We start from the raw sequence: 55,420 nt of genomic DNA on the forward strand, positions 1-55,420 counted from the left end.
ATATGTGTCGCGATGTGTACCGCCTCGGCGCCATCGCTGAGTAGTTGGTTTCCGTATAACTCAAATGCATCGGCTCCTTGCTCGATCCGTATCAAATCATTTGGGCCCTCGATTCCGACCGTTCGATCGGTTGAATACACGCCTTGCAGGCTCTGTTGGGCGAGAACAATGACCGGTTCGATTGATGCTTGAATCGCAGGGCGTAACACATCGAGCCAAAGCTGGGTAGGTTCGCCCGTCGCAACATCGATCCAATTGGCAAGTGGATTTCCCGGTTGAATTGCCTTGACGACTGTAACGACTCGATCCGCAGGATCAGCGATGCCGTAGAGGTCGTCAATCTTTTCCTGCAATAAAATTGGCCAGAGAACGGATGTGGAGTAACCATTGACGACCAGTGTCTTTGCCTGATCGTCGAAGATCGTGGATGCCTGCAACCGTGCAGACGTCAGATAGCTCGAGGCCACTAGGAAACAATAGAGTGTCAAAACATTTTTCATTGGGGCGTTCCAATAAGAGACGGGGAAAGTAATACGTGTACGTACGATTTGTGCGAGCTGCTTAGTTTGCTTCCCTGGATTTCTGGACATGATGTAAAAACGGTTACTGCGGTGTTCTGGATTTTTTCGCGCTAAGCTCTAATTGATGCTGAAGTAATACTTCAAACCATTGCTGGGCCATGAGCTCCGCTCCAAATTGGTTGGGATGAACGCCGTCTCGGGCAAACGCACGTGGATAATTCTGCTTCGTGGGTTTCCAGAGGTCGGGCCCGCGATGAATGCCAAGTGGTTTTTGCTGCATCAAGGCATCCAGTGCCAGGGATTCATTTCCTATTTCAGGTTCCATGGGATGCTTGTAGATGTGGGTGGATATCAATACCTCGTCTGCTCCATCCTCTTGAAGTGCGTTGGCATATAGCTGCAGAGCCTCCGCGCCGAAATCGATGCCTCGGTAATCGTTGGCCCCTCGAATACCAATAGATCTTCGCCCAAAAGCTCCTTGCAGTGACTGCTGAGCGAGCACAATGACAGGACGATTCCCTTTGTCATTGCGAAGCTTAGGCTTGAGGATTTGAGTCCATGGCTTACGCCGTTGACCGGTTTCTAAATCTATCCAGCCGGAAATTGGCGTACCTCCCTTGAGTGCCGATCGGACTTCGACAACGTTAGGTCCCAGCAGACGGTTGATCTTCTGTTGCAATATTCCCGGCCACCGAAACGAGGTCGAATAACCGTTGACGACGAGCACCGTTGGCTCTCCGTTCAAAAGTCCGCGAACCGTCCTTTCGCTGCTGAACGGTTCCAGTTGTTGAGGCGATTGCGCCAAGAGGCTGGATGACAGTAGGCACGATGCGAGCATCATGACCCAAGAAGCTCGTTCAATTCGCATCATTTCCTCTCATTAGTGTTCAACATGTCGCCTATTGGTCAACGCTCGACTTCAGTTGTAAGTTCGCGAGAGTCGATTCAATCTGCCACAAGCTCGCAAACAATGCCTGTCGATCGGCCCCTACGGCCCGTTCCATCTCAGCGTGAATTGGCTCGACACTCCGAATGAGCTTTTCATGCAGCCGATGTCCTAGTGCCGTCAGGCAGACGAGTTTTGCTCGGCCGTCGCTCTTATCACGCTTCCTGCGCAAGAGTTTCTTTTCCTCGAGCAGCGACAACATTGCAGCAATGGTGTTGGGATCGGAATAGGCTCGTGCGGCAAGATCCTGTTGGCGAATCTCATCCTGCTCCGCGAGTAGAGAGAGCAAAACGTATTGATCAGCTGTGACACCAAAGGACGCAAAGTGTTGCTGTGCATAGCGATGCATAGTCATGTAGGCACGACGTAGCCGCATCGCCATGGTTTCGCTGACAGGCATTGAGAACCTCCATTTGCATTTCGCAACTAATACGTAGACGTACTAATGTTAGAACCCCGTACTTCGTTCGAGGTTTCGAGAGAAGCACCTACCAATTCTTGGAATTGCGGAAAATTTTTTAACAATCCACTTCCTCGACAAACCAAGACACGAAGCAAAACTCGATATGCTTAAAGGAGTTAGAGAAAAGTAAGTGCCATTCGCGTTTCACTCCTGTGCAGGTTATGCGGCACCGACAGTGGCTGGACGTGTCAGCCGTGAAGCTAGGTGGCTGAAACGATGAGATAACTGACGTAGGCCACGTATAACCCCAGGAGCAACGCTCCTTCCCAACGGTCGATAGAATGCCTGGTAAAGAAGACCGGTAAACAAGCAACTGAGGCTAATACCATGACAGGAAAATCGAATCGAAGCAGTTTGGGCGATACATGTATCCCTGTCGGTGAAACGATGCCCGCTATGCTGAGAACGCACAGGAGGTTGAAGATATTGCTCCCAACGACATTTCCAACCGCAATGTCGCGTTCACCGCGAAGGCTCGCTACGAGCGAAGTAACCACTTCGGGCAGCGAAGTACCGGCGGCGACAATGGTGAGGCCGACCACGATTTCACTGACACCTGCCGCTTTGGCGAATACAACCGCCGCATCGACAAGTAGTCGTGACCCCAGGACCAAGAGTGCAAGTCCAACGAGTGCCGTCAATATCGCTCCTGACATCGACCCGATTGGAATGTCAGGCTTCACCTCTGTGGTTTGCGATCCTGCTGTGCCAGGTCTGTTGGCGGCAAGTAGTAGAAATGCTGTGTAGCCGAGGAAAACGAGTGAAAGCATCGAGCCATCAAGCCGACTGACCACACCATCGTACGCGAGTAGCCACGCGAGTACTGAGACTCCGACCATTACAGGAACATCCAGACGCACAAGTTGCGAACTAACGGCCAGCGGTGTGATTAAAGCAGACAGGCCAAGAATAGCGAGTACATTGAAAATGTTGCTGCCAACTACGTTGCCTAGTGCAACGTCAGCTTGCCCAAATAGCGACGCTTTAACGCTAACCGCCAGCTCGGGTGCACTCGTACCAAAAGCGACGACTGTCAAACCGACTACCAGCGGCGACAGCCCCGCCGCTGTAGCTAATCGGCTGGCTCCTCGCACCAATGCTTCCGCTCCAAGAACGAGCAAAACGAGACCACCGATGAATCCGAGAATTGCCATACCACAAGATAGCAGATAGAGCAGACGGAACGAAGATGCACAAACTCCCCTCGGCTTGATCGACCGACGCACTTTAGCGGCAGTCCGTTGGACGCGTCGGCGTGGACGTCCGAGGCGAGTTCGGCAGATCCCAAAATGCCTTCGGCTTCATCTTCCTGTGCGTCGAAACTGGCTGCGGTTTGGTCAGATTTAGTCCCGGCGGTGTCGATGACCTCTGTCTCGAACAGCAGTCCCAAAATCGGTCAAATTCATCGTTTGAGGACAAAATCTGGCCACTTGCTAACTAACACATGAGGCATCGTCCTGAGTGACATGTTGCCCCAGCAACGGGCTCAACAAAATGCGGCGCACGCCAGTTCCAACAACTCGGCCCTACAGCACAGACTAGCGCATACAAAAGGCCGGGGTGCTTAAGCACCCCGGCCCGAGGGACTCTCTTTTGAGCATGCAGACTTAGTGCCCCGGCACTAACGCCTAGCTACACACAGCGATTCGGCCTCATTTGGATTCGGTGAAGATATTCTCGCGATGGTATTCTAAATAGCCTGCAGCTTCATCGGAAGGTGTACGAAGCATCTTCTGGTTGGTAACGTGGAGAGTTTGTCGTTCAGCATCATCAAGCGCATCTGATATGAGAACCGTTCCGTTCTTATCGAACGAAATCAGACCCGCATCAAATAGTGCGTCGAGTGTCGCAGTCAAAGGTATGCCATTGTGATAGTCGAGTCGCTCAGCGTCGGTTGAGTCGCGCCAAGGCTTGATATGCGAAGCGCGAATAGCGTCTAGCGTTGTCGAACCGGTGACAGCGCACTTGCCGTTCCAGTGCGCAAGAACCTCAGACCGAAATATGCCTTGGCCAACACGTGCGTTCGCTAGAGTCTCCTTGGTTGTCACCGTAGGTTTCTTCGATGCGATAGACTGCAGGTCAGGTACAAGTGTGCTATAACCAGTTTGACGGTCGCGAAGTTGTGCAACCGGAATTCGACCAATGATTGCGGCATAGAGACGTGTACCGTCTTTGATCAACTTGCCGAGTTTAAGCAGCGTTGCCTCGTCGAACTTAGCAATTGTTCGATTCCCATTGGGGTCAGCATCAACAGCGGTACATACGACACCATATCCCTCAGTCCCGTTGCCCAAGAGTTCGACATGGCGCTTACGCTCGGGGAACCCCGCAGATTTGCTCTTCCATTCATCCCAATAGACTGGGACACGTTCGATTCCACCAACGGTTTCGATTCCATCATCCCAGACACGCAGGAACAGGCGGTTCGAATTGGGCTGATACGCGCCCCATGACCATCGCGAATTGCTAAGGTTTGCGCCGAGTGTCTGTCGGAAAAACGTGCTGATCTTCATATAGCGTTGGACACAGATATTTACAACAGAACAAGATATGAGTGATGTTCACCACCGCATAGCACAATCATACTGGAATCTTCTATTCGTCGCAAAATCCTTAACGGCAGGAAACTGGGTGGCACGACTGAGAGGCCATGCACGGAGCATAGACTACGCCGAGACAAGACGCAAACCTCGCACGTGAACTCACTGCAGCGCATAGAAATGGCCGGGGTGCTGAAGCACCCCGGCCGGACTGAATCGTGTTTGGTAACTGGAGCTTAGGTTGTCTTGTCGACTTCCTCTTCGCCGGCGGGGCCCGGTCTCTCGCCGCCTGGTCCACGACGGCGCGGGCCGCGCTGGCCGGCACGTGGTGGACCACCTTCTCCGGGTGGTGGGCCGCGGAGTTCGCCCCGCTGGCCACCCTGTTGCATTCGCTCACGCATGCGATTTGCAAGCTTACCAAACTCTTCGCGGCTGAGTTGGTCGTCGCCATCTTCGTCGAAGTGATCAAAAACTTTCATCGGATCGATTTGGGCGCCTGGTCCGCCACGCTGTCCGCCGCGAGCGCGACCCTGTGGAGGACCTTGACGGTCGCGTTCGCCACGAGGTCCGGGACGATCTTGCCCCGGACGTTCTCGCCCAAGTCGTTCGCCACGCTCTGCACGCTCTCCACCTTCGGGCCTTCTGGGGCGATTCGCTGCGCCGCGCTGGCCGGGTTGGCCCGGTTGGCGATCAGCACGTCGTGCTGGCGTGGCTTCGCGATCAGCGCCGCGTCTGCCTTCCTGTGCACGTCCGCGTGGCCCTCCACGCAGTTCGCTGCGCTCGCCACCCTCTTGTAGGCGATCTCGCCGCTGTTTCATCTGCTCAGTGAGCTTGCCAAATTCCTCACGGCTGAGCTTGCCATCGCCATCTGCGTCGAAGCGATCGAACAACTGCATCGGATCGGGTTGGCCGCCGGGTCCGCCACGTGGTGGACCTTGCGGAGGACCTTGACGATCGCGTTCGCCACGCGGGCCGGGACGATCTTGCCCAGGGCGCGCACGCCGCTCAGGTCGATCTCCACGCTCAGGACGATCACCTTGCTCGGGTCGGGGACCACCTTCGGGACCGCCACGACGACGAGCACCAAATCGTTCTCGCATAGACTCTCGGGCGGCACCACGCTCTTCCTCATTGAGCTCGCCATCGCCATCGGCATCAAACTCTTTTAACATGCGCTCTCGCATGGCGGCACGGTCGGGGCGACTTTCGCCTGCATTACTCCTATCAGCTGCGGCGGCATTGACTCGCGCACGGGTCCGCCTTTGCGCTCGCTTTTCTTCGTCGGCGTCTGCTGCTTCGGTGGAATCGTCGGTTGAGTCTTCCTGGGCGGCAGGGGCATCGACTGCCTCGTCTTCGGCAAAGGCCGAGGGAACGCAAAGGCCCAAGACGAGCAACCACGCCATGGTGGATGCTGCGAGGTAGCTCAGGGAACGACAACTAATGAAACAAGATGGTTTGGTCGGGTTGATAGGTTTGTGGCTCATTTGTTTCTGTCTCGCTGGGTGTTGGATTTGGTTTGCCTATTCTCTACGTATGAAACGCCGAGTTGGCGGTGAGGTTTCGCGAGAATTGTCACATTTCAGCTAATTCGCCGGGATGGCAACCCAACTAGCTTGCCCTATCGGCTACCTTGCCGGTGGGTCTGGAGTGCTAGACAGTCCGGTCGCCGTGACCCGGGCCCAGCAAAATCGCCAACGGTTGTTTGGGCTGTGGGTTGATGTGCTTACCGGCTGGTTCGCTGGGGAGGATCGACCGTTAGTCTCGCGTTTCGAGTGCCGCTTCCATACGCTCCAGACGCTCGGTGATACTGATCAAGTGGTCGAGAATCATCGCATGCACATACGCTGCGTCCATCCCAACAGGGCTGTCGGCCGAGGAGATTTGATCGATGATCGACTGAAGTTCTGCTTTCGTTTTCATTGAGTATCCTATGGATTGGTTATCCTACGGTCCGAAGGGCGTGCTGGTGCCTTTTCTGCACCGATCGTTCTTGCTTGTAGCTTCGGTCGGTCGATGTGCCCGACAGTACGAAACGTGGAATTCTTTGCTGAGCATCGAGCCCGATGTCATTCTCACGCATGGCAGTTAGCTGAGAATTTATTGAGCGCTGATCTGCGTCGATGTTTCGCGCCGCCGTCTTTTCATTCGGTGCGATTTTGGTAGGCACCTTGCGAGTAGGTAAGCTCGTAGCTGTGAGAATAGATTTCGATCAAGTTTCCAAAAGGATCTTCGCAGTAAACCATCCGGTAAGGCTTTTCGCCGGGGTAATACTCACGGACAGGCATTCTTTGCTTGCCGCCGTTCTCAACGATTCGCTTCGCCAGTCCTTCCAAATCGGGGTCTTGGACGCAGAAGTGAAAAACCCCGGTCTTCCAATACTCAAAATTGTTCACCGGTTTCTGGGCATTTTCAAACTCAAATAGCTCAACGCCAACTCGATCGCCGGTGGCCAAATGCGCAATGCGAAATCGACCCCAACCTTCTCCAAAGACATCGTTGCACATCACACCGATGGCGGAATCATCCGACACGACTTCGGTTGCGGGCATGATGACGTACCAACCCAATGTCGTGGTATAAAAGTCTACCGCTTCATCCAAGTCTGGCACGGAGATACCGATGTGAGAAAATGTTCTCGGAAACGTCATCTGAGGTTTTCCAATCGATGAGAGGATCGTGATGTCACACTGGCGCATTGTCGCCTGAGCGAATTGTACTTCCTATGGCAAAAGAACGGCAGTTCCTAGACAGCGTCGGCTGCCTCGTTTGGCTCAGTTAGGCAATTCCCCAACTGCGTGAGATGTCTATGACCAAAGGGCCTAAGCAAGATGCCGTTCGAGCGTGCGATATTTTTAACCTGCAGCACGAAATCGCGAATGTGTGTTTGGTCGCGAATCTGCGTCTCTGACATTTGATTTCCCTGAGAACCTTAGCAATCGACCTAAATGGCTATTGATTAACTGCTTAGATAAAAGTGATCCGAGCTGACTCTCTAGGAAGCAGTAGCAATCACGAATGATTTTCTGCATCACGCCCTCCGATGGGATAGCATGCTCAATAAACAATTCTAACTAGAGGCGGATGGCAATGATTGACGGTCAACGCTTACGTTGGTTCGCAGCAAGTCAGCATCGCCAGAAGACGGCTCGTTCGCATTCTTTCACCACTTCGTCCTACGCTCGGCGACTGCGTATCGAAGAACTTGAATCCCGCCAAATGCTGACCGCGGATTTTGGGGTGAATGTGGTTCAGAATCCAGGGGCGGAACAAGGAATCGACCATTGGAACATGGGGTACCACAGCGACGACCTAGAAGTTCGCAGCTATGGAGGCGATAGCGTACCAGCGGTGGCCGACCGCCCAGCGGAACTCGAGAACAAGCTATGGTACGGAAGTGGAGCGGGAGATCAGGACGACCGGAGGCTCGCGCAGCAAATAGCGTTCGACTTTCCAATAGCGCTAGTCGATAGCGGAAGTCTGTACGTCGATTTCTCCGCTTACCTGGGGGGCTGGCAACATCAAGACGAAACAGACAATGCCCGTTTGTGGTTTCGTGGCGAGAACTTTGTCGATGTAATTCAAATTTATGAATTAATCGGTCCTAGCTCGACAGAGCGCAACGACCAAACGACTCTTATCAAGCGAGAACTCCCAAACGTTCCCGTGCCAGTTGGCACCAGAAGCGCGAATGGACCTTGTCGCCTGATTCCACTGAACGAGCGGCATTCCGAGTTGTGTGAATCGGTTGAGGATTTGGCAGCGTAGCCTTGCTTCGATTTGCTGATGGCACAACTTGCGACTGGTGAGCTTACCGCCGAAGATCGCTTTCAAGCGATACATGGTCGTCTCGACCAAGCTCCGCGTGTGTTAACCGGCCTGCACCTTCCAAGACCGGCGACTCGTCCGCTTGATCTCCCGAGTCGCTTCATCACGTGCAAACGAGGCTCCGAAGAATTTCCGTGCTGTTTAATCACGGCATTCTTCTGCGGAGGAATTACCGGCTCGATCGCTTCGCATTCAAAGCTCTCGTAAATCTTCCACTGATCGTAGGCCCCATCGCCGTAGAACTTAATGATTGGCTCTTCCACTTGAGCAAGCAAGTCGTCGACTTGGTCGCCATCGTGCTGGTCGTTCTCGGTGAGAAGTTCCGCAAGGATCTCTCCCGTCTCAGGATCGATTCCCACGTGCAGCTTACGCCACGTGCGACGCTTGCTCACGCCATGCTTGCGTGCTTTCCACTCGCCCTCTCCGTAGACTTTCAGACCTGTGCTATCGACCACGATGTCCCGTAGACCTTTCGTAGGCTTCACCGACAGAGAAATCTCCATCTTGGCGGCCCGTTTTTGCAGGCTCGTGTAGTCTGGGATCTTTACCTGAGCGTCCATCAACTTCACCAGCGAACGACCGAAGCCTTCGGTCTGACGGTAGGTCAGCCCAAAGACTTCTCGCAGCGAGAGTAGGCAGCGAATTGCTGTGTCGCTGTAGGTGTAGGGTTGGCCGACCTTGGTTTCGAGATTCTCGTGTTCCCAGCCGATGAGCACATCTTCTTCCAGCCAGAGCGTCACATCGCCTCGCCTGACGAGCGCTTCGTTATACTGTTTCCAGTTCTTGACTTCGTAAGCATTGCCTTCGGTCCTGGTTTTCGCACGTTTGGCCATCGATCGCTCCGCGATTGAGAGAAGAAAGTCCGTTCAACACACTTCTACGCTGCGAAGGGAAGAATCGTTCGACAAGGCCCTTGACATCACCAGAGCCATGTCATGTGAGGCACTTTTTCATTGGAATAGGTCGCCCTCATGTTACAATGCTAGTATCCTGCAGCTCCTGCGGTCGACATGTCCAGGCGTCTACCACGGTTGCTCTTCCCGCCACCAATCCCACCGAAATCAGTTCATGTCTTCGATGCCTTACGCAAGTTGGGTTTGCTGTTTTGGTGCGCTCTTCGGCATCGGCGCAATCGGATGTTCTCGGCCTACTCCTCCCACCGACTTCGAGAATAGCCCAGTTGCTGTTCACGAGGTCGATGTCGATCGTATTCAGTTGCAATCATGGCCGCGAACGGTGCGAGTTCAGGGGAGCATGCTCGCCTATGAGGATGCCGTAATCGGTTCCAAACTTCCTGGCCGAGTAGCCGCCGTAAATGTTGATCTTGGCAGCATCGTGCGGCAGGGCGATGTCATGGTGGAACTCGTACGACACGAACTCGAACTGAGAGTCGGTCTAGCGGAAGCTCAACTACGGCAAGCATGTGCCGTCATAGGGATCAAGCCTGAGGAAGACGAAACACTTTTCAACGCGTCGCAGGCTCCTGGGGTGACCTTGGAACAAGCGCTTGTAGCAGAAGCACAGAGCATTGTGAATCGTGCCGAACAACTGTTGAGCTCTCGCGCAGTTTCTAAACAAGAGTTCGACACCATGGTCGCGCAGTTAAAGGCCGCCCAAGCACGCTACAGTTCGGCATTAAATCTGGTCAACGAACAAATCTCGATGATTGGCGTGCGGCGCAAAGAGTTAGCTCTCGCAAAACAATTGGTTGTTGACTCACAGATTACCGCTCCCTTCGATGGCGTCGTGGGTGAGCGACACATCTCGCCGGGCGAATTCGTAAGTGTTGGCCAGACATTGGTCTCGCTGGTTCGTGCAGATCTTCTCCGATTTACGGCGGGTGTCCCAGAGAGTCACGCCGCTAAGATCAAGGAAGGGCAAACCGTAAACATTGTTGATGGTCTAAACATTACTTCTCCTATCTCAACGAAGATCACACGCATCAGTCCCACCGTAATGCAAGCGAGCAGGTCGGTCCTAATCGAGGCAGACGTCCCTAATCCGCTGTTGGATCTCCAAGCAGGAATTTTTGCAGAAGCAGAGGTTGTTATCGATGCTCACAATGAATCGCTTGTGCTGCCGCTCTCGGCCGTAAGCCGCTTCGCAGGCGTTCAAAAGGTATGGGTTGTCAGTGACGGTATCGCCGAGCAAAAGACGATTCGAACCGGTCGCGAGGATGGTCACCGGATTGAAATCCTGCAGGGCATTGATCGAGATGATTTGATAATCGTCGACGAGAAGCAAGGTCATGGTGGGCCAGTCGTGGCACGTGAAAGGGCGGCAGAATCTCAACCCCAAGCCAATGTTCCCTCGACTAGTTCAGTTGCGAATTGCGACTCTCTCAATAATACGAACTAGAGTTTCCGGAGTTCTCGCGTGCAGTGGCTAGCTAAGGTTTGTGTTGAACGTCCCATCTTCGCCTTGATGCTTATCTTGGCCATTGTCGTGGCAGGGGTAACGTCGTACGACAACTTGGGAATCGACCGATTTCCAAACATCGATCTTCCCACCATTCGCGTGCAGACTATCTACCCTGGCGCCGCATCGGTTGAAGTGGAGTCTGAAGTTTCACAGCCGCTCGAAGATGCTGTTGCCACGGTAGCAGGACTTGATGAGCTTCGCTCGATATCAAGTGATGGGGTCTCCATGCTTCTGCTCACTTTTCGGCTGGATCAAAACATCAATGTTGCCGCACAAGATGTTCGCGATGCGATCGCCGCGATCATGAATCGACTTCCACCTGATATCGATCCTCCGGTCGTCCAGAAACAAGACCTCGACGCATCGCCTATTTTGTCTATCGCGGTGTCCGGTCCGCGCGATACACGCGAGCTCTATTTCATGGCCGATCGGTATGTTAAGGGCAGCATTGAATCAGCACGCGGCGTCGGACAGGTCCTCATCGAAGGTGCCGTCGAACGGGCAATTCAGATCAATATCCAAGCCGACAAGCTCGCAGCGTACCGACTTTCCATCATGCAGGTGCATGACGCTATCGTCGCTCAGAATGCCGAAGTTCCGGGAGGCCGAGTTGATGCAGGTTATCGCGAGTTGAGTCTCCGCACTCTAGGTCGGATGCCTGAATCTCGCAACTTTAACGATCTCGTGGTCTCCACAGTCGATAATGTACCCGTGAGAATTCGCGATTTGGGCGAATCGGTCGATTTGACAAAAGAACGACGCACTTTGGCGCGGTTCAATGGCGACCCGGCAGTCGTCCTCTTGGTTCAACGCCAGTCAGGCATGAACACCGTGGAAGTCATCGACGCAGTCAAGGAACGCCTCGCGACCGCCCGTGGACTATTGCCCTCGGATGTCAAAGCTGAAATCCTTCAAGATCAATCACGATATATTCGGGCTGCGCTCCATGAGATTCAGAATCATCTTGTCTCTGGTAGCTTGATGGCGAGCGTCATCGTGCTCTTGTTTATGCGGTCTTGGAGATCGACGGTCATCGCCGCCATAGCAATTCCCACTTCGATAATCGGCGCATTTGCGGTCATGAAAGTCATGGGCTTTACCATGAACAATGTCACTATGCTGGCCCTCGTCCTGATGGTGGGAGTTGTGATCGACGATGCAATTATTGTGCTGGAAAATGTGTTCCGCGCCATCGAAGAAAAAGGGCTCCTACCCAAAGATGCGGCCATCCAAGGGACGCGCGAGATCGGCAGCGCCGTGTTGGCCACGACTCTTTCGCTCGTCATCGTCTTCTTGCCCGTCTCCTTTCTCTCGAGTGTCACGGGACGGCTGCTCTATGAATTCGGGATAACGGCTAGCGTAGCAGTCTTGATTTCCATGATTGTGAGTTTCTCGCTCACACCGATGATGTGCAGTCGTATGCTCGGCAAAAACAAGGTCGAGCAATCAGCCACAACCACTAGGCCCGCCTCACGGGGGGGATTCTACCGTGTGATCGAAAGCACCTATATGTTCCTTCTGCGTCACTCGCTACGACTCCGCTGGCTCGTCATCCTGCTCGTCGTCTTGACGATTGCGGCTAACGTGCCTCTCTATCATATGGTGAAACAAGACTACATTCCTACGGACGTTGACGAAGCGGAATTTGAAGCACGTATCTACGCCCCCGAAGGTGTGAGTGTCACTTCCATGGAAGACATCATTCATCGCGTCGAACCGAAAGTATTGGATATCGTGGGCGTTACCAATGTTATGACCACCGTAGGAGGGGGCAGTGGCATTCGAGGCCCCAGTTCTGCCAGTATGTATGTGCGCCTCGAAGACATCGAAACACGATCCTTTTCTTGGAATCGACTAGCAAATGCCATCCTCGCTGGAGATCCAGCACAAGCTTGGCAAGGCAATTTCAGTCAACGAGAAAAGATGCGAGAGATCCGCCAAATCATTGCCCAATATCCTGAGCTTCGCGCTTCAGTGCGAAACCTTACCTCCTTCCGACAAGGAGCACCGGTCGACATCGATTTCGTCGTGACCGGACCAAGCCTGCAATTCCTTGCTGACTTCAGTGCACGACTGGCGAAAGAAATTGCTGATATTCCAGGCATAGTCGATATCGACACGACGTTACGAATGGACAAACCGAATTTGCTGGCACATATCGATCGCGAACGGGCTGCAGTCCTTGGAATCGATGTGCAAGAAGTAGCGGACACGCTCCGGGTCGCTGTCGGCGGGGATGACACCGTTTCCAGATTCTATGACAGTCAGGATGATGATGCCTACGACGTCGAACTCCGGCTTGTCGGAGTGGATCGTGGTGATATCCAAGACATTTCTCAGCTGTATTTACGCGCAATGTCTCCAGCGTCGTCAAGCCTGCCCCCCATGAGTCTGGCAGCCCAACCGTTGATCTCGGGCATCGGGTACGACAACCGTTCCAATCCCCTCACGCGGATCGACAACGTTGTTACTTTTGAAGAAACCCATAGCCCCGCGCGGATCGATCGCCTCGATCGTCAACGCATGGCGGCAATTCGGGCTAATCTCGGTTCCGGATATGCCCTCGCCGATCGAGTCGCCCTCGTGCAGGATGCCGCCGAGAAGCTCGGCTTGCCCCCCGGTTATTCCACTCGCGTAATGGGGAGAGCACGCGAACTGGAGAAAACGCTTCAAGAATTCCTGTGGACGTGCGCCTTGTCGTTCGTCTGCATGTATATCGTACTCGCTGCACAGTACGAACATCTTTTTCATCCGATTACCATTTTGTTGTCGCTTCCTATCGCCGTCCCTTTCGGACTGTTGAGCCTGTGGATGGGTGGAGAAACACTCAATCTCTACTCTGCTCTAGGTATTCTTGTGCTGTTCGGCATGGTGAAAAAGGCGTCCATTCTGCAAGTCGATCATATTAATCAACTACGTGCCGGCGGCATGGAACGCGAACAAGCAATTCTCGTTGGTAACCGCGACCGCCTAAGACCAATTCTGATGACCGTAATTTCTTTCATTGCGGGCATGATCCCCCTGCTGATCGCCACAGGCCCAGGTGCAGAGGAACGCCGCTCGATTGCCGTGCTCGTCGTAGGCGGCATGTCTTTCTCTCTCTTATTGACTCTGCTCGCGGTGCCGGTGATTTACTCTGTCCTCGATGATATTTCAGCAGCGATACGCAAGCGAGTCGCTGCTTCTTAGGATTTTTAGCTTGCTTGTTAAACCGATACATATCCTCTGCGGTGATCGCCTCCTGGCGATCTGCCGGCAGGTGCCGCCAAAGCTGGTCCAGTCGGACCGGCCAGAATGTCAGTTGAGCTGGTTGCGTTACAAGTGGAGGGAGCTTGCTCGCCTCGCATAATTCACCTCCATGCAGTAACTGCTGGCGTTGCTGGCGCCACAGCGCCAACTCCAACAACGCCAAGACACTCACTCTAACCGGGGGTGAATCGTCGACCAACACCGACTTGTGATCAACGCAATGGGGTGTAGTATGCCTGGGGTTCGGGCCGAATCGTGGGCGAATTACGCAAATTACGAATTCGCTGCTGTGGTCGCACGACTGTGCGCACGATCCTCAAAGAAGAAGGCCTCCATCCAGGCCCCAAACGTGGGCCAGGTACTTGGGATGAGTTCCTGAAGATCCATGCTGACACCCTCTGGCAGTGTGACTTCTTCTCCAAGATGGCAATGACCAGTAGCGGGCTTCGGCAGGCCTATGTCCTGGCCTTCTTGCACGTCAAATCACGACGAGTTATCTGCTCACCGGCGACGATCAAGCCTGATGATAAGTGGGTAGCAGCTCAAGCCGAATCGATGCTCGAACAGACCCGAGGTATGGACTTGCCGGTTCGCTATTTAGTGCGGGACCTCGACTTCAAATACTCCAATCGATTCGATCGAGTCTTCACGGACAACGGTGTCTCTATTGAGCCGACGGCTCTAGGGCACCCAATCAAAATGCGTTCGTCGAACGCTGGATTGGTTCTATCCGGCTTGAGTGCCTCAACCGATTCATTGTGCTTGGCTTGGGCCACTTCGACTGCATCGTCTCATGTTATCTGGATTATTATCATCAGGCACGCCCGCATCAGCGGAAGGAAAACAAGCCTTTACTCGGTGTCTGGCCGGAGGTCGATGATCCGCCGGTTAAAGACGACGAGATCGTCTGTCGAGAGTGGCTGGGCGGCGTATCGAAGCACTACGAACGCAAAGCTGCCTGAGAAGGGAGAGAGACAACTGCGATCGAGTCGTTTTGTGCCTGCACGCTTCTCAGCCATGCGCCGTTGGTAAGCCGCGTGCGATTCGTGACAATCGGTTCCCTTCCACTACAGCTTCAGCAGCGATATCGACCGACGTTCACCGATCGATATCGTGTGACAACCTTGTTGAACAGGACGTGGGATGCTGTCGAGGTCGTTGAGTTCACCTGCAAGCACACCGCCAAAGTAGGCGACGGCCTCACGGAGATCCGTCGGCTCATCGAGCGACTCGTTGCCAAACGTGACGAACGCCGCGATGGCTTCGTTCGTGTTGTGTCTAACGCAATGCGGCAGCAACTCAGATCCGAGGCTGACGAGGTCGTTAAGAACCTCACCCGCGAAGGGATTCCGCGTGGTCTGGCAGCGAAGGCGACACAGTTCGCACGCGAAAGCGGTCGATTCTCGATCTTCTCGTTGGTCGATGCCCTCACGCGTCTTGCCCAAGAAGTTCGCTACGCTGGTGACCGTGTCGAGATCGATGCTAAGGCAGCCTCGCTCTTAGCGCTTGCTGTATAGATTCGTGGTTGATTGCTTGTGAGTTCTCGGTGCTGCCCGTTGCAGCACCGCTCTGTTTCTTGTTTTTTAACAAGGAGAAGTATTGTTGTGGCTACGACCACGAAGAGGACGCGTCCGGTTTACGAAGTGCGTATCGGACGCATCCGCGCAGCGATCTGGGAAAACGAAACCCAGAATGGAATCCGGCACAACGTCACCATCAGCCGGCTTTACAAAGCCGATGAACAATGGAAGGACTCGCCCAGCTTCGGCCGCGACGACCTGCCATTGGTAGCGAAAGTGGCCGACTTGGCCCATAGCTGGATCTTGGGCGTAACGCCGGAGCAAACACCAGCGGCGACCGAGTTCTGATCCGGTGCAAATATTCGCTCGCTGAGCGGAGGAGAGGTTTGGCGAAGGTTTTGCCTACATTCGCCGTCGCAGGCCTCTCTTTTGCCAAGAAGGCATGCCCACGTCAGAAAGATGCGCCCGCAAATAGCGCCTCGCAAAGTCTCGAATTCGGCTCGGCAGGATGGCAAAAATAGCCTTTTTATATCGCCCATCCGTGCCATCGGAACAGACGATGACTATGGCGTGCGATTTACATTTTCGAAATAGCCAATAATTTCAACACTCTAGGAATGTGTAGCAGTGGAGTCGCGGGTTGGGCTCTGATCTTTGCGGCACAAGAAATCAGGGCAGTACCGCCGCTGCTAGGAAACGTGAAGGATGAACTTGAGGCGAGAGAATTAGGGTTATGCCCTTTGGTTTTCTTTAGCCTCTTCTTGTTCAACATTTCGATTTCTATCTGGAACATGTTGTTCCGGAACTCATTCTTACGGAGAAGCAAGGATAGACTCATGAGAAGTATTGTTAGTTTCCTTGGCGCGTTTTGTTTGTTGTTGAGTGCGAGTTCGTCGGCGAATGCCTCGATTGTGCACGAGATGTCGACTACACCTGAATCTGCGTATTTTGAATATGCGGATACGTTTCCTTCGGTCGGTTGGTTGTTTGTTCAGCAAGATGGTGTTGATGTTACGTTTGGCTCGGGTGTGCTGATCGGCCAGAATTGGGTCCTTACCTCTGCTCACGGCGTACTCGAAAACGATTACGACATCAACAGCGTTTACAACGGCTTCGAATTTGGCCTTGGCAACAATGTCATTACAGATCCGGGTGAGAGCCTGTTTGCTAGCGAAGTCTTTGTAAATCCTGGTTACGGCGGATTTGAAAGCGGTCCCGATTTGGCGTTGCTCTACTTTGAGGATGCATTTGAGACCGCGACTGCCGCCGAACTCTACCTGGGAGATGTCGCAGACCTCACGGGAACTGACACAGGTATTGCCGGGTACGGCGTTGGCGGAACCCCAAGTACGGGTTATGTTGGGGCTGCTGGTCAAAAACGCGCTGGAATTGTTCCAATTGACTCAGTAGCTTCACCGAATAGTACCTTTATGGAGACATTTTTTCGCCAACCCGGTCATCCCGACTTCAACGATCTTGGGCTTTTGGGTAGTCCTGGAGATTCGGGTGGAGGATGGTTTACCGAGATCGATGATGAGTTTTTCCTTACAGGGATAACTTCGTTTGCGACTCTGAATCCTCGTTATGGTAGCAGTACCTACGCCACGATTCTTGGTCTCGATGAACGAGTTTGGATTGGCGAAACGATCGCCAGTAGGGCAGTACCGGAACCTTCTAGCGTCGTGTTATTGGGAGCTGCAAGTTTGGTGGGACTAGGGCGTAGACGACGGCGGGGTTAGCGTACGCCATCAACGAGCATCTTGCGTGTCGGTCATCATGCCACTGCGACGCCACAAGCGGACATAGACGAACACGGTGGCATGTCGGTGAGCAAAAAAACCCACCAAGTCCGGTTTCCAGCCACCCCATTTTGACGGACGATATCGGTCACCAGATTGGGCGTATCTGTTGAGCACGTGGTCGCAACCATCGACATGCCGAGCAACCACCAGGGCATCGAATGACTCGAGTGGAAGTACTTTTCCGTGTTCTTCCCTGAGCGCCGTGATACGGCCAAGCCAATTCCCAATGTCAGCAGTAAGAATCCGGTGACGATCACCCAATCGAGAGTGGTCAACGTTGTGTCACGTGCTCAGATTGGTTGGTGCCAACAAAGAAATAGTCCTGAGCGCCTACTGGATTCACAACTCCATTTGAATCGCGTTGAGAATCAATGGACGCTGCCCCCAGGTCCATGAATTCTCACCCGCGATTCGTCTAAAGCGATGGTAAATTATTGTGAAAACTATTGCGAGTCAGAATCGATATGCTCTTGCCGGCGGCGGGAGAAAAGCAAAGCGATCCCTCCCAGCGTACCGATCACAAGTGAAGTCGGTTCAGGGACAGTAACAGCAGTCGAGTCGCTATTCAATGCACTCAGAGATCCGGGGCTCGCAACATACTGCTGCCAGAGTAGGAAGTCATGTCCGTCGGTATCCCCGTCGCCATCGGCATCGCCGCCGGAATTGATTCCGTAAGAGCTTTGGAAGAGCAGCAGATCATCCTCGGTTACCGAATAATCTAAGTTGAAGTCTCCAGGCACCAAGGCGCGCTGGCCGTAGGTGGGAAGTTCTTGCCCCGCCTCGTAGGCTCCCTGATCAGGCCCCGATCCGAGGAAATCGTCGTTGATGCCTGGGATCAACAAAGCTTGCCCCTCAACGGCTGCTCCGGCTGCCAGTCGCAAGTCGAGTGGCTCGTGTTCAGTCAACACCGCTGCTTTGGACGTCGGAACGGTGACTCCCGGAACAAAAAGTGAAGTGAGATTCGTGGGATTGAGTCCGGAAAGTATCATCCCATTGGGTTCTGCCGTGAGGAAGTCGGTGGATCCTGGGTTATAGATTCGCGCACCGTTGGGACTGCCGGCCGTTTGGCCCACGGCATCGTAGTCGAAGCTACAAGAGCCATCGCACTTGTCCACGTCTGCGGGACGACTATTGCCGTTGTTGTAGCCATTGATCTGACCTACATCGGCTCCGCCAATGGCCAGATTGTTGCGGAACAGGGCATTGGAAAAAGGGTCGCCTGTCGACGTATACAGACCCGAGCCCGACTTCACGACGGTGTTATGCATAATCACGTCGCCATCGCTTTGACGGTTCGGCTTGAAGGGAACATGAATCACGTTGTAGATCGAATTACGCAGGATGTAAGTCGGACCACCCAAAGTAGGCTGAGTGCTGATCCCGATAAACGCATCGGTGATGCGATTATCGATCACGCGTACATTCCCCTGGGCGAAGTCGGCTTCGATCGCGTCGTCGAGGCTCTGCGTGATTTCGTTGTTGTGAATATCGATGCTCCGCTGATCATTGTTGCTCTGGTTCCCTTCGAATTCCAACAACGAGATGTTATCGCGAAAACTACTCACGGTGTTATAGGCGATCACATTTCCGGGACCACTGACTTCAATTCCTTCACCAATATTGTTGCCGCTAGCACCCACAGAGGATTCCTGCCAAGTGGATACCCCATTGATGACATTATCAACCACGTACCCGTTCGTAGCCCCACTGAGCATGCGGATCCCGTGCCTAGCATGGATGGTATTGCGGGCGATCACGAAGTCACTTGCCCCATTGGCTTTGATTCCGTGTGAGTCGAGGTTCTGAATATCAAATCCAATGATTTGAACGTCGTGTTTGCCCTCAAGATTGATCTGTGTGAAAATTGCAGGGTCATCAAACGACTTACTCCGGTAAATGTTGGGATTCCCGGGCGTGCCACTTTCCACCATCAGCTCGCCTTGAAAGCCGGGATCAAACTCGATGATGTTGCCTTGCATCATCTTAGGCAGCTCGCGAGTGCTGACGTTCAGCGTTTGCTGCGACGATCCGCCGTTGGGATCGTTCATGTCAAGTTGAACCTCGTAATTGGTGCCAGGATTCAGTTTGAACAGACTGCCCGAGTACTTAGTGGTCCAATGCGCTCCCCCCGAGATGGTCGCATTTGAGCCAGCGTCGACGCGCCGCAAGGGCATGCCCTGAACCCAGTTCGTCTCTCCGACAGGCCGATATTGGATGCCGACAGACGCATTGCTGTTGTCGTCGCCGCTGAACGCCCACTCGAAGGAGAGGTACTCGTACGTGGGAAACGGCGAGGTCAGAGAACCGGCGGTGATGGAGTTGGCCGCCCGCGCATGATGTAACGAACCTGTCGTTGCGAGAACGAGAGCAATCAAGCCCGATAGACAAGTTTTTGGCAGCCAAGGCTTGCTTCGCGAGGCGACAGAGCTCGATGATTCTCGTACGGTGATATTCGCTAACATGAGATTCGAGTTTTCTCTATCAAATTTGTTTGGAATAGACGAAGCATGGGGAAGTCAGCAAGACGCTGTGTTGCCGAGATGCCCCGCGCAGGGCCCTCCGTCAGCGCCCTCGCATCGGCCGTTTTTTAGGCTGATGCGAGGACTGAGACGCGAGGGTATACTCTTCTGTGCAAACTGATTGCAGAGGGTTTCAAAAACACAGGGATACTAAATCGACTCTCAACGAAGGTCGGGAGCAATTAGCTTTTCTTGCTGCTGCGATTTCCAACGAACATCATTCCAATCACCAGCAACAAGGCAGACGTCGGTTCAGGAACGGATGTGGCAACTGCGGTGGACGCGGTTGTACCGTAGTTGTCTTGGAACAGCTGCAAATCGCCAGGTGTAGCTCCATTGGTCGACTCGCCTCGCTGCCAAGTCAGGAAATCGGCTCCATCGACATCACCTTCGCCAGTGAAGTCGCCTGGGATACCCGCCGTGGCGGCGATGACATCCAGTCGGTAGTCAGGTGCCACAAAGTTTGTGAAATCCCAAGCAAAGCCAGGAGGTGGCGCTATGTTGTCCGTCGACACAGTCGGCTCTATGAGGCCCGAGGCTCGAATAAGTGTAAACTTCTGGCCAATCGCAAGAGGTGGAGCGTTGGTGAAATCTAGTTCGACCGTCCCGCCTGACAGGTCGAGATCGGCATTGTTTTTCACGTCGAAATAGGCTGCTTCACCGTTAGGAAAGACCGGGAAAACAACTTTGCCGCTGTCGGATAAAGTAAATTCGGTATGCAGGCCCGGAGGAGCCACCCAGGGACTGACATTCAGTATCGTGCGGTCGAAGTCAGGCCCGCCCCCGCCAGGAGTTTGCAGGCCATCGCCCACAATGAAACTGCCGCCGGTGACATTGACTATCGGGCCCCGAAGATCGTCGATGCCGGTCATCGAACCGCCAGAGACGTTGATCGTAGCACGCCGATCGCCAGCGCCGACGTAAGATCTGTCATCAATCCGTAACCCATCACTGACCGACCCATTCCCGATGAACTTGCCCCCAGTGACGTCGATCGTACTCCCCTCAAACATTGCGATGTCAACGAAGGCTCCCTTGCCGACCGTGAGTTCGCCTCCAGAGACCTTCAACTTGTTGAGGCCGGTGGCAGAAGTACCCACGTTACTAATGTTGCCGCTGATTTTTGTTCGATTGATTCTGGACGTGCCGCCAGAAATTTCGAACAAACCATTATCAGCGTTGATTTGAGTCAGACCACCACCCGCAGCGAAGTCGGTGTCTCCACCAGTCTGATTGTACGTTGCTACGCCAAAGTTATCTCGGCCCACTTCAAGATTTCCGTGTACCTGGAAAGTAGAGGACCCAGTGCCAAGGACATTGAACGTGGTCGAGTTGGTCTGGACCGCGATGCCAGCATATCTGGCAATCTGCAAATAATTAATCTGGTTCTTTGTTCCGAGGCCCAAGCCAGCCTCTCCATCGAGATTGATCACCACGTCATCCGAGGGATCGATCACGCTACCGGAAAATGATCCACCGAGTATCACCGCATGGTCAGATGACGAGGTGCCAGGAGGATTAAAATAAAATTCGCCACTAGCGCCGCGCCATTCGGCCGAGTTCCAGTCGACGGGGGAGTCGTTGTTCGGTATGTATTTGTTCTGACCCAACGCCTGGGAACTGCAAAGCACAGCCAGGCACGCGATAGACAATAACCCTAAGACAGTTTTTTTCATCCCTCTACTCCTCCGATGGTTTACTTTAAGCTGTTGAATGGCGATCTCGAATGCCACGAAGATAAGCGTCTAATAGGCAATTAACCGGCAGACTGGCTTGAATGTAGCCTCTCCGATGAGATAGTTAACCTTCCTAATAATGTCTATCTTCTTCTGACATGCACTTCTTGTCAAGCGATTTATCATAGGATTCCTACTTTCTTCACTTTTGCACCCAGACCGCAATCCCCTGCCTTTGTAAGTTGCGATCCAGAATCTTCAGGTGATTAAGAGAGCTGCATGCACGTAGTCTCGGATTCCGTGAATGGTATCCGGAGGAGGGGGAAGTGGTTTACTGAGGTCGATGATGAGTTTTTACTCACTGGAATCAGCTCATTTGCTACTCTGAATCTTCGTTATGGAAGTAGTACGTACGCGACTATCGTCGGCCCCGAACTACGAAACGATCGCCAGTAAGGCAGTGCCGGAACCTTCTAGCGTCGTGTTATTGGGAGCTGCAAGTTTGGTGGGACTAGGGCGTAGACGACGGCGGGGATAGCGTACGCCATCAACGAGCATCTTGCGTGGTTGCCTCTCGGTACATCAATTCTTTCAGTGCATTGAGCATGTCGTATTGAAAGCTGTCGTAGTTGGCGAGCACCACAAGTAGCGCATCGTCGTTAGGGAACCACCAGAGTTTTGAGGTGTAGCCTCGCACAGTGCCGCCATGCCCAATGCAGCGGCAACCTTCTGAAAAAGAAAAGACCTCCCAACCGCAGCCGCAGGACTCCTGATTAGGTTTGAAGAGTTTTTTCCGTGTGTCCGAAGAGAGAACGTCGTCGGTTTGCAAAGCGTCGATCCACTTGGACAGCTCGACGTCGTTGGTAACAACCCCCCATGCCTTTGTACTCGTACCCAAAACTCTTGGACGGCGGGTAAGGATCGACGAGTGGCGTGCGACCAGCAGTCTCATTTCGCCTATAGCCCAACGCGATTCGGCGACCGAGACGTTCGAGGTTCGGGTCATGATTCGCCTGTTGGATGTCGCCTATGCGGGCAGCGAAGCGACACTCACCTTCACTGATCCGATCGACCCGGCGAGTGTGACTCACGACTCGATTCGCGTGATGGGCAGCCAGTCGGGACTACTCAACGACGACACGGCCAATTCTGTAGTGAATGGACCAACTTGTTACTGTCCCGCTGCGTTCGCGCGGCTTCGCCGGGGAAAAGCTAACGCTGATTCTCAAGGCAGACCGCGAAGAAATGACTCGATCAGGGGTTTGGAGTCAACGTTCCAATCCGATCTACGAGCCCGAGATTGAAACACATGTCGTGCCGGTGACCGGCGGCACAGGCAATTGGATTCGGACAGACCAAACGTATCTGACTGCACTCCGCACAGTCGGTGTTATCGACCGCAACGGAGCCCTGGACCTGATCGGCAATCGCGATTACCGAACACTGCGTTAGCCCACGACTTACGGACAGTGGCGGGCCAGATCTTCTACTACGCCGCTGATGCCGGGGCGTCTTCGGCAAGACTAAACGTCAGAAGGGCAACCCGTCGTAGCTCCAACCCGTAAGATTCTTGGGTGGCAATACAATCACTCTTCATCACAACGTTTTGAGCTCGCTAGAAAGACAGTTTTCACAACGCGGATTTGCAATAGGGGACATCCGCAGCAGCGTCGGCCTCAACGTATCAGCCGACGACTGGTTTGTCGGCACCTGCTTTTCGATTCGCTTCCATTAGTTTCGTCGAAGGCAGCCAGCTTGCTAAAGCGTGCTGCGGGGTAGAGATCGCTTGTGGCGAGATACACCTTTTCGAGTTGGAATCTTTCCTGCTTCGAGCTCTTGGCCGATGTGTCTGCAGGCGATTGGCAACGTGCGGTTGCGGCATCACCACCGCCGCCATCCCGGAACTGCGCACGGCTTGTTCCGGCCTAAGTGGCGCATAAAAAACAACCAGCCGGATGAGCGGCTGGTTGTTTTTAATGTTTATCGCGAGCCAGGAACTCAGGCCTTGGCTTGCTTGTTCTTGCGGTAATAGTTCGCACCCAAGACGCTGCAGACCAACCCGCCGAACAGGAAGGCCGAAGGCTCAGGAACTGCGGTGATTGTTAGATTATCCCAATGGATGTCGTAATCAACACCGTCGGTCGTATTGTGACCTTGCAAAATGACGTTATCGATTTCAACCGACCCAAGCGAAGGAACAGAGCCTGTGATGTCGCCCACTGAATAATTGATAGTCGACCCCGCTAGGCTTGCATCCAAGGTGTACCAAGCGTCGTACACGAAGCCACTAGGAAGCCCAATTTCGGACCATCCTGATCCACTATCCCACACCTGAAACCTAGGGCCCGAACCATCGCTTGCGAACTCGATGATCGGATAGTCGGCGATGGTATTGGAACCATCCACGCCAGTTCCCCAGAGTCCAGCCATGCGGCGGCCGGTAGTCGCCCAGTCGGACGGGATGTACAAGTCGATGCTCAGGCCACCGGTGCCCGCGGGCAAATCGTACTTGCGGCCTTGGGTGTTGTAGAATGCGCTTGAAAAACTGGCTGGCCTATTGTCAACACCGTCTGCAGCAGAAATCGAATGAAGTAAGCGATTGTCACCATCGAAGGAAACGGGAGAGGTAAATGCGGCAGGAGCATATCGATCGGTATACCAAACGTCAGGGGCTTGAGTAGAGCCGGTAGTAACTGCCGAGTCAAAAGTCTCGGGCACACCGAAGGTCAACACAGCGTGGGATTGTGATGGACACAGTACTAACGCCAAGCAACAAATAAGTAGTTTTTTCATCAGATACCCACCAATTAGAAATGGAAACGTTCTGCAGATAGCCGCAAGTCTATACGCTTTTCACCAAAGGTCAACCTTTTCCAGACGGGATTGTCAGGATAATTGGAAAGGATGGGGAGTATAAAGAGTTCGGGCTGGGTCAGGTCTCGAACCGGGTAGGTGGGGGGTTTGCCGCAAGATCTGAATTGGCAAGGATTTACGGCTACGTCAGGTGTCGCTGCTGGCCCCCATCGAGCTTTGCGACAATTAGTCAATTCACCGAAGCCGCTACCAAGCTATATTGCTCTTCGCTAAAGCGTTTGCAGAGTTGGTGTGACGAGGAAGATTGACCACATCGCGGTGCAAGCACTGCGGCTAAATGTGAGACGTTTGTGCATCACCAACCTCTGAGAACGCTTAGCAATACCATTTTAGCTCGGCTGAGGTGTACCTTCCGATTTTGAATCTACCCATTCCCTTGATTTGCAGCCTCCGCTGATGCTTAACTCCTTGTCGATTCTGCCGCTCCCGATGTTAGCGCTTGAACTCACCCCTGCCGTGGAGCTCGCTAGCGTCTTGGCCCTGGGGATTGCCGCCCAGTGGGTTGCCTGGAAACTTCGCCTGCCGGCGATTGTGCTGCTGCTGGTGTTTGGCGTGGCGCTCGGGCGGTTCTTGCCGGCTGAGGAACTGGGGGCCAGTCAAGATTTGTTCTTTGCGATGGTGTCGCTCGCGGTGGGTGTGATTCTATTTGAGGGCGGTCTGAGTCTCGACTTTCGGGAAATCCACGGTACCAAAGGTGTGGTCGCGCGGCTGGTTTCCATTGGGCTGGTGATCACGTGGCTCTCAACGGCGGCGGCGGCTTACTACTTGGGTATTTTTTCCTTGCCGATGTCCGTGCTCCTAGGGGCGCTGCTCACGGTAAGCGGGCCGACAGTGGTGCTTCCGCTACTGAGACATGTGCAACCGGTGCGGCGGATTGGTTCGCTCGCCAAGTGGGAAGGCATAGTGAACGACCCCATCGGCGCTGTGCTGGCAGCGCTGGTGTTTGAAGTGGTTCTGCATCAAGCAGAACAGGGTGACCTTGCCACGGGCGAAGTGCTCACAAACTTGGGGCTCACGATTCTGTGTGGCGTAGCGTTGGCAGGCCTAGGGGCGTGGTTCTTGTGGGAAATCCTACGGCGCTATCTCGTGCCCGACTACTTACAGAACCCGTTCATCCTGGCGTTCGTGATGCTGTTGTTCGCTGTGTCGAACCAACTCATGCACGAGTCGGGCTTGGTAACGGTGACGCTCATGGGCGTGATCCTCGCTAACCAGCGCAAGGTAGAACTACGGCACGTGGTGGAGTTCAAAGAAAACCTGCGAGTGTTACTGATCAGCATGCTGTTCATCGTGCTGGCCTCGCGACTGGAAGTGAACATGGCCACGCTGGAGAAGCTCGGTTGGGGAAGCATCGGCCTGGTACTGGTGATCATTATGGTGATCCGCCCGGTGGCGGTGTTCTTCTCCACACTGGGGAGTAGTTTGAGCTGGAACGAGCGAGCGTTTCTCGCCTGGATTCATCCGCGGGGAATTGTGGCTGCGGCGGTGAGTTCGCTGCTAGCACTGCAAATTAAGCTGAGCCTGGAAGAGCATCACCCGGAGTCCACACTCTTGGCCGAAGCGGAAAAGTTCGAGCTGGTGACATTTCTAGTGATCATGGCATCGGTCACGATCTACGGGCTGACGCTCGCGCCACTGGCGCGCTGGTTGGGCTTGTCGGGGCAGAACCCGCAGGGCGTGTTGTTTGCCGGGGCGTCGCGACCGGCGCGGGAAATCGCGATTGCGATTCAGCAAGAAGGTTTCCCCGTGCTGCTGGTTGATACGAATCCCAAAAACAATTCATCCGCCCGCATGAAGGGCCTACCGGTGACACACGCGAGCATTGGCAGCGAGTTTGTGCAGGAAGAGATCGACCTAGGCGGCATCGGCCGACTACTGGCGATGACCCCGAACGACGAGGTGAACACACTGGCGGTGCAAGGTTTTACCGAGCGATTTGGACGCGCGGAAGTGTACCAACTGGCTTCGCCAGAGGCACGCAGCGAAAAGACGGAAACCGTCACGGCGTATCGGCGTGGGCGCACGCTGTTTGATATTCCAACCACACTTGCGGAGTTGGAAGCACGCTTCGAAGCCGGCGCAAAGATCAAGAAGACCATGCTCAGCGAGGACTTCGACTACGACGACTTCTTAGCAGAGCATGGCAACTCTGCATTAGTGCTGTTCCGCGTGGAAGATGGCAAACGGTTAATCGTGGCGACCGACGAACAGGAGGCGGTGCCGAAGGCGGGGCAGAAGATTATCGCGTTGATCGATGAAGACAAGTCGGTCATTTCTCGCGAAGCATCGACGACAACGATCAGCGACAAGAGTGGGGACTCAAGTATTTCCGCGGGGCTTTAGCTCGAGTCGCTTGCGGCTTAGCAGCGCCCGGAAGAAATGCCTGAGAGACAATGTGAGGGAAAAGCAGTCACTGGCCCGGGGTGCTTAAGCACCCCAGCCACTCCCCACGTAAGGCGTGGCTCGCGGGCTACTTGCTTATTCGCCAAGCAATCGAGTACGGCTCACTAGCCTCAAACAATTCCTCACTCGTTGCGTAATTTGCAACGGGCACGGTGATCGCTTTGGTTGTGAGCTCAATTTCTGGCGATTCAAAGTTCCAGGGCTTGGCGGTGAAATGCGAGTCGGTCACTCTAGTGAACTTCGTTTCCTCTGCATGTTCGGGGAGCAGCGCAAATTGCTGCTCCTCGGCCAAGATCGCTTTGCACATCCACAGGCTTAAGGCGTCGAAGGCGGGAAGCCAAGCTTCTAGCTCTGCGAGTGATGACTTCCTAACATTCGTCGTGGCAAGAATCTGCACTTCCGAGATTTCCTCCAGCCAGTCCCGGGTTACGTCATCTGGTGGTGAGTCTTCAGAATGGGCAAGCAACTGCTTGAAATGCTCCGCCACTAGGTAGGCAGCAACGAAAGAAGAGTCGTGAGCAAGCATGCGCTGCACAGATCGCTCCCAGATGATGAGCGACTGCTTGTTTTCTAACTCTAAGAACGAGAGCGGCCGGCCCTGCGAATCAAGCTCGGGCGATGCGTCCCACTCGCGCCAGCCATCGTCGTGGTGGTGGATCGCCTTGAGCAGAGAATTTCGGTAGGACTCACCGGGCGGCGAGGCCGCAAGTGGTTGATATGCTTCAGCCAATTCGCCACTCAGTCGGGCGTGCTCCGTCTGGGGGATGAGCAACCAGTGGGGTGAACCATCAGGGGCGGTGATTTCGCGGCGGAGCATGTTTCTATCATTTCTTTCGAGTTGGCTACAAGTACTAACCACAACGACTGATCTGCGCAGTAAAAAACCGGCGAGGGGAGCTCGCCGGTTCTTCGATAGTAGGTACAAGGCTGCAGCTGCTAAGCCGCAAGCGGCTACACAGCAGCGTAAAAGCTGCTGAACTTGTCGATCGACACGGGCTTGATCTTGCCTGCGTTGCCGGCCTGGCCGAAGGCGGTCATGCGGGCGACGCAAACTTCCTTCATTGCAGCACGGGCCGGTTTCAGGTAATCGCGCGGATCGAACTTCGAGGGGTCCGTAGCCAACACTTTGCGAATGGCACCGGTAATTGCTAGGCGGTTGTCGGTATCGACGTTCACTTTGCGAACGCCACTCTTGATGCCGCGCTGGATCTCTTCGACTGGCACGCCCCAGGTTTGCTTCAACTCACCACCAAACTCGTTGATGATGTCCTGCAGTTCTTGCGGCACGCTACTGCTGCCATGCATGACAAGGTGACAGTTAGGCAGACGCTTGTGAATCTCTTCGATACGTTTCATATCGAGCACATCGCCGTCCGGCTTGCGAGTGAACTTGTACGCACCGTGGCTGGTGCCGATGGCGACGGCTAAAGCATCGACGTCTGTTTCAGCCACAAAGCGTTCGGCTTCATCGGGATCGGTCAGTAGCTGATCGTGTGATAGCTTGCCGACAGCACCGTGTCCATCTTCGGCTTCGCCTTCGCCGCTTTCGAGCGAGCCCAAGCAACCGAGTTCGCCTTCGACCGATACGCCTTGCGAGTGGGCGCTCTCGACGACCTCTTTGGTGACTTTCACGTTGTACTCGAAGTCGGCGGGCGTTTTGCCATCTTCCTGGAGCGAGCCGTCCATCATGACACTGGTAAAGCCGTTGTCGATCGCACTTTGGCAAGTCGCTGGGCTGTTGCCGTGGTCTTGGTGCATGACGATGGGGATGTTCGGGTAGAGTTCCGAAGCGGCCAGCATCAAGTGACGCAGGTAGTTATCTTGCGAGTAGGAGCGGGCACCGCGCGACGCCTGAATGATCACAGGGGAGTCAGTCTCTTCGGCAGCTTCCATGATCGACTGGATCTGCTCCATGTTGTTCACATTGAATGCGGCCAAGCCGTAATCGTTCTCAGCGGCGTGATCCAGCAACAATCTCATCGGGACTAAAGGCATCGTGGGATTTCCTTCTTGGGGGGCTATTGGCTGTTGACTATTTGTTTTTATGTGAGGAACTAGTTTACCAAAAAGACGGGCCGGCGCTGAGGGGGCGAAAACCGGGGAGAATGGGCGATTTACTCTACCCACCGGGCAAAGTATGCGGCAGCTCGGCCATCCTCGGCTGTGCTCTTGTAGGGTATTGTCGAGTGGAGCGAGGCGTACCGAACCCTTGTTCATGGTACGCCTCGCTCCACTCGACGGTACCCCACGACCGATTTTTTCGAGGCACCGATCTACTTGTCTGCAAGACTATTTCTCTGCAAGGATTTCGCTTGGCGGGACTTGGAGCAGACGCACCAGGATGAGCTTGCTTTGCGGGGTGCCGGAGGTTTCCGCTACGTGGAAGGCGTGGCCGAGGCTGCTGCCGGCGTCGGGGAGGCAGCCGAGGACAAGGATTTCGCCGGGTGTGAGTTCGGCGGCGATGCGGAGGTCGGCGAAGGACTCACGCTCGCGCGAGGCGGTCATCAGGAAGATGCCTTTGTCCGAACCGATGCGCCGCTGGCGCAGCTCGCCGTGATGCAACTCGGGAGTGACGCTAAGACTTACACGCTGGTGCGGTTGTGCTCTCGCTTTGAGCGAGTAGACGGCTTCGACTTCGCGGAACTCGTTGCCGTTGAGTCCATCGTCGTCGCTCACCAGAATATGCAGGGAGTTGCGCACTTCCGACGCGGTGATCGGCATTTGCTCGTGCTTGCTGAGGCGTTCGATCCGACGAGTGACGCGCGGCTGAGCCGTCAGACTGGTGATGACTTTCTCGCCGGCAAGGTCGGTGGAAGCGCTTGCCTGCTGGTCGGCGGGTTGGCCGACCAATTCCAGCAGATCGGTGAGTTCACCAGGCAATGGCGCGCCGACCGTGCCAACGCGCAAACCATTGGCGGTGAGGCGGCGGCGTGTGGCGGCATCGACTTGCTGTTCGTCAACGCGCGACCACAGTTGTTGCACGTCGTCTTCAAGTTCCACAGGTATACGTACGTGGAACACTTCCAGCGTGACGCTTTCCGGCGTGGACTTGATCGGCTGGAGGAGCGTTTCCAGTGCTTCGTCTGGAGGGGCGAGAAACGTCTGGCAGCCAGCGAGGGTGATGCAAAGCACGACGAGAACCCAGTAGCGGACATTCAGCAGCATCGGGAATTGTCGGGGCATGAAGGAGCTACTGGGTGGATTGCCATTTCTCGTGGTATCGTTACGCCGACCTTGTTCGGCGCGAAGCTCGCGGATCGTAGGTTTTTGGCGAATCGCGAGCAATGGCAGCGGAGCGGTGCTAGCAATCGTTCTTGAAGGCGCAATTACCCGACTGCTTACGCATGTCGGCTCGGGAGAAAGGTAGTAATCCCATCCCGTAGCCCACGCCTTTGGCATGGGATGCGTCCTCGGTTTGGTGCCACCTATCAAATACACCTATCACGTACCAACCCATCCCACGGCAGAGCCATGGGCTACGTGGGGTGACTAAGCGGGAATCAGCTTCGGTGCGGGCCAGTGGCGGCCGTGGATGCGACCGAATTCGGCGGCTAGCTCGGTGAATTCGCGTTCGAGGAATTCGTAAAGCGTGTGCGGTGGATCGGCAGCGAGCCACTGCTGGGCGAAGCGATCCATGAGGGCATCGTACTCGCGTTGCGAGTTGCCGTGCGCGTAGTTGCGACCTGGGTGGCGGCGGAGGTCGCCGTCGAAAGCGGGGCCGATGTGCCAGAGTTCATGTAATAACGTCGAGAGCTTTTCTTCGAGCGAGGTATTCAAGAACCGGGGCAAGTAGATGCTGAGGATGTACAGGTACTCTTCGCCCTGTGAATCGCAAACGGTCTGCACGAGGTAGCGCCGCCCGCGGGTGCGTTTCTCGCGACTGCCCCCCTCAAAGCGCAACGGTGTGAGCGAAGCATAGATGCCGTGCGACACATTGCGGCGTGCCTGCACAATACTGATGGCAACGCGATCGAAGTCGATGTGCGAGAACTCTGGCAGCCTGGCGATCATGTCGCGGCAGACGCTTTCGATGGCGGCTGAGAAGTCGAAGCCGGGGAGATCGGCTCCTGGTGCTCGGCTTATCTTAGTATTCGCGCTCTTGGTATTCGTGCGATTAGTGCGGCGATTTTTAGTTGGCAAGCGTGTCCCCTCCTTGGAGCAACCTTAGGCTGAGTACTACAACAAGGTCGCATTGTAGCTTGAAAGCGCCGAGCATTGGTACAGCGATGCGACCACTACTCCGACTCGGCTTGCCTAGGCGGTCTGATGCCTGGCGGTTTACCGAACGCTGGCACATCTGGCGACCCGGTGAGCCTGGCAGAAATGGTGCAACGCTGAGCACCCATAGAAAAGGCGAGCCAGGAATTGCTTCCGGGCTCGCCTTTGAATGTTCTTGCGTTGACGTAGTCGGCTCTACTTTGACTCTTCCTCAGCGGCAGCTTCTTCGCTGGCAACCTCTTCCGTGGGGGCTTCGTCTTCAGCGGGTGCTTCCGATGTGGCTTCTTCCTCAGCGGGTGCCGCTTCTTCGGCCGGTGCTTCGTCGTCGAAGGCTGGCTTTTCGCTCTTCTGGACTACGCGGTCGCGTACGCCAACGAACTCAAGGATGGCACGCGTGGCATTGTCGCCGAGGCGGGGGGTCGCCAGGCGAACGATGCGGGTGTAACCGCCGGGACGGTCCATGAAACGGCCGGCAACTTCTTCAAACAGCACGGTGACGGCGTTCTTGTCGCCGAGCAGTTGCAAGCAGCGACGGCGAGCGGCTACGGCCGGTGCCATCGCCTGGTTCCATTGAGTCCACTTGTCGCTAGAGCGCCACGACTTGTACTGGTCGCTGCCCTGGTCGGCACCCGTGCCGTGTTCTTCAGCAGCTTTAGCAGCGACTAGACCACGGCGGGCGATGGTGATGCATTTTTCAACCAGCGGGCGAACTTCTTTCGCCTTGCTAATCGTGGTGATGATCCGACCCTTGACTAGCGGCTCGGACTCCAGCTTGATGTAGCGAATGTCATCGACGTCGCGTTCAGTGAGAAACAGGTTGCTGGCCAAGCTACGCAACAGTGCGCGTTGATGCTTGGGATTGCGGCCGAGCTTGCGGCCTTTTCGACGATGACGCATGGCTTATTCTTCCTAAGTTTCTTACTCAATCGCTTCGCAAGCGAGGCGGCTAAATATCAATGTGGCTATGAAATCAATCGGGTGTGCATCACACGCTGGAGGCAGCAGGGACTCGCATGCCTAGGTGCAGGTTGAGCTCACGCATTTTTTGTTGCACTTCAGTCAGAGTCGTCTCGCCAAAGTTGCGAACCTCCAGCAATTGGTCTTCCGTAAGGGCGACCAAATCGCGGACGGTGAGAATGTTTTCGCTTTCCAAGCAGTTGCTGGCTCGGACGGAAAGATTCATGTCGGCAAGCGTCATGTTTAGCTTTGCGTCCAGGGCGGCATCGCCACCACCAGGGCTGCCGCTGCGGGCTGCCGAGTGAACTTGCGAGCCGAGTTCGCTGTACTGGACGAACGGTGCGAGATGCTTGCGGAGAATCTTCGACGCCTCGACGAGGCCCATTTCTGGAGAGACCGAACCGTCGGTCCAGATCTCCAGGGTGAGCTTGTCATAGTTCGTCTTTTGACCCACACGAGTTTCCTCGACATCGTATCGCACACGGGTGACGGGGCTGAAGACGGCATCGATCGGGATGATGCCGATTTCCTGCCCACCTTCGCCATGCTCGCCGGAGGAAACATAGCCACGGCCATTCTCGACGACCATTTCAATAACGAAAGGTACGTCCTCTGTGAGCGTGGCGATCACAAGGTCTTTGTTGATGACTTCGACCGATTCATCTGTTTCGATGTCAGCGGCAGTAACATCACCGGCGGTGTTGCGCTCCACACGAAGCACTTTGGTCGAGTCGCTATGGTTTTTCACGACCAACGACTTGATGTTCAAGACAATGTCAGTGCAATCCTGCAGCACGCCAGGGATCGTGGTGAATTCATGTTGGGCGTTGTGCACCTTAATTTGCGTAACGGCACTGCCTTCGAGACTGGAAAGCAGAATGCGACGCAAGCCATTACCGATGGTTGTGCCGAAGCCGCGCTCAAAAGGTTCTGCATAGAAGCGACCGTAGTTGGCGGTGAGCGTACTTGCGTCGCAAACCACTTGACTAGGAAGTTCGAGTCCACGCCAGCGAATATGCATAGGAAATCTCCGTGGGATAGTGACTAGCTTGGGCAACTAGCGACTAGATTGTGTTGGCTTATAGGGGGGAGTCTCGGGTGCACGTTAACCCTGCTGGGCAAGCCAGCAGTGGCACCCGTAGGTGTCTTATCGCGAGCAAGGCTCGCTGGTTCTTAGCGCGAGCAAAGCTCGACGATCAGTTGTGTTTCGATGGGGATGGATACGTCTTCGGCGGCGGGGAGGCGGCCAATGATGCCTTCGGGGACGCCTTCGGTGGTGACCGACAGGAAGTCGGGCACGTCGACAGCGCCTTCGGAAATAATGCTGCGAGCCAGATCGAGGCTCTTGGCACGATTCTTCACGCGAACGATATCACCCACGCGTACCTGACAGCTTGCGACGTCCGTACGAACTCCGTTGACGGTCACGTGGCCGTGATTAACTAGCTGACGCGCTTGACTACGACTGATGCCGAAGCCCATGCGATGCACGACGTTGTCCAAGCGGCGTTCCAACAGGCTCATGAGCGTATCGCCCGTGTTGCCCTTGGCCCGCTCTGCCTGAGCGAAGTACTTGCGGAATTGACGCTCGAGCACGCCATAGTAATGCTTCACCTTTTGCTTTTCACGCAGGTGAATGCCGTAGTCGGTTTGCTTGTTCCGACGGTAGTTCTGTTGCCCTGGTGGTTGCTCGCGTCGTTCGATCGCACACTTCGGCGTATCGCAGCGAGTACCTTTGAGGAAGAGCTTCATCCCGTCGCGACGGCAAAGGCGACAAACAGGTCCGGTGTATCGTGCCATAATTTCGTACTGCTTCGTAACTGCAAAGTATCTTTGGAATTGAAAAGCCAACGACCCAGTGCCAAACAGCCCGGGGCCAATAGCTAACAGCTTTTAGTTAGACGCGACGCTTCTTGCGAGCGCGGCAACCGTTGTGTGGTAGGGGAGTAACGTCCTCGATGGACTTCACTTTGAGTCCGGCTGCTTCGAGGGCGGTAATGGCGCTTTCGCGACCACTACCAGGACCCTTTACGCGAACTTCGACATCTTTGACGCCGTACTTGCGAGCCTTCTCAGCCGCTTGTTGGGCGGCCATTTGACCGGCGAAGGGTGTGCTCTTGCGACTTCCCTTGAAGCCACTCGTACCCGAGCTGGCCCAACAGAGCGTGTCGCCCTTGGTGTCGGTGATGGTGACCATGGTATTATTGAACGTCGCGATGATGTGCGCTACGCCAACGGTCACATTGCGACGCGCCTTCTTGGCTTTCGATTTGGTTTTTTGCTTGGCCAACTTACTGAACTCCTAGTGAATCTTTCAAAAAACACCGAGCAAGCCCGGTGGCTAAATGCGTTACCTGCTTAGCGAAGGTCTTTAACGCCCTTTTTGCCGGCAACGGTTTTCTTAGGACCTTTGCGAGTGCGGGCGTTGGTCTTGGTGCGCTGACCGCGAACCGGCAGGCCACGACGGTGACGCATGCCGCGGTAACTGGCAATGTCGCGTAGTCGTGATATGTTTTGACTCACCTGACGACGCAGCTGACCCTCGACGGTGTAATCTTTGTCGAGCAGTGCGGCAATGCGAGCGACTTCATCTTCTTGCAGGTCGCGAGCGCGGGCCTGCGGATTGACGCCGGCCTTGTGGCACAGCTCACGTGCAGTCTTCTCGCCTACGCCGTAAAGGTAGGTGAGCGAGATGATCGTAGGGCGATCGGCTGGAATGTCTACGCCAAGCAAACGTGGCATGTGGGGTTACTCCGGTATCTGAATCGAAAACTTGTGTTGTTTGGGGGGACTTCTTTGACAAGATCAGCTAAGCCGCGAGCGGCAAAAAGTTTAACCTTGGCGTTGCTTGTGACGTGGGTTCGAACAGACGACACGCACCACACCGCGGCGACGCACGACTTTGCACTTATCGCAAATGCGTTTCACACTAGCGCGGACTTTCATGGTTTCTCTCCTGCACGGTCTGTTTTACCAAATGCCATATGCCCGAGCTGGGATGCTCAAACGGGGATGGCCAATTCTGGCGGGGATACCTACTGGCTTCGACGAGTTTAGTCGAAACGTACCAATATAGTGGTCTGACGGGCAATCTTTCAAGGGCTTCAAGTTATGTATATCTGCTATCTTGTCATTCAGAGAAGAACGCCCCAGGCCTGGGTGTATTCAAGCATTCTCCGGGCCTTGCTGAGGGGTGGTTCCTCAATTCACGGCCAACTCTTCTAGTTCTGCGGGTGTGGGGGCTCGGGTAAGTAGTTCGGGGCCGTTCTCTGTGATGGCGATTGTATGCTCGAAATGAGCGCTCGGCTTGCCGTCGGCAGTGACCTGCGTCCAGTAGTCTTTCATCATTTTCACGCGTTTGGTGCCCATGTTGACCATCGGCTCCACAGCAATCACGAGTCCTTCTTCGATCAGAAAATCGCCGCTGCCTTTAAGTCCGCGTCCTGCGAAGTTGGGCACTTGAGGGTCCTCGTGCATGTCGCGGCCGATACCGTGACCGACAAAGCACTCGACGGTACTGAATCCATGATCTCGCACATACTTGGCCATCTCGCGAGCGATGGAGCTCCAGCGATTTTTCACGGCCAGCAGTTCGATTGCCAGGTTCAAGGTGCCGAGCGTTACGTCGAGCAGTTTTTGTACAGGAGGACTGATTTCGCCAATAGCATGCGTGACGGCCGCGTCGCCGCACCAACCGTCGAGCCGGCAGCCGGTATCGATGCTGACGATGTCGCCCTCGACCAACGGGCGATCATCGGGAATGCCGTGGACAACCGCCTCGTTGACACTCATGCAAGTGACCGCGGGAAACGGCGGCTTGGTTTTGACGGTATTGGGGTAGTTCTTGAAGAGTGGAGTGGCACCCAGTGCAGCGAAGTGGGCTTCGATCTCGCGATCGATTGCTTTGGTGGTTGCGCCGGGGCCGATCATTTCAGCCGCGATCTGGTGCGCACGCCAAACGGCAAGCCCGGCACGGCGCATTTTTGTAAGTTCGCGTTTTGATTTGAGTTCGGCCATCTTTGATTCCTACCTAATGTCATCCCGACCGAGCGACAGCGGCGGAGAAATAACAGGTATTGTTACTTCTTGATTCTCTGGTTCTCAACCACGGTGACGATGCGCTCGAAGACTTCCTCGGGGGAGTCGTGGCCGTCGATCACATGGAGCACGTCGCGTTGCTGGTAATAGTCTAGCAAAGGTTTTGTGAGGTCATTGTACTGTTGGAGTCGCTTTTTAATGACATCCAGGGTGTCGTCGTCGCGGCCCCGCTCGACCAAACGCCTGAGCAGGAGACCGTATTCCACGCGAATTTCCATCGCCAGGTTGAGCGGCATGCCATGCTCGGCAAGCATTTCATCGAGGTTTTCGGCCTGCGCGACGGTGCGGGGGAATCCATCCAGCACATAGCCATTTTGGCAGTCCTCTTCTTCAAGCCGCTCGACAAGGATTTCCTGTACGAGGTCGTCCGGCACAAGGCGGCCGGTTTGCATGAACTCGTCGGCCTGCTTACCGATGGGCGTTCCCAGGCGGCACGCTTCACGGAGCAAATCCCCCGTGGAGAGGTGCGGGATGCTAAGCCGCTCGGCTAGTCGAACCGATTGGGTTCCTTTGCCGGCTCCGGGAGGTCCTATGAAAACGATCCGCATAACTTGTGTCTTGCTGCGCCGGCGACCGCGGCAAGTGCGCGATCAGCGCACCACGGGGCAACCGAGTTCGGTAGACGGCAAGCCGCCTTAGGATTCCAGCAATCCTTTGTAGTTCCGCATGACCAAGTGACTGTCAATTTTTTGTACAAGGTCAAACGCCACGCTCACAGCAATCAGCAATCCGGTGCCGCCGTAGAAACTAGCCACCAAGGGTGAAACACCCACCGAGGCAGAGATCAGCGTGGGGATGATGGCCACTAAGGCTAAGAAGCCGGCACCCACATACGTGATACGGAACATCACTTTTTCCAAATAATCGGCCGTCCGCTTACCCGGACGATAACCGGGAATGAACGAACCGTAGTTCTTCAAGTTGTCTGAAACGTCTTTCGGATTGAACGTGATAGCGGTCCAAAAGAAGCAGAAGAAGTAAATCAGCGCGATGTAAGCCAGCACGTAGAGATACGAATTCTGCTGGAATGAATCAGCGAGGGTCCGCATGACCGCACCAAAGGTGCTATCGGGATCCTCGGAAAGCCTGCCCAACGAAGCGAACAGAATGCCGGGAATCATCATCAGGCTACTAGCGAAAATGATCGGCATAACGCCAGCCTGGTTAACTTTAAGCGGCAAGTACTGACGGGCACCGCCGAAGACTTTGCGTCCTCGCACGTGCTTGGCACTTTGCATCGGAATTCGTCGCTGGCCGAGCGTGATATACACCACCCCGACTACCACCGCTAAGAACATGGTAGCAAGCAGGATGAGTTGCTCGATGCCGTACTGACCGCGCCCCCCTTCGAGTGACAGAGAAGCGTTGCCAATAAGCTCTGCACCAGCGGCGGGCATAGCCGCGAGGATGCCGGCCATGATCAACAGGCTGATGCCGTTGCCAATGCCGAACTCGTCGATCTGCTCGCCGATCCACATGAGGAACACGGTTCCTGCGGTCATCGTGAGCACGCTGATAATAATCCAACTGAACGGCAAGCCTCCGTCGATGAGATATTCTTCTTTCACCAGGCGCTGCGGAATCACGAAGGCGGTGATGTAGAGATAGCTTTGGATCAAGCAAATTGCCACGGTCGCATAGCGCGTATATTCGTTGATTTTCTTACGTCCCGCTTCGCCCTCCTTCTGAAGTGCTTCGAGCGGCGGATAAACGCTGCCCATCAGCTGGAAGATAATCGAGGCGGAGATATAAGGCATAATCCCAAGACCAAAGATGGTGACCTGGGTGAGTTGGCTTGCCGATAGCATGGCGACTTGCTGGAAAGCTTTCGCTAGTCCGCCACCATCTTTACCGAAGGCTTCAATGGCTGTGGGATCGACGATCGGCAGTGGGACTTGAAAGCCCAGGCGATAGACGGCCAACAGGCCGAGCGTAAGAAGGATTTTCTTGCGTAGTTCGGTAATCTGCCAAACAACGCGGAGCTTTTCCCACATGACAAGTATCCTACCTAGTTTGTGAAATCAGCTGGGGGGAGTGTTTGTCTGCTTGCTGTTATTCCGAAGGGAGGCAAAGCCACCCCTCCCCGGCCGCTACCGCGTCCGACCCTCCCTGGAGGAGGAGGGTGATTTCATTCCGATAATAGTGTCTCTAATCCAACAACCGCGAGCCCATGCAACCCTCCCTTTGGGAGGGTCGGACGTTGTACGGCCGTGGAGGGCTACTAAGCCTTGGCGGCCGCGGCCTTCTTGGCTTCCTTCTTCTCTCTCTTCTTGACTTCAACCGGCACCTTAGTGGCGAGCGTGATCATTTCCGCGCCTGCCTTTTCGATTTTTTCTGCGGCGCTTTTGCTGAAGCGATGGGCTTGGATGGTGACCTTCTTAGTCAATTCCCCGTCGCCGAGTATTTTGAGGATGTCGAACCGGCCGCGGGCCAAGTTCTTAGCGGCCAGGGCACGGAGCGAGACTTCCTCGCCCGCTTCGAAATTCTCGTTGATCTGGCCAACATTGACCACAGCAACTTTCAGTGCCCATTGGTTATTGAAGCCACGCTTGGGAACGCGGCGAACCAGCGGCATGGCACCGCCCTGGAACGTGGGCTTGCGAGAATGGCCCGAGCGCGAACCCTGTCCATTGTGGCCGCGGCCCGAGGTCTTGCCGTGCCCAGAGCCTGGGCCCCGACCAATGCGTCTACGTTTTTTGTGACCGCGTATGCCGCGGTGGACGTCACTTAAATTCATGAGAGGTTCACTCCACGGAGGCGTTCAACCTCGTGTTTGGGCCTGAGTTGCTGAAGCCCCGCGATGGTGGCTTTCACCAGCGAGACAGGATTGTTTGAGCCGAAGCTTTTGGTCAGGATGTCGTGAATGCCTGCTGCTTCGCAAACGGCACGCACAGCGGCGCCGGCGATTACACCGGTACCAGGACCGGCGGGTACGAGCACCACTCGGGCGGCACCGAACTCGCCAATGACTTGATGCGGGATGGTGGACTCATCCATCGGGATTTCCACTTGGCTACGCATTCCCTCTTTGACCGCCTTTTCGACGCTCGGAGGAACTTCGTTGGCTTTGCCGTAACCCCAGCCGACCTTACCCTTGCCGTTACCAACCACCACCATGGCGGCAAAGCTAAAGCGCCGACCACCTTTCACGACGGCAGCGCAACGCTTGATCTTGACGACCTTCTCGATAAGTTCGCCGCGTTGCTTTTCTTCGTCTGACTTCTGAGGGCGACGACGACGCTTGCCGCCTTTGCCGTCAGGCTTACCGCCTGGCTTGCCAGCGTTTCTTGAATTCGAACTTGTGGGGGCGCCTGTGGACACGGGCGATACTCCGGATTTGAGCTTTGTAAGATCCGCTGGGCGGACCAAAGGTGATAGGTTCGTCTGTCTTGAATTGTTAATTGATCGTGCGGGCTGGTCCGCATCGTTTGGTCCGCACAGCGGACCCTACGTACTTTCTTAAAACTCCAACCCGGCTTCACGAGCGGCTTCAGCGAGGGCAGCTACTCGACCGTGGAACTTGGCGGCTCCGCGATCGAAGCGAACTAGCTTCACGCCGGCATCGGCGGCGCGTTGGGCGATCACCTTGCCGACTTCTTCCGCAGCAGCGACGTTGCCGCCGTACTTGATGCTCGACAGGCCTTTGTCAGCCGTCGAGGCGGAAACGAGCGTCTTGCCCTGTTCGTCGTCGATGATCTGAGCGCTGATGTTCTTGTGGCTGCGTGTGACGCACAAACGGGGACGCGTGGCGTCGCCGCGTAGACGCTTGCGGACGCGGAACGTGCGTCGCTGTCGCTGCTTGCCAATGGCTTTTGCGTGTTTCATGTGATTTTGCTTTCAAGACAACATCGGGATGATGTTGGTTAACTTACTTAGCTGTCTTACCGGCCTTGCGGCGGACTTGTTCGCCTTCGTAGCGGACGCCTTTGCCCTTGTAAGGTTCTGGCTTGCGGACGGCACGAACTTCGGCGGCGAACTGGCCGACTTTTTGCTTATCGGTTCCTTTGACCACGACATGTGTTTGGTCGGGGCAACTGACGTCCAGTTCCTTAGGAATCTTCTTGTGAATCTCGTTGGCAAAGCCAACGCGAAGTTGCAGGGTGTCTCCCTGAATCGCGGCCAGGTAACCAACGCCGTGGATTTCGAGCTTCTTCTCGTAACCGTTAGTAACACCTTCAACCATGTTAGCAATCAAGGCGCGAGTCAAACCGTGCAGGGCACGTCCTTCGCGATCGTCTTTGTGTCGAGAGACGACGATTTCCTTGGCGTCGTCGTCGACCTTCACTTCCACTTCGGGACGATAGTCGAACGAAAGCTTACCGAGCTTGCCTTCGACATCCACGCTATTGCCAGCGACGTTCACTTTGACGCCATCAACAATCGGGATAGGTTTTTTTCCAATACGGGACATTTTTTTTGGGGCCTTTGGCTATTGGCTGTTAGCTCTTGGCTGATGCGGTGGTTACGTTACTTAATGATTCAACAAGCTAGTAGCTCACTACTAATAGCTCACTACTCGCCTACCATAGTTCGCAGAGGACTTCGCCACCGAGTTTCTTTTGACGTGCTTCGCGGTCGCTAATCACGCCTCGGCTGGAGCTAATGATCGAGATACCCAACCCGTTGAGGATGGGACGCAAGTCGTTCGCTCGGCTGTAAACACGTCGGCCCGGTGAGCTTACGCGTTTGATGTGGCGGATCACGCGTTCGCCGTTGGGGCCATACTTTAGGTCGATTCGTAGGTCTTTCACCGGGCGGCCATCAATGGCTTCCTCGGTCCAGTCCCAGATGTAGCCTTCGCGCTTGAGCACTTCGGCAACGCCACGCTTGACCTTGGAGAGTGGCATCGCCACCTCAGGTTTTTCTACGCTTACAGCATTGCGTATGCGGGTGAGCATGTCGGCGATCGGGTCGGTCATCATTGCGGGTTCATTCCCCTACGTAGGGACGCTTGGTTGAATGTGAATCGTTGTTTTGGTTGTTTCTTTGCTACCGGCCGACTCTTTGCGTCGGAGTAGTTCTGACTATGTCTACCAACTGGCTTTTTTCACGCCGGGGATCAAACCCTTGTCAGCGAGACTGCGGAAGCAAATGCGGCAGATGCCGAACTTGCGATACACGGCACGGGGACGACCGCAGAGCTGGCAACGCGACTCGCGACGCGAAGAATACTTGGGCTCTCGGTTGGCCTTTGCGATTTTTGATTTACTCGCCACGGGGAATCCTCAGGTTTCAAGTTTGTGGAATGCTACGGAGGGCATTCCCTACATTTATTGATTACGTTGCGGTTTCGGGAGTTTGGAAAGGCATGCCGAAGCCGCGGAGTAGTTCTCGTGATTCGTCGTCGGATCCGCCGGTGCAGCAAATGGCAATGTTCATGCCCTGCGGGCGGACGTACTTGTCTGGGTTGAGCTCGGGAAACACCAACTGTTCGGTCAGCCCCAAGCTGTAGTTGCCGTTGCCATCGAAGGCGGTGGGCTTCAGGCCGCGAAAGTCGCGAACACGAGGCAGTACCAACGAGATCAAGCGATCGAGAAATTCGTACATCCGTGGTCCGCGGAGCGTGACCTTGCAGCCGATGGCTTGGCCTTCGCGAAGCTTGAATCCGGCTACACTCTGGCGAGCTTTGCAGATCTGCGGCTTTTGGCCGGTGATCTCGGTCATTGCGGAGACGGCTTCTTCAAGGTGCTTTTTATCGCTAATCGCCGAACCAACGCCCATGCTCACCACGATCTTATCGACCTTGGGCAAGTCCAAACGATTCTTGCGGCCGAGCTTCTCCTGGAGAGCTGGAAGCACTTGCTTGTCAAATTGTTCTTGTAGTCTGGGAGTCATGGTTTAGCTCGTAGGGTCCGCTGTGCGGACCACAGAATTTGAATCCTGGTAGGTTTTACTCATCGGTCCGCATAGCGGACCCTACACTACTTCTTGGCATACTTGGCTTTGGCGGGTGCGATGTCGCCGGCGGACGCGTCGCAGCTTTTGCAGAAGCGTTCTTTCGCACCGTCGTCGGTATAGCGGGCACCCAGGCGGGTCTTCTTGCCGCAGCTTTCGCAAACGTAGGCAAGGTTGGACAACTGGATAGGCATCTCTTTGCTGAGCCGACCACCCTGAGGGTGCTTCTGGCTCCGACGGACATGCTTGTACACGCGTGCGACGTTCTCGACGAGCGCTTTGCCCGTCTCGCGGTCGACCTGGATCACGCGACTTTGCGTTCCCCGGTCAGCGCCGGTAATTACTTGGACGGTGTCACCTGTTCTTATGAGCATTGCTAAACTACCTCGCTCGCGAGACTAACGATCTTCATGAAGCGTCGCTCGCGTAATTCACGGGCCACGGCACCAAAGATGCGCGTGCCACGGGGGTTGTTGTCTTTGTCGATCAGTACGATCGCATTGCTGTCGAATCGTACGTAGCTACCATCGGCACGTCGCGTGGGGGCTTTTGTCCGCACGATGACGCCACGAATGACGGCCTTCTTCTTCACTTCGCTGCCTGGGATAACGCTCTTTACGCTGCAGACGATCACGTCGCCAATCTGGGCAAAGCGGCGTTTGCTACCCCCGAGGACCTTGATGCACATGACTTCCTTGGCACCAGTGTTGTCCGCGACTGCGAGGCGGGATTGCATTTGAATCATGGATGAACTCGGTACTATTTTTGACGTTTCTTATCGGCACAGAGTATGACTTCTGGCAGCAAGCGTAACGGCTAGTCTTCTGTAGTGGTTGTTTCTTCAGCGGAAGCTTCCGTTGCAGGTGCTTCAGCAACGGGCTCGGGCTTGTTGGTTTTGTGGTCTTTCTCGCGAGCTTCATCGATCTCAGCGACGCGGGCTTCTTCCAGCTTGGCGGCGGCACGCATCGCGGTGATATCGACCGCTTGGCTCTTCGAGACAACGCGGACTAAATCCCAACGCTTGGTCTTGCTGCGCGGTGGGCATTCAATGATATCGACGGTGTCGCCAAGGCCGGACTCGTTCTCTTCGTCATGCACGTAGCATACGGTCTTGCCGTGAATGAACTTGCCGTACTTGGGGTGACGCGTGAGTCGCTTGATTTCGACGCGACGTGTTTTGTCGCACTTATCGCTCATCACGACGCCGGTGAGTTGTTTCTTAGGCATGCTGGATTCTTGGGTCTGGGGCTCTTGGCTGCTGTGCTCTTGCCTTGCGGAGAGCCGCTTGCGTTAACTTGCGGAGGCTGCTGCTTCCTTGGTTTGTTTCTGCTGTCTCTCGGTTTGAATTGTCTTAACGCGGGCGATCAGACGACGCTGACGACGCAACTCGCTGGGAGCGTCAAGCTTTTCGGTTTGTGACTGCACACGCAGGCGAAACAAGTTTTCGGCAGCTTCTTTGAGGGTTAGCTCAAGCTGCTCGTCGCTCATGTCGCGTAGTTCTTTGTTATGGACCATTTTTTTCTACCGTTGGTATCTCTACCGTTGTTCAACCGACGGCTGACGCCTGTCGGCCAGGGAACAGTACTTAGTTTCTCTTAACCATACGAACACGGACGGGCATCTTGTGGGCTAGTCGGGCGAAGCAAACCTTGGCCGCCGCTTCGCTCACACCGCTTAGTTCGTACAACATCGAGCCGGGCCGCACGACGGCCGCCCAGTAATCGGGTTCTCCCTTACCTTTACCCATGCGGGTTTCCAGCGGGATGGAAGTAATTGACTTGTGTGGAAAGATGCGAATGTACAACTTTCCTTCGCCACGGATGTATTGCTGGGCAGCGATACGGCCTGCTTCGATCGTTGCGGCGCTAATCCATCCGCCCTCCATCGACTGGAGACCGAAATCGCCGAAGACAACCGTGTTGCCGCGGGATGCGCTACCTCTTATACGACCTCTTTGGCTTTTTCTGTGTTTGACCCTCTTGGGCATCAGCGCCATCGGCTTGGTCCTCGAACATACCTTGGTTGATCCATACTTGAATACCAATATGGCCCTGTGCCGTCTTGGCTTCGACAATACCGTAATCGATCTTTGCTCGCAAAGTGCTGAGCGGAATCGACCCGGAAATCTGCTTCTCTCGGCGAGCCATTTCGGCACCGCCGAGTCGACCTGCTAATTGAATCTTGATGCCTTTGGCACCCGCCTCCATGGTTTGTTCCATGGCACGCTTCATCGTGCGGCGGAAGCCGGCTCGTTTGACGAGCTGCTCGGCAATATCTTCGGCCACCAGTTGAGCTTGCAGCTCAGGGCGACCCACCTCTTCAATTTTGATGTTGATGCGACGACCCACCAGGGCTTGCAGCTCGTCCTGCAGTTGCTCGACCTCGGTACCTTTGCGGCCGATGATCACACCCGGGCGGGCGGCGTACAGGATAACCTTCACTTCGTCGCGTGTCCGTTCGATCTCCACCTTCGGGATGCCGGCAAACTTGTACTTCGCGTGAACGTACTTGCGAATCTTTTGATCTTCGATCAGCAGCTCAGCGAAGTCCTTCTTCGAAGCATACCAGCGGCTCTTCCAGTCGAGCATAACGCCCGTGCGGAAACCAATTGGATTGACTTTTTGACCCATAGTTTTGGGGCTGTTGGCTGTTGGCGTTGACTGTTGGCTGGAGGTGACTCCGGCCAATAGCTGAATGGCCAATGGCTAATAGCTTTTCCTATTCAATGGCGATGTGGATGTGTGCGAAACGTTTCTTAATAATGTGTGCCATGCCGCGGGCGCGGGGGCGAACTCTCTTGAACATGGGGCCGCCGTCGATGCGGGCTTCAGTAACTCGCAGACCGGCGATATTTGGGGCTCGCAGGTCTTCCGCATTGCCGAGGGCACTCTTGAGAACCTTCTCAAGCATGCGTGCACCGCGCTGTGGCTGAAACTTCAGGATCGCCAGAGCGTCATCGACTCGCTGTCCGCGAATTAATGTGGCAAGCGGGCGTACCTTGGTAGCGCTGATGCGGGCGTGTTTGTGGTGTGCTGTGTAGGCCATGATTCACTATTTTCAACTGCTGGGTTTAGCTGCTGGGCTTTTGGGCTGCAGGCTATTTCTTGCCCTTGCCGCCGTGTCCACGGAAATTGCGTGTCGGTGAGAACTCGCCAAGCTTGTGGCCGACCATGTCCTCAGTGACTGAGACTTTCAAATGTTGTTTACCGTTGTGGACCATGAACGTGTGGCCGACGAACTCAGGAACAATCGTGCAAGCACGTGCCCAAGTAGTAATCGGCTCTTTCAAGCCCGTATCGTTTTGCTTCTCTACCTTGAGGTAGAGCTTCAAATCGACGTAAGGTCCTTTTTTAAGTGATCGTCCCATGTTTTGGCTCTTAGCTGTTAGCTCTTGGCCATTGGCTTTTCAACTGCCGGCCAACAGCCAACAGACAACAGCCAATAGCTATTTAATTAGTTTCTGTGTGCCGTAACGTCGACTGCGACGGCGGCGGATAATGGCTTGGTTGGATGCTTTGCGACGCTCGCGTGTCGATCCGCCCTTGGCACTCTTGCCGCCGGGGCTTACTGGGTGACGGCCACCCTTCGTGCGACCCTCGCCACCACCGTGCGGATGATCGACAGGGTTCATGGCGGTACCACGAACGTGTGGGCGACGGCCCATCCAGCGACTGCGACCCGCTTTACCGAGCACAATCATCGAGTGATCGCCATTGCCAGTCGAACCAATGGTGGCGCGACATGCGGAAGGAATACGACGAATTTCGCCACTGGGAAGTGAAATCTGTGCCCAGTCTGCTTCACGAGCCATCAGCGTGGCACTGGTGCCAGCTCCGCGACACAGAACGCCGCCGTTGCCCGGGCGAAGCTCAACGCAGTGAATCTCTGTAGCCAGGGGAATCTTCGAAAGCGGCAAGCAATTGCCCAATTCGGCTGGTGCTTCAGGACCACTGCTGACCTGGTCGCCTGCCTTCAAACCGGCAGGGGCGATAATGTAACGCTTCTCTCCGTCGGCATAATGCAACAAGGCAATGCGGGCCGAGCGATTGGGATCGTATTGAATGGAATCAACCTTCGCGGAGATACCGTCCTTGTTGCGACGGAAGTCTACGACGCGATAACGCTGCTTGTGACCACCACCGCGATGCCGTGAGGTAATCTTGCCCTGGTTATTGCGTCCGCCGGTTTTCGTCTTGGGGCGCAGAAGGCTCTTCTCTGGCTTGGCCCCAGGAGTCAAGTCCGCGAAGTCGCTCACTGAGGCGCCACGGCGGCCAGGAGTTGTCGGCTTGTATTTTCTAATACCCATGATGGTGTCTTTTTTAAAACTGGGGCTTTTAGCTAATGGCTATTGGCTGTCGGCTTCTTTGTTGGCTCAAACGACTCAGAAGAAGTTGATGCGATGCTCAGGGTCGAGCGTCACAATAGCTTTCTTCCAATCGGCGGTGCGACCCATGCGGGCACGGGTGCGACGCAACTTGCCTTGGCGGTTCTGCGTGTGAACCTTCAAAACCCTTACCTCAAACAGCTCCTCAACCGCTTTACGCACGTCGGCTTTGGTAGCCAAGCGATTCACCTCAAACGCATAAGCGTTGTTGCGAGTCGACTTGTGCATTCCCTTTTCGGTGACCAACGGCTTGATGATCACCTGATGGGGCTGCAGTTCAAGGCTGGTTTTTTGGGGGATGTGTCTGGGCATTGCTAGGGACTTATACTGTGGGCTTTAGGCTGCAGGGGCAACTATTCGGCGACTGCGGTTTCTGCTGGCTTTTTGGCGGCTTTATCTTTGAGTACGTCGAGTGCCTCGGGCGTGAACAGCAGGCGATCTGCCGAAAGCACGTTCAGGGCGTTCAATTCGTGAGCAGGCGATACCGCCACGCGAGCGATGTTGCGAGCACTCTTGTAAACATTTGGTGAGTAACCAGCCGTCGTGACCAACACCGAACCTCCGTTGCAATCGAGGGTCTTGATGACGGCGACCATATCCTTGGTTTTTGGTTGCTCGAATTCGAGCTTGTCGATCAACGTGACTTCCTCGTCGCGAAGCTTGGCGGCAATGGCCATGCGAGTGGCCAACTGGAGCGCTTTGCGAGGGAGCGAGTAGGAATAGTCGCGATTACGGATGTTATGAATATGCCCACCACCACGCCGAATACCCGAGCGACGCGAACCGGCACGAGCGTTACCCGTGCCCTTCTGACGGTACATTTTCTTCTTGGCCCCAGCGACTTTGCCGCGGCTTTTGGTTTGGTGCGAACCCTGACGAGCGTTGGCCTGATACATAACCACCGCGTCGTGCAGAAGCTGCTTATTAATATGCGGAGCAAAGTCAGTCGGCTCGACGTTATAAGTGCCGACCTTCTTACCCTTTGCATCGTGTACGGTTAGTTTGGACATGAATTAGGCTTTAGACTTTAGCTGATTAGGCTTTAGGAAACGGGACTAAACATCTTCAAGGCAATTGACTGAACCTACAGCCTAAAGCCTAAATTCCTACAGCCTTATTACATCGTGTTTGTTTGCTTGACGACTACGTAGCCGCCGTTGGGACCTGGGATGCCGCCGCGGATAATGAGCAAGTTCTGCTCCGAGTCAACCCGAACGACCTTCTGATTACGAACGGTGCAGCGAGCGTTGCCATATTGACCGGGCATGCGAATACCCTTGAACAGGCGGCTTGGACTGGCACTACAGCCGGTGCCGCCCATATGGCGATGACACTTCTTAACACCGTGAGTGGCACGCTGACCAGCAAAGTTGTGGCGTTTCATGGCACCCGAGAAGCCGCGACCCTTACTAGTGGCGACCACATCGACGCAATCGACCTCAGCAAAGACGTCGACCTTCACTTCGCCGCCGACCTCTAATTCGCCCGCTTCACCGCGGATCTCGCGAACAAAACGCTGGGGCTCACAGTCAGGCTTGGGCTGAGATTCGACACCAGCAGCGGCACGCCGCTTGGCACGCTTGCCGTCGAGCTTGGCAACTTGACCACGCTCACTGCGGGAAGCCAACCGACGGGGCTTATCGACATAGCCGAGCTGGACGGCTTCATAACCATCGCGGTCGGGAGTGCGGACCCTCAGGACTTTGCACGGGCCAGCGTGAACGACCGTCACGGGAACCACTTTCCCGGAGTCATCGTACACCTGCGTCATGCCGACCTTGCGGCCCAAGATACCAATTGCCATCGTTGAGTTTCCTGTGGTCGGCACGCCCTGCGGGAGAAATCGCCTCTTGTGGCGAAACTTACCCGCGGAACTTCCGCTACATAGATGGAGTTACCCGGTGTGTAAAAATATCGAAAATGTATCGAAAACGCCTACCAAAAGGCCCTGTCTTCAAAGTGCCTTATCAGGAAGTCGTCGCTTTGATTTTGATGTCAACGCCCGCTGGCAAGCTCAGTTTATTCAGAGCCTCGATCGTCTTGGCCGTAGCCTGGACTATATCGATCAGCCGTTTGTGCGTGCGGATTTCAAATTGCTGCCTTGCTTTCTTGTCGACATGCGGGCCGGAAAGGACCGTGTATCGCTCGATTCGCGTTGGCAGAGGAATGGGGCCGTGAACTTCGGAGTTGGTTCTCTTGGCGGTATCCACGATCTCAGCACAGCTCAAATCGAGCACCGAGTGATCGTAGGCTTCCATACGGATTCGAATAACGTCTTGCGCCATGCTGGCACCTCACTGTGTCGATATCACTGTGTTGATATCTCAGGACGATCCGGCCCCTAAGCAAAACCCGATTAGTAAACACGAGGTTTAATAAACACAGGTTGCCAGAACCAAACTCTTGAAGTTTCAAAGACCAATACTGCTTCGACACCGCAATTAGTGCCGAATCGAGGATTCTATGGCGTTTCGGAACTATCGTCAACAGTTGGTGTCGGCGATTTTCACGAATTCTTTCACCATCATGCCCCGGAGGCATCAGCGCCCGGATATTCACACCATCTACCCTGGATAGCAAATCCGGACGCTTACGCTGCCGACTCGCTGACTAGAGCCCCAACGTCAGTCACTCATCGCTTCCTGGGCCGTGATGATCGCATTGGCGATATCCACCAGTTTCCGCCTCTTTTCGCTGGCAAGCTTCTGCAGGCGGCGGAAGGCGTCTCCCTCGTCGAGCTTGCTCTGACTCATGAGAATGCCCTTGGCCCGCTCAATGATTTTACGGTCGGCCAGAGCCTGCCGTAGATCTTGCACCTCCTCGTGAAGGGCTTCGAACTGCTCGAAGCGGCGTAGCACTAGGTAAATGGTAGGCTGAATATGCTCCGGTTCGATCGGCTCCAGCAAGTAAGCCATTACGTGATCTTGTATGGCCCGCTCGACGTCCTGCAACGATTCGCTCTGGGTCACTACAATCGCGGGGATCGGTTCTTCCTTGCTGATTTCGATCAGGGCGCTGAGAGCATCGCCATCGGGCAAATCGACCCCGCTCATGATCAACTCGGGCCGCTTGCGTTGGCACTGCTCCAAGAGACCGGCGTGAGTTCCCACTTGCCCCTGAACTTGGTAGTCGAGCCCCTCGATGGCTTCGACGAGCGTTTGACGCACCTCCGCATCGGAGTGCGCAACGAGAATCTTCACCGCGTCGGCCATACTTGCCCTCGGACTTGTCCGCCTAGACCTGTGCGCCTGAAGTGCGGCGCACAAACACCAAGACCTTGCCAGCCTCCGAGACCCAGCGATCGCGTGTCTCAAACAGCTATCATAGGCATTTGAGGTCAATGTCCTCAATGACCTGCTGGAATCAAAATGGAGTAGCGTTACCGATACTCGGTGAACGAAGCCGATGATCCGGTTGCGGAAATCACTCATGGCTATTCCGCTTGACTCTCTTCAGCAGACCGCTAACATCAGACATAGAAGCCTCGCCCACGATTGGCCGAGGACTTTAAGACGGTCTACGACAGCCCGGCTGCGGAGCAATTCCACGCGAATCGCTCCGCAGCTGGGCTTTTTTTGCGCTCCAATCGAACCATCCACTTGCCAATGCCACTTGCCAATGATGGTTAAGAAAACGGTGGTAATACAGTTGGGTGGGATGGTGAAGTGTATCCCCTCCTAGAAACCTTCTGGTCGCAAGACCAGATGTGGCCGAACCGCGGACGAGTGAGTGCCGAGACGCACTCGTTTGCGGGGAGGCCACTTTGGCGTGCCGAGTGAGTCGTGTTGTTTCCGCCTGACCCAACATGCTTACCGGCACGTCTTTTTTTGGTTACTTCGTAACCTACAGGAGCATCAGCCATGAATTGGGATCAAATCGAAGGTAAGTGGACCGAGCTCAAGGGACACGCCAAAGAGAAGTGGGGCGAGCTGGCCGATGACGAGCTCGACCAAATCGCCGGCAAGAAGGGTCAGCTTGTTGGCAAGCTACAGCAAAGTGTCGGGCTGGCCAAAGAAGAGGCCGAGAAGCAAGCCGATGAATTTGCTGCAAAGTGTGACTGTTAGTTGTCCTTCACATCGAAGGGCAAGGCAACGACTCTCCGATTGCTTGGAGGCGCCGCGCAGGTAACACGCGTCGCCTCCTTTTTTGGAACTCGATAAGTACAACTACCCTCGAGCCAGCGTTTCGCTGAGGATCTCTCGGATCACATCTCGATCCTTCTCGCTCAAGTGACTAAACGCTTCGGAAGTATCCTCACCGGTGAGAATGGCCTCAAGCCGTGTGTCGATGATCGCGCGTATCGAACTGGGCAGCGCTGCGAACGACTCGGAATAAATCAGATAGCTGCACGGATACTTGAAGAGTCGAGTTTGCAAATCGAAGTCACGCAGACTACGGCCCTTGGAATCGCGGGGGCCTAGCTTCGTGAATTCTGTGACGAAGTTGCTCGTTCCCTTCACGGGTGATTTAAGTTGAAACTCGCCGCTGTAGAGCAGGCACGCCAGTAGTTCTTCAGCGGCGCGATTGAGCCGGCGCTGCGAGACTTCATGCTGATAGCCGGAGGGCTTCTTGAGAATTTCGTTCCATACCGTGTCGTAGTGGGCAGCTTCGCGCGCTTCGTAGGAGGCGTTGGTAATCGCATTGTGCATCTGCGATTGGTGCTCCAACAGCATCAACGAAACGATATCGCTATGCGGCGTGAGGTAGGCACCATTACGGATGCGTTTCTCAATCGTCAACAGATTAGCGTTCTCCTCGGTGTTGATTTTGTCTTGCTCGTCTTTCAGAATTGCGTTACCGCGATGGCGCATCTCACCATGCGTGCCAGTGACATACCAGCCGCCGAAACGCTCGTCGAACGGCGTGCGGTGGTCGGTGGTTTCTGAGCCCAGCGACAACAGCGCGTGGCCACGGCGGTCGGGGAACACAGAGCGCACCAAATAGCCCGGCACATCGCGAGTGCGGTCGTTGTGGTGGCACGCGAGGCAGGTGCCCTTATCTCGCACGAACTTGGGGCGTTCGACTTCGCGTTGCTCCAGTGAATAGAACATCGCGCCCTGAACCGGATCGACCACGGAGACTTCCAGAATATCTCCCTGGGGCACATAGCCGATGTACGCATCGTCGTTGTAGTAAAGTGCCCGGGGTGTATGGGGCGAGATTTGATGCACTTGCAAGCTGGTTTTGGAGAAGACTAACAGTTGGGACTCCTGCGAGATCTCCAACTGCTTGAGCACAGCAGGTAGCCAGCCCCATCGCTTATCCCAACTGAGTTTCACCTTGCCAGCGTCGAGCTTTGCTTGCAACTGCGTGACGCCGTCGTTCACTTCAGCGGTGCTGTAGTAGATAGGTGCTTCGTCGATGTCGTCGCTGGCATGAACCGTAGGTAACAGCCCTGCTATCACCAGTAGACAGATTATTGAGTGTAGGTGATTCATTGGTAAAAAGAATCTCGAGCCGAAGGCATCAGCGTCCCTTTACTTTACGCTCAAGCTCGTGAAATGTCCTGACACTTACGCTTCCGGCTTGCTAGGTTGGTTCTGCAAAATTGGTAGCGGCTCTTTGAACGTAAGCGTGCGATACGGGAAAGGAATTTCTACGCCAGCGTCGTCGAGGGCTCGCTTCACAGCGGCGACCACTTCGTCGCGGCTTTTGCGTTCTGCCACGGGTGTGCTGCCGGCCCACCAGGTGACCTCGTAGTTGATGCTCGACGCGCCGAACTCTTGAGCGAACACTTGGATTGGCTTTTCGTCGGTCACTGTTTCGCACGACTCGACCGCCTGGGTGATGATGTCGCGGCACTTATCGACATCCTCGTCGTAGGCGACGCCCACAATAATCGTGGTGCGGCGAAAGCGCTGGCTGGTCATCACGTAAACGGGATTCTTGAACAACTGGGCGTTGGGTACCACGATCAATTGCCCATCGACCTGGCGGATGGTGGTCATGCGAATGGTCGTCTCTTCGACCTTACCTTTGATGCCGTTGCACTCGATAAAGTCGCCCGTCTCGTAGGGAAATCCCCACAGGATGAGGATGCCGGCAAAGAAGTTCTCGACGATGTCTTTGAAGGCAAAACCGACGGCAATCGAACTGAGTCCGAGGACCGAGAGCATTGTCGTAATCTTTAGGCTGGGGAAAATAATGATCGCGGCGATCATCATCCCCGACAGCCAAATGCCGATGTAAACGAATTGACGAATGAGGTCTTTCAGACTGCCGCGGATGTGGACGCCCCGCAACACGCGGCGGCACAAACGCTGCCCGATAGCGGCCGCAAACCAGGTGAGCACAACCACAATGAAAGCGAGAATGAAAATCGGCAGTCGGCCGAGAAAGCTCTCCCACATGCCGTAGACGCTTTTCCAAACCGTGCTGACCGCCTCTTCGAGGTCCTCGGGCGGGTCGGCCATCTTGATTTCTTCTTCGGGGCTTGGTTCCGCGTTTTCGGGCCCAGAGTTTTCGGACTCAGTGCTGTCTGGCTCTGCGCTGTTTGGCTCAGCGTTTGCGTCAGTATCGTCAGAAGCGCCGTCCTCTCCAGCGTTGCTGGAATCGTCGGTCGCTTCGGTGTCCTGCTGTTCCGTAGCTTGTTGGCTTGCTGGTGGCGCGGGTGGTTCCGCACTCACTTGAGCGATCAGAAGCCAGCACAAAATGAATGCGTGCACGGCGAACCCCCTTCCTCTATCTAAGAGCCTTGGTCTGCCTGACCGCTAACATTAGAACAGCTTTCATGGGGCAACCGAAGGGCAGGCAACTTGTCGGTCGCACCTGGAACAAGTTAAGTTATAGTCCGTTGGAACGTATCGCTGCTTCTCTCGACTTTCCCTAAAGGTAACCCAGTGGACGAAATGAATCCGTTAACGGTCCGCGCTATGATGCTGGTTTTCTGCATTTGGATGGTCTCGTGCGTTTCTTCTTGCTCAGAGGTACTGTACTACTTCAACAAGCAAGAAGCGGAAGCCAAGATCACGAAGATCTATGAAGAGACGCATCGAGGTCGGCATATCGGACAGCATATTTCCTATCGGTTCCAGCATGCTGAAACCGACGAGTTCGAGCGAGGCGGGTTCGTGGTTGATGACGCCGACGCCATCAATTTTGCCGTCGGGCAAACCATCCCCATTGAATACCGCGGTAGTTCCCCAGCTCTATCGAGACTCAAGGGGACGAATAATTCCTTCTGGGTAACGATCTTCCTCGTTTCCTCTGTCTTGATGATCGGACTCGTTGCAGTGATGAGCTACCTGAGCATGCAAGAAGAAAAACGCTCGAGCCGGCGCTGAAGGCTTTAGGCGAAATAACTGGCGAGTTAACAAGTCGCCGGGGAATCGCTCTGTGGGCCAATCCTTCGAGCAAATCTCCGGCAGCTCGTTGAGCCGCGGCTATTAACTGGGGTGTGCTACCTCTTGTTCAGTTAGCCGACGAGCTTGCCCGACGTGAGTTACCTCCTTGAGCTACGCGTCCGGCTGCAGCATGAGCATCCAACCGAGACAACCTTCGCGGCGACCAAGGTCGGCAGCTAACGGGAGCGTACGAAGTGTCGATCAGCCCACGAAGCATGGGATACTCGTCGGCTATCCGCCACTCACTGAGTAGTCCTCGCACCGGCACATTGCTTGAACCTGCAAGCCGGATGGCTTATCCTAGAGTAAGCTATTCTGAGATTCTTTGGCCGCGATCAATAAGGACGTTCTCTCATGTCCCAGCAAGACCATTCTCAACCGAAGAGTTTCTCACTCGGGCGGATTCTCCTGATTGCCGTGCCGGCAGCGGCCATTGCTTGGGGGGTGCAGTCCTACTGGGACAACGCGCGCGAGCAGGCCGAAAAGAAGACCGAACAAAACACGGTGCGCAACCTGCTGGGCACCGAGTCGGCCAACAAGCTGGCAAAGGAATTCACTGATGCGGATGGCGACTTGCTAGCCGACCCGCCGGAGGACGAGGCGAAGTTGCAAGACCCTGACGAGCTTGTCTTTTCCTACTACGCTTCCACGGAAGAAGGCGATGAGCAACAGACCTGGAAGACATTTACCGAGGCGCTCTCCCAGCGCACCGGCAAACCGGTGAAGTACGTGCGCTTTGCGGATGTAAGCGAACAGCTGCGCGCCTTGCGCGAGGGAACCCTGCACATGACTGCCTTCGGTACCGGGGCAGTTCCCACGGCTGTAAACAAGAGCGGCTTCACGCCGTTGTGTTGTTTTGCCGACACCGACGGCAATTACAGCTACACCATGAAAATCATCGTGCCTGCCGACAGCGACATCAAGAAGGTGGAGGACTTGCGTGGGAAGCGATTCACCTTCACACGACCGCGTTCTAACAGCGGCTACAAGGCCGCACTGGCCATGTTACTCGCCGACCACGACATGCAACCCGAACGCGACTACGCCTGGGGTTTTTCCTACGGGCATGAGAATTCGATCGCAGGTGTCGCGGATAAGCAGTTCGAAGCGGCTGCGGTAGCGAGCGACGTGCTGGATCGCGAAATTGCTGCCGGCAAAATTTCTGAGGACTCAATCCGCACGATCTACGAGTCGAAACCCTTTCCTCCCGGCGTGTTGGGCTACGTAAGCAACCTGACGCCCGAGCTGCGCGAAGCAATTCGCGAGACCGTCGCAGAGTTCAAAATCGACGGCACCCCGCTGGCCGAGTACGGCGCAGGCAAGCCGATCGAGCTAGCGATGGTCTCCTACAAAAAGGACTGGGCGCCGGTGCGAGACATCAACAAAGCAGTTGAGGAAGCACGCGAGCAGGTGCAGTAGCCGGACAGTCTAGGGTTGCGAGACCAGGGTCTAGAAGAGAGTGGTTGTAGGGTTTGTCGAGAGGAGCGAGGCGAACCAGAGAATGACCAAGTCTAAATGACCAACGGTCGTCAACTCGGCCCGGAGGGCCGCAACATCCCCAGCCGGTGGCGTGAGCCACCGGAGAGTTTGCTTCTATCCTAGGCCCGAAGGGTCGATACATGCACCGAGTTAAATTTTGTATCGACCCTTCGGGCCTAGGGAACAAATATTGATCGGCTACCGGAGTCTAACGACTCCGGCTAGGGCTGTGCCCGCCCTCCGGGCGTAGTTGCAGGTAGCGCCCATGCCGCAACTACGCGTTGCTT

The 55,420-nt window shown here is 55.1% G+C and carries 64 protein-coding genes (1 of these 64 running past the window's edge); 14 read left to right on the forward strand and 50 right to left on the reverse strand.

Annotated elements, in window-relative coordinates:
• The 7 genes from HG15A2_RS22845 to HG15A2_RS24385 all read right to left on the reverse strand — a co-directional run.
• Window positions 1-500, reverse strand: the start of a protein-coding gene (locus HG15A2_RS22845; protein WP_218932188.1) for a beta-galactosidase. Its footprint begins 1,444 nt before the window's first position; only the first 500 of its 1,944 coding nucleotides appear in the window; its start codon is at window positions 498-500; its stop codon lies beyond the left edge, outside the window.
• 103 nt (window positions 501-603) lie between these two features.
• The gene (locus HG15A2_RS22850; protein ID WP_145063655.1) at window positions 604-1,248 is read right to left on the reverse strand and encodes an SGNH/GDSL hydrolase family protein; all 645 of its coding nucleotides are present in this window, start codon (window positions 1,246-1,248) and stop codon (window positions 604-606) included.
• A gap of 172 nt (window positions 1,249-1,420) precedes the next feature.
• The gene (locus tag HG15A2_RS22855; RefSeq protein ID WP_145063657.1) at window positions 1,421-1,867 is read right to left on the reverse strand and encodes a MarR family winged helix-turn-helix transcriptional regulator; all 447 of its coding nucleotides are present in this window, start codon (window positions 1,865-1,867) and stop codon (window positions 1,421-1,423) included.
• A gap of 263 nt (window positions 1,868-2,130) precedes the next feature.
• Window positions 2,131-3,084: a calcium/sodium antiporter gene (locus HG15A2_RS22860; protein ID WP_145063658.1), complete on the reverse strand. Its 954-nt coding sequence runs from the start codon at window positions 3,082-3,084 to the stop codon at window positions 2,131-2,133.
• 498 nt (window positions 3,085-3,582) lie between these two features.
• Entirely contained in the window at window positions 3,583-4,443 is an 861-nt protein-coding gene (locus HG15A2_RS22865) for an HNH endonuclease (RefSeq protein WP_145063659.1), read from the reverse strand.
• 263 nt (window positions 4,444-4,706) lie between these two features.
• Complete coding sequence (locus HG15A2_RS22870; protein ID WP_218932189.1) at window positions 4,707-5,873, reverse strand: EF-hand domain-containing protein; 1,167 nt, start codon at window positions 5,871-5,873, stop codon at window positions 4,707-4,709.
• A gap of 352 nt (window positions 5,874-6,225) precedes the next feature.
• A complete protein-coding gene (locus tag HG15A2_RS24385) occupies window positions 6,226-6,390 on the reverse strand; it encodes a hypothetical protein (protein WP_218932190.1) in 165 nt (54 codons plus the stop codon).
• Window positions 6,391-6,400: 10 nt separating this feature from the next.
• On the opposite strand from HG15A2_RS24385, the gene HG15A2_RS24390 reads away from it, so the two are divergent.
• The gene (locus tag HG15A2_RS24390) at window positions 6,401-6,559 is read left to right on the forward strand and encodes a hypothetical protein (RefSeq protein ID WP_218932191.1); all 159 of its coding nucleotides are present in this window, start codon (window positions 6,401-6,403) and stop codon (window positions 6,557-6,559) included.
• Window positions 6,560-6,611: 52 nt separating this feature from the next.
• Here the strand turns inward: HG15A2_RS24390 and HG15A2_RS22875 are convergent, their stop codons facing one another.
• Window positions 6,612-7,118 (reverse strand): lactoylglutathione lyase family protein, encoded by a 507-nt coding sequence (locus tag HG15A2_RS22875; RefSeq protein ID WP_145063662.1) that lies wholly within the window; start codon window positions 7,116-7,118, stop codon window positions 6,612-6,614.
• A 439-nt stretch (window positions 7,119-7,557) separates the two neighbouring features.
• On the opposite strand from HG15A2_RS22875, the gene HG15A2_RS22880 reads away from it, so the two are divergent.
• On the forward strand, window positions 7,558-8,235 hold the full coding sequence (locus HG15A2_RS22880) for a hypothetical protein (RefSeq protein ID WP_218932192.1): 678 nt from the start codon (window positions 7,558-7,560) through the stop codon (window positions 8,233-8,235).
• Window positions 8,236-8,297: 62 nt separating this feature from the next.
• Here the strand turns inward: HG15A2_RS22880 and HG15A2_RS22885 are convergent, their stop codons facing one another.
• Window positions 8,298-9,128 (reverse strand): IS5 family transposase, encoded by an 831-nt coding sequence (locus HG15A2_RS22885; protein ID WP_145063664.1) that lies wholly within the window; start codon window positions 9,126-9,128, stop codon window positions 8,298-8,300.
• 235 nt (window positions 9,129-9,363) lie between these two features.
• On the opposite strand from HG15A2_RS22885, the gene HG15A2_RS22890 reads away from it, so the two are divergent.
• The 6 genes from HG15A2_RS22890 (at window position 9,364) to HG15A2_RS22915 (ending at window position 17,224) form a co-directional block, all read left to right on the forward strand.
• Window positions 9,364-10,653 carry an efflux RND transporter periplasmic adaptor subunit gene (locus HG15A2_RS22890; RefSeq protein ID WP_218932193.1) on the forward strand — a complete coding sequence of 430 codons (1,290 nt, stop codon included), beginning with the start codon at window positions 9,364-9,366 and terminating at the stop codon, window positions 10,651-10,653.
• A gap of 18 nt (window positions 10,654-10,671) precedes the next feature.
• Window positions 10,672-13,905: an efflux RND transporter permease subunit gene (locus HG15A2_RS22895; protein WP_145063667.1), complete on the forward strand. Its 3,234-nt coding sequence runs from the start codon at window positions 10,672-10,674 to the stop codon at window positions 13,903-13,905.
• 315 nt (window positions 13,906-14,220) lie between these two features.
• On the forward strand, window positions 14,221-14,997 hold the full coding sequence (locus HG15A2_RS25280) for a hypothetical protein (RefSeq protein ID WP_246117834.1): 777 nt from the start codon (window positions 14,221-14,223) through the stop codon (window positions 14,995-14,997).
• A 14-nt stretch (window positions 14,998-15,011) separates the two neighbouring features.
• Complete coding sequence (locus tag HG15A2_RS22905; RefSeq protein WP_145063669.1) at window positions 15,012-15,482, forward strand: hypothetical protein; 471 nt, start codon at window positions 15,012-15,014, stop codon at window positions 15,480-15,482.
• A gap of 87 nt (window positions 15,483-15,569) precedes the next feature.
• Window positions 15,570-15,833, forward strand: coding sequence for a hypothetical protein (locus tag HG15A2_RS22910; protein WP_246117835.1), 264 nt, complete (start codon window positions 15,570-15,572; stop codon window positions 15,831-15,833).
• A 488-nt stretch (window positions 15,834-16,321) separates the two neighbouring features.
• Window positions 16,322-17,224 (forward strand): trypsin-like serine protease, encoded by a 903-nt coding sequence (locus HG15A2_RS22915; RefSeq protein ID WP_218932194.1) that lies wholly within the window; start codon window positions 16,322-16,324, stop codon window positions 17,222-17,224.
• A gap of 9 nt (window positions 17,225-17,233) precedes the next feature.
• Here the strand turns inward: HG15A2_RS22915 and HG15A2_RS22920 are convergent, their stop codons facing one another.
• From HG15A2_RS22920 to HG15A2_RS22930, 3 genes are all read right to left on the reverse strand, one after another.
• A complete protein-coding gene (locus HG15A2_RS22920; protein ID WP_145063671.1) occupies window positions 17,234-17,548 on the reverse strand; it encodes a hypothetical protein in 315 nt (104 codons plus the stop codon).
• A 182-nt stretch (window positions 17,549-17,730) separates the two neighbouring features.
• Window positions 17,731-19,749, reverse strand: coding sequence for a right-handed parallel beta-helix repeat-containing protein (locus HG15A2_RS22925; protein ID WP_145063672.1), 2,019 nt, complete (start codon window positions 19,747-19,749; stop codon window positions 17,731-17,733).
• Between the two features lie 239 nt (window positions 19,750-19,988).
• Window positions 19,989-21,482, reverse strand: a complete 1,494-nt coding sequence (locus HG15A2_RS22930; RefSeq protein ID WP_145063674.1) for a PEP-CTERM sorting domain-containing protein — start codon at window positions 21,480-21,482, stop codon at window positions 19,989-19,991.
• A 397-nt stretch (window positions 21,483-21,879) separates the two neighbouring features.
• Here HG15A2_RS22930 and HG15A2_RS25250 point away from each other — a divergent pair, with 397 nt between their 5' ends.
• A complete protein-coding gene (locus tag HG15A2_RS25250) occupies window positions 21,880-22,020 on the forward strand; it encodes a PEP-CTERM sorting domain-containing protein (protein ID WP_145063675.1) in 141 nt (46 codons plus the stop codon).
• A gap of 9 nt (window positions 22,021-22,029) precedes the next feature.
• Here the strand turns inward: HG15A2_RS25250 and HG15A2_RS22940 are convergent, their stop codons facing one another.
• Entirely contained in the window at window positions 22,030-22,488 is a 459-nt protein-coding gene (locus HG15A2_RS22940; protein ID WP_145063676.1) for a serine hydrolase domain-containing protein, read from the reverse strand.
• Between the two features lie 152 nt (window positions 22,489-22,640).
• Between HG15A2_RS22940 and HG15A2_RS22945 the strand changes: the two genes are divergently transcribed.
• Entirely contained in the window at window positions 22,641-22,934 is a 294-nt protein-coding gene (locus tag HG15A2_RS22945; RefSeq protein WP_145063677.1) for a hypothetical protein, read from the forward strand.
• 546 nt (window positions 22,935-23,480) lie between these two features.
• Here HG15A2_RS22945 and HG15A2_RS22950 read toward each other — a convergent pair.
• Window positions 23,481-24,275: a hypothetical protein gene (locus HG15A2_RS22950; RefSeq protein ID WP_145063678.1), complete on the reverse strand. Its 795-nt coding sequence runs from the start codon at window positions 24,273-24,275 to the stop codon at window positions 23,481-23,483.
• Between the two features lie 510 nt (window positions 24,276-24,785).
• On the opposite strand from HG15A2_RS22950, the gene HG15A2_RS22955 reads away from it, so the two are divergent.
• The gene (locus HG15A2_RS22955; RefSeq protein WP_145063680.1) at window positions 24,786-26,699 is read left to right on the forward strand and encodes a cation:proton antiporter; all 1,914 of its coding nucleotides are present in this window, start codon (window positions 24,786-24,788) and stop codon (window positions 26,697-26,699) included.
• Window positions 26,700-26,826: 127 nt separating this feature from the next.
• On the opposite strand, the gene HG15A2_RS22960 is transcribed toward HG15A2_RS22955, so the two are convergent.
• The 34 genes from HG15A2_RS22960 to HG15A2_RS23125 form a co-directional block, all read right to left on the reverse strand.
• On the reverse strand, window positions 26,827-27,576 hold the full coding sequence (locus tag HG15A2_RS22960) for a DUF3891 family protein (protein WP_145063681.1): 750 nt from the start codon (window positions 27,574-27,576) through the stop codon (window positions 26,827-26,829).
• Between the two features lie 134 nt (window positions 27,577-27,710).
• Window positions 27,711-28,754 carry a class II fructose-bisphosphate aldolase gene (fba, locus tag HG15A2_RS22965; protein WP_145063682.1) on the reverse strand — a complete coding sequence of 348 codons (1,044 nt, stop codon included), beginning with the start codon at window positions 28,752-28,754 and terminating at the stop codon, window positions 27,711-27,713.
• Between the two features lie 294 nt (window positions 28,755-29,048).
• Entirely contained in the window at window positions 29,049-30,158 is a 1,110-nt protein-coding gene (locus HG15A2_RS22970) for a hypothetical protein (protein WP_145063683.1), read from the reverse strand.
• A 90-nt stretch (window positions 30,159-30,248) separates the two neighbouring features.
• A complete protein-coding gene (locus tag HG15A2_RS22975) occupies window positions 30,249-30,899 on the reverse strand; it encodes a putative metallopeptidase (RefSeq protein ID WP_246117836.1) in 651 nt (216 codons plus the stop codon).
• A 273-nt stretch (window positions 30,900-31,172) separates the two neighbouring features.
• Window positions 31,173-31,874, reverse strand: coding sequence for a bL17 family ribosomal protein (locus HG15A2_RS22980; RefSeq protein WP_145063684.1), 702 nt, complete (start codon window positions 31,872-31,874; stop codon window positions 31,173-31,175).
• Window positions 31,875-31,962: 88 nt separating this feature from the next.
• A complete protein-coding gene (locus tag HG15A2_RS22985) occupies window positions 31,963-32,955 on the reverse strand; it encodes a DNA-directed RNA polymerase subunit alpha (protein ID WP_145063686.1) in 993 nt (330 codons plus the stop codon).
• 152 nt (window positions 32,956-33,107) lie between these two features.
• Window positions 33,108-33,734 carry a 30S ribosomal protein S4 gene (gene rpsD / locus HG15A2_RS22990; protein WP_145063688.1) on the reverse strand — a complete coding sequence of 209 codons (627 nt, stop codon included), beginning with the start codon at window positions 33,732-33,734 and terminating at the stop codon, window positions 33,108-33,110.
• A gap of 97 nt (window positions 33,735-33,831) precedes the next feature.
• Entirely contained in the window at window positions 33,832-34,224 is a 393-nt protein-coding gene (rpsK, locus tag HG15A2_RS22995; protein WP_145063690.1) for a 30S ribosomal protein S11, read from the reverse strand.
• A 68-nt stretch (window positions 34,225-34,292) separates the two neighbouring features.
• Window positions 34,293-34,676, reverse strand: coding sequence for a 30S ribosomal protein S13 (rpsM, locus tag HG15A2_RS23000; RefSeq protein WP_145063691.1), 384 nt, complete (start codon window positions 34,674-34,676; stop codon window positions 34,293-34,295).
• 90 nt (window positions 34,677-34,766) lie between these two features.
• Window positions 34,767-34,880, reverse strand: a complete 114-nt coding sequence (gene rpmJ / locus HG15A2_RS23005) for a 50S ribosomal protein L36 (RefSeq protein WP_145063692.1) — start codon at window positions 34,878-34,880, stop codon at window positions 34,767-34,769.
• Window positions 34,881-35,135: 255 nt separating this feature from the next.
• Complete coding sequence (map, locus tag HG15A2_RS23010; protein WP_145063693.1) at window positions 35,136-35,951, reverse strand: type I methionyl aminopeptidase; 816 nt, start codon at window positions 35,949-35,951, stop codon at window positions 35,136-35,138.
• A 62-nt stretch (window positions 35,952-36,013) separates the two neighbouring features.
• Window positions 36,014-36,580, reverse strand: a complete 567-nt coding sequence (locus HG15A2_RS23015; protein WP_145063695.1) for an adenylate kinase — start codon at window positions 36,578-36,580, stop codon at window positions 36,014-36,016.
• Window positions 36,581-36,667: 87 nt separating this feature from the next.
• Window positions 36,668-38,026 (reverse strand): preprotein translocase subunit SecY, encoded by a 1,359-nt coding sequence (gene secY / locus HG15A2_RS23020; protein WP_145063696.1) that lies wholly within the window; start codon window positions 38,024-38,026, stop codon window positions 36,668-36,670.
• 227 nt (window positions 38,027-38,253) lie between these two features.
• A complete protein-coding gene (gene rplO, locus HG15A2_RS23025) occupies window positions 38,254-38,769 on the reverse strand; it encodes a 50S ribosomal protein L15 (protein ID WP_145063698.1) in 516 nt (171 codons plus the stop codon).
• Window positions 38,766-39,221 carry a 30S ribosomal protein S5 gene (gene rpsE / locus HG15A2_RS23030; RefSeq protein ID WP_246117988.1) on the reverse strand — a complete coding sequence of 152 codons (456 nt, stop codon included), beginning with the start codon at window positions 39,219-39,221 and terminating at the stop codon, window positions 38,766-38,768. Before rpsE ends, rplO begins: the two co-directional genes overlap by 4 nt.
• A 270-nt stretch (window positions 39,222-39,491) precedes the next feature.
• Window positions 39,492-39,857, reverse strand: coding sequence for a 50S ribosomal protein L18 (rplR, locus tag HG15A2_RS23035; protein WP_145063700.1), 366 nt, complete (start codon window positions 39,855-39,857; stop codon window positions 39,492-39,494).
• A gap of 43 nt (window positions 39,858-39,900) precedes the next feature.
• Complete coding sequence (gene rplF, locus HG15A2_RS23040) at window positions 39,901-40,443, reverse strand: 50S ribosomal protein L6 (protein WP_145063701.1); 543 nt, start codon at window positions 40,441-40,443, stop codon at window positions 39,901-39,903.
• Window positions 40,444-40,552: 109 nt separating this feature from the next.
• Window positions 40,553-40,954 carry a 30S ribosomal protein S8 gene (gene rpsH, locus HG15A2_RS23045; protein WP_145063703.1) on the reverse strand — a complete coding sequence of 134 codons (402 nt, stop codon included), beginning with the start codon at window positions 40,952-40,954 and terminating at the stop codon, window positions 40,553-40,555.
• Window positions 40,955-41,062: 108 nt separating this feature from the next.
• Window positions 41,063-41,248, reverse strand: a complete 186-nt coding sequence (locus tag HG15A2_RS23050; protein WP_145063704.1) for a type Z 30S ribosomal protein S14 — start codon at window positions 41,246-41,248, stop codon at window positions 41,063-41,065.
• Between the two features lie 61 nt (window positions 41,249-41,309).
• The gene (gene rplE / locus HG15A2_RS23055; protein ID WP_145063705.1) at window positions 41,310-41,867 is read right to left on the reverse strand and encodes a 50S ribosomal protein L5; all 558 of its coding nucleotides are present in this window, start codon (window positions 41,865-41,867) and stop codon (window positions 41,310-41,312) included.
• 86 nt (window positions 41,868-41,953) lie between these two features.
• Complete coding sequence (gene rplX, locus HG15A2_RS23060) at window positions 41,954-42,301, reverse strand: 50S ribosomal protein L24 (protein WP_145063706.1); 348 nt, start codon at window positions 42,299-42,301, stop codon at window positions 41,954-41,956.
• Window positions 42,302-42,303: 2 nt separating this feature from the next.
• Window positions 42,304-42,672 (reverse strand): 50S ribosomal protein L14, encoded by a 369-nt coding sequence (gene rplN, locus HG15A2_RS23065; protein ID WP_145063707.1) that lies wholly within the window; start codon window positions 42,670-42,672, stop codon window positions 42,304-42,306.
• Between the two features lie 71 nt (window positions 42,673-42,743).
• The gene (gene rpsQ, locus HG15A2_RS25255; protein ID WP_145063708.1) at window positions 42,744-43,154 is read right to left on the reverse strand and encodes a 30S ribosomal protein S17; all 411 of its coding nucleotides are present in this window, start codon (window positions 43,152-43,154) and stop codon (window positions 42,744-42,746) included.
• A 63-nt stretch (window positions 43,155-43,217) separates the two neighbouring features.
• Window positions 43,218-43,442 carry a 50S ribosomal protein L29 gene (gene rpmC / locus HG15A2_RS23075; protein WP_145063709.1) on the reverse strand — a complete coding sequence of 75 codons (225 nt, stop codon included), beginning with the start codon at window positions 43,440-43,442 and terminating at the stop codon, window positions 43,218-43,220.
• Between the two features lie 70 nt (window positions 43,443-43,512).
• Window positions 43,513-43,914 (reverse strand): 50S ribosomal protein L16, encoded by a 402-nt coding sequence (gene rplP, locus HG15A2_RS23080; RefSeq protein ID WP_449186260.1) that lies wholly within the window; start codon window positions 43,912-43,914, stop codon window positions 43,513-43,515.
• A complete protein-coding gene (gene rpsC, locus HG15A2_RS23085; RefSeq protein WP_145063712.1) occupies window positions 43,862-44,557 on the reverse strand; it encodes a 30S ribosomal protein S3 in 696 nt (231 codons plus the stop codon). Before rpsC ends, rplP begins: the two co-directional genes overlap by 53 nt.
• An 88-nt stretch (window positions 44,558-44,645) precedes the next feature.
• Window positions 44,646-44,972, reverse strand: a complete 327-nt coding sequence (gene rplV, locus HG15A2_RS23090) for a 50S ribosomal protein L22 (protein WP_145063713.1) — start codon at window positions 44,970-44,972, stop codon at window positions 44,646-44,648.
• 52 nt (window positions 44,973-45,024) lie between these two features.
• Window positions 45,025-45,294: a 30S ribosomal protein S19 gene (rpsS, locus tag HG15A2_RS23095; RefSeq protein ID WP_145063714.1), complete on the reverse strand. Its 270-nt coding sequence runs from the start codon at window positions 45,292-45,294 to the stop codon at window positions 45,025-45,027.
• A 78-nt stretch (window positions 45,295-45,372) separates the two neighbouring features.
• Window positions 45,373-46,233, reverse strand: coding sequence for a 50S ribosomal protein L2 (gene rplB, locus HG15A2_RS23100; RefSeq protein WP_145063716.1), 861 nt, complete (start codon window positions 46,231-46,233; stop codon window positions 45,373-45,375).
• 75 nt (window positions 46,234-46,308) lie between these two features.
• Window positions 46,309-46,623, reverse strand: a complete 315-nt coding sequence (gene rplW, locus HG15A2_RS23105; protein WP_145063718.1) for a 50S ribosomal protein L23 — start codon at window positions 46,621-46,623, stop codon at window positions 46,309-46,311.
• A 41-nt stretch (window positions 46,624-46,664) separates the two neighbouring features.
• Complete coding sequence (rplD, locus tag HG15A2_RS23110) at window positions 46,665-47,321, reverse strand: 50S ribosomal protein L4 (protein WP_145063719.1); 657 nt, start codon at window positions 47,319-47,321, stop codon at window positions 46,665-46,667.
• 107 nt (window positions 47,322-47,428) lie between these two features.
• On the reverse strand, window positions 47,429-48,115 hold the full coding sequence (gene rplC / locus HG15A2_RS23115) for a 50S ribosomal protein L3 (protein WP_145063720.1): 687 nt from the start codon (window positions 48,113-48,115) through the stop codon (window positions 47,429-47,431).
• 163 nt (window positions 48,116-48,278) lie between these two features.
• Window positions 48,279-48,596, reverse strand: a complete 318-nt coding sequence (rpsJ, locus tag HG15A2_RS23120) for a 30S ribosomal protein S10 (protein WP_145063721.1) — start codon at window positions 48,594-48,596, stop codon at window positions 48,279-48,281.
• A gap of 339 nt (window positions 48,597-48,935) precedes the next feature.
• Window positions 48,936-49,523, reverse strand: a complete 588-nt coding sequence (locus HG15A2_RS23125) for an ANTAR domain-containing response regulator (protein WP_218932195.1) — start codon at window positions 49,521-49,523, stop codon at window positions 48,936-48,938.
• Between the two features lie 648 nt (window positions 49,524-50,171).
• On the opposite strand from HG15A2_RS23125, the gene HG15A2_RS23130 reads away from it, so the two are divergent.
• Window positions 50,172-50,375, forward strand: coding sequence for a CsbD family protein (locus HG15A2_RS23130; protein ID WP_145063724.1), 204 nt, complete (start codon window positions 50,172-50,174; stop codon window positions 50,373-50,375).
• A 102-nt stretch (window positions 50,376-50,477) separates the two neighbouring features.
• On the opposite strand, the gene HG15A2_RS23135 is transcribed toward HG15A2_RS23130, so the two are convergent.
• Together HG15A2_RS23135 and HG15A2_RS23140 are read right to left on the reverse strand one after the other, a co-directional pair.
• Entirely contained in the window at window positions 50,478-51,749 is a 1,272-nt protein-coding gene (locus tag HG15A2_RS23135) for a hypothetical protein (protein ID WP_145063725.1), read from the reverse strand.
• 75 nt (window positions 51,750-51,824) lie between these two features.
• The gene (locus HG15A2_RS23140; RefSeq protein WP_218932196.1) at window positions 51,825-52,976 is read right to left on the reverse strand and encodes a mechanosensitive ion channel family protein; all 1,152 of its coding nucleotides are present in this window, start codon (window positions 52,974-52,976) and stop codon (window positions 51,825-51,827) included.
• 174 nt (window positions 52,977-53,150) lie between these two features.
• On the opposite strand from HG15A2_RS23140, the gene HG15A2_RS23145 reads away from it, so the two are divergent.
• Complete coding sequence (locus HG15A2_RS23145; RefSeq protein ID WP_145063726.1) at window positions 53,151-53,594, forward strand: DUF3592 domain-containing protein; 444 nt, start codon at window positions 53,151-53,153, stop codon at window positions 53,592-53,594.
• A gap of 414 nt (window positions 53,595-54,008) precedes the next feature.
• Window positions 54,009-55,073, forward strand: a complete 1,065-nt coding sequence (gene phnD, locus HG15A2_RS23150) for a phosphate/phosphite/phosphonate ABC transporter substrate-binding protein (RefSeq protein WP_145063728.1) — start codon at window positions 54,009-54,011, stop codon at window positions 55,071-55,073.
• Window positions 55,074-55,420 lie beyond the last annotated feature (347 nt).

This window comes from Adhaeretor mobilis (assembly GCF_007741515.1).
Classification (GTDB): domain Bacteria; phylum Planctomycetota; class Planctomycetia; order Pirellulales; family Lacipirellulaceae; genus Adhaeretor; species Adhaeretor mobilis.

Coding starts and splice junctions, on each gene's coding strand:
- HG15A2_RS22855 (WP_145063657.1), bottom strand. CDS start 1,867: ATGCCTGTCAGCGAAACCATGGCGATGCGGCTACGTCGTGCCTACATG.
- HG15A2_RS22860 (WP_145063658.1), bottom strand. CDS start 3,084: ATGGCAATTCTCGGATTCATCGGTGGTCTCGTTTTGCTCGTTCTTGGA.
- HG15A2_RS22865 (WP_145063659.1), bottom strand. CDS start 4,443: ATGAAGATCAGCACGTTTTTCCGACAGACACTCGGCGCAAACCTTAGC.
- HG15A2_RS22870 (WP_218932189.1), bottom strand. CDS start 5,873: ATGGCGTGGTTGCTCGTCTTGGGCCTTTGCGTTCCCTCGGCCTTTGCC.
- HG15A2_RS24385 (WP_218932190.1), bottom strand. CDS start 6,390: ATGAAAACGAAAGCAGAACTTCAGTCGATCATCGATCAAATCTCCTCG.
- HG15A2_RS24390 (WP_218932191.1), top strand. CDS start 6,401: ATGGATTGGTTATCCTACGGTCCGAAGGGCGTGCTGGTGCCTTTTCTG.
- HG15A2_RS22875 (WP_145063662.1), bottom strand. CDS start 7,118: ATGACGTTTCCGAGAACATTTTCTCACATCGGTATCTCCGTGCCAGAC.
- HG15A2_RS22880 (WP_218932192.1), top strand. CDS start 7,558: ATGATTGACGGTCAACGCTTACGTTGGTTCGCAGCAAGTCAGCATCGC.
- HG15A2_RS22885 (WP_145063664.1), bottom strand. CDS start 9,128: ATGGCCAAACGTGCGAAAACCAGGACCGAAGGCAATGCTTACGAAGTC.
- HG15A2_RS22890 (WP_218932193.1), top strand. CDS start 9,364: ATGTCTTCGATGCCTTACGCAAGTTGGGTTTGCTGTTTTGGTGCGCTC.
- HG15A2_RS22915 (WP_218932194.1), top strand. CDS start 16,322: ATGAGAAGTATTGTTAGTTTCCTTGGCGCGTTTTGTTTGTTGTTGAGT.
- HG15A2_RS22925 (WP_145063672.1), bottom strand. CDS start 19,749: ATGTTAGCGAATATCACCGTACGAGAATCATCGAGCTCTGTCGCCTCG.
- HG15A2_RS22930 (WP_145063674.1), bottom strand. CDS start 21,482: ATGAAAAAAACTGTCTTAGGGTTATTGTCTATCGCGTGCCTGGCTGTG.
- HG15A2_RS25250 (WP_145063675.1), top strand. CDS start 21,880: ATGGAAGTAGTACGTACGCGACTATCGTCGGCCCCGAACTACGAAACG.
- HG15A2_RS22940 (WP_145063676.1), bottom strand. CDS start 22,488: ATGACCCGAACCTCGAACGTCTCGGTCGCCGAATCGCGTTGGGCTATA.
- HG15A2_RS22945 (WP_145063677.1), top strand. CDS start 22,641: ATGGACCAACTTGTTACTGTCCCGCTGCGTTCGCGCGGCTTCGCCGGG.
- HG15A2_RS22950 (WP_145063678.1), bottom strand. CDS start 24,275: ATGAAAAAACTACTTATTTGTTGCTTGGCGTTAGTACTGTGTCCATCA.
- HG15A2_RS22955 (WP_145063680.1), top strand. CDS start 24,786: ATGTTAGCGCTTGAACTCACCCCTGCCGTGGAGCTCGCTAGCGTCTTG.
- HG15A2_RS22960 (WP_145063681.1), bottom strand. CDS start 27,576: ATGCTCCGCCGCGAAATCACCGCCCCTGATGGTTCACCCCACTGGTTG.
- fba (WP_145063682.1), bottom strand. CDS start 28,754: ATGCCTTTAGTCCCGATGAGATTGTTGCTGGATCACGCCGCTGAGAAC.
- HG15A2_RS22970 (WP_145063683.1), bottom strand. CDS start 30,158: ATGCCAAAGGCGTGGGCTACGGGATGGGATTACTACCTTTCTCCCGAG.
- HG15A2_RS22980 (WP_145063684.1), bottom strand. CDS start 31,874: ATGCGTCATCGTCGAAAAGGCCGCAAGCTCGGCCGCAATCCCAAGCAT.
- HG15A2_RS22985 (WP_145063686.1), bottom strand. CDS start 32,955: ATGCATATTCGCTGGCGTGGACTCGAACTTCCTAGTCAAGTGGTTTGC.
- rpsD (WP_145063688.1), bottom strand. CDS start 33,734: ATGGCACGATACACCGGACCTGTTTGTCGCCTTTGCCGTCGCGACGGG.
- rpsM (WP_145063691.1), bottom strand. CDS start 34,676: ATGCCACGTTTGCTTGGCGTAGACATTCCAGCCGATCGCCCTACGATC.
- rpmJ (WP_145063692.1), bottom strand. CDS start 34,880: ATGAAAGTCCGCGCTAGTGTGAAACGCATTTGCGATAAGTGCAAAGTC.
- map (WP_145063693.1), bottom strand. CDS start 35,951: ATGGCCGAACTCAAATCAAAACGCGAACTTACAAAAATGCGCCGTGCC.
- HG15A2_RS23015 (WP_145063695.1), bottom strand. CDS start 36,580: ATGCGGATCGTTTTCATAGGACCTCCCGGAGCCGGCAAAGGAACCCAA.
- secY (WP_145063696.1), bottom strand. CDS start 38,026: ATGTGGGAAAAGCTCCGCGTTGTTTGGCAGATTACCGAACTACGCAAG.
- rplO (WP_145063698.1), bottom strand. CDS start 38,769: ATGAATTTAAGTGACGTCCACCGCGGCATACGCGGTCACAAAAAACGT.
- rplR (WP_145063700.1), bottom strand. CDS start 39,857: ATGAAACACGCAAAAGCCATTGGCAAGCAGCGACAGCGACGCACGTTC.
- rplF (WP_145063701.1), bottom strand. CDS start 40,443: ATGTCCCGTATTGGAAAAAAACCTATCCCGATTGTTGATGGCGTCAAA.
- rpsH (WP_145063703.1), bottom strand. CDS start 40,954: ATGATGACCGACCCGATCGCCGACATGCTCACCCGCATACGCAATGCT.
- rplE (WP_145063705.1), bottom strand. CDS start 41,867: ATGACTCCCAGACTACAAGAACAATTTGACAAGCAAGTGCTTCCAGCT.
- rplX (WP_145063706.1), bottom strand. CDS start 42,301: ATGCTCATAAGAACAGGTGACACCGTCCAAGTAATTACCGGCGCTGAC.
- rplN (WP_145063707.1), bottom strand. CDS start 42,672: ATGATTCAAATGCAATCCCGCCTCGCAGTCGCGGACAACACTGGTGCC.
- rpsQ (WP_145063708.1), bottom strand. CDS start 43,154: ATGCCTAAGAAACAACTCACCGGCGTCGTGATGAGCGATAAGTGCGAC.
- rpmC (WP_145063709.1), bottom strand. CDS start 43,442: ATGGTCCATAACAAAGAACTACGCGACATGAGCGACGAGCAGCTTGAG.
- rplP (WP_449186260.1), bottom strand. CDS start 43,914: ATGCCCAAGAGGGTCAAACACAGAAAAAGCCAAAGAGGTCGTATAAGA.
- rpsC (WP_145063712.1), bottom strand. CDS start 44,557: ATGGGTCAAAAAGTCAATCCAATTGGTTTCCGCACGGGCGTTATGCTC.
- rplV (WP_145063713.1), bottom strand. CDS start 44,972: ATGGCCTACACAGCACACCACAAACACGCCCGCATCAGCGCTACCAAG.
- rpsS (WP_145063714.1), bottom strand. CDS start 45,294: ATGGGACGATCACTTAAAAAAGGACCTTACGTCGATTTGAAGCTCTAC.
- rplB (WP_145063716.1), bottom strand. CDS start 46,233: ATGGGTATTAGAAAATACAAGCCGACAACTCCTGGCCGCCGTGGCGCC.
- rplW (WP_145063718.1), bottom strand. CDS start 46,623: ATGCCCAGACACATCCCCCAAAAAACCAGCCTTGAACTGCAGCCCCAT.
- rplD (WP_145063719.1), bottom strand. CDS start 47,321: ATGTCCAAACTAACCGTACACGATGCAAAGGGTAAGAAGGTCGGCACT.
- rplC (WP_145063720.1), bottom strand. CDS start 48,115: ATGGCAATTGGTATCTTGGGCCGCAAGGTCGGCATGACGCAGGTGTAC.
- rpsJ (WP_145063721.1), bottom strand. CDS start 48,596: ATGGCGCAAGACGTTATTCGAATCCGTATGGAAGCCTACGATCACTCG.
- HG15A2_RS23125 (WP_218932195.1), bottom strand. CDS start 49,523: ATGGCCGACGCGGTGAAGATTCTCGTTGCGCACTCCGATGCGGAGGTG.
- HG15A2_RS23130 (WP_145063724.1), top strand. CDS start 50,172: ATGAATTGGGATCAAATCGAAGGTAAGTGGACCGAGCTCAAGGGACAC.
- HG15A2_RS23135 (WP_145063725.1), bottom strand. CDS start 51,749: ATGAATCACCTACACTCAATAATCTGTCTACTGGTGATAGCAGGGCTG.
- phnD (WP_145063728.1), top strand. CDS start 54,009: ATGTCCCAGCAAGACCATTCTCAACCGAAGAGTTTCTCACTCGGGCGG.